The following is a 54,953-nucleotide window of genomic DNA, read 5'->3' on the forward strand; positions in this document are numbered from 1 at the left end:
GTGGAGCAGTTGTCGCGCCAGCGGCAGTGCTGCATAGCTATGTACGGACGGGATAACCGCTGAAAGCATCTAAGCGGGAAACCCACCTCAAAACGAGCATTCCCTTGAGAACCGTGGAAGACGACCACGTTGATAGGCCGGGTGTGGAAGTGCAGTAATGCATGTAGCTTACCGGTACTAATCGTTCGATTGGCTTGATTGCTCTCATTTTCAGTGTCCATAGACACGCGAATGGTGAGTAGCGAATAGCGAATGGAAGGCAGTTCTTTCTATTCGCTACTCCCTACTCACTATTCGCCAAACAGCTTGCTTCGTATCCTTGTCCTTCGCCGGCCTGGTGGTTCTAGCGAGGAGCTTGAACCCGATCCCATCCCGAACTCGGCCGTTAAACTCCTCGGCGCCAATGGTACTATGGCTTAAGCCCTGGGAGAGTAGGTCGCTGCCAGGCCTGCCAAGGACAAGCAATTCCTCTTTACCCGTCACGTTCAAGCAACACGCCGCTTTCCGGCAACGGAAGGCGGCGTTTTGCATTTTTGCCTTTGTTTTAGTCGTCAGTTTGTCGTCGGACCGCCGCGATTTGACGCCATGATGGGGCGATATGGGGTGACAGATACGGGTTCATTGCCCGTTCAGTTCAAGCGCCGTACTCAACCGGAACTCGAATAGTCCATCAGCCCGAGGAGCCTTCCATGCGTGAGTTCGTCCGTCCCGCCGCCGCCGTCTTGAGCGCAGCATGCCTCGCGGCTTGCCTGACCGTCATGTCGACCGGGGTTGCATTGGCGCAGGCCAAATCCGAGTCGCCTCAACAGGGCGCAGCCGTGCAGTCACCGCCCTTCAAACAGGTCGCCCTGACCGACAAACAGATCGAGGGTGTGATCGCCGCAGCCAAGGACATGGATGCAATCACCGAAAAGCTGCCGGAAAACGCCAAGCCGGATCCCAAGGTCATCGCGCAGCTCGAGGCCGTGGCCAAGAAATACGGCTTTGCCAGCTACGATGACTACAACAACGTGATCGACAACATCAGCATCGTGCTCGCCGGCTTCGATCCCGTGTCGAAGAAATATGTCGGCACCGAAGCCGTCATCAAGGCACAGATCGCCCAGGTCCAGGCCGACAAGAAGATGTCGCCGAAGGACAAGAAGGACGTGCTCGCCGAACTCAACCAGGCGTTGAAGGCGCCGGAGCCGCCGATCGAGAACAAGGGCAACATCGATCTGGTCGCGAAATATTACGACAAGCTCGCTGCCATCATGGGCGACGACCAGAATTAACCGAGAGACGGACGCAAGCGGCGAATTAATCCAGTCTGCTTCCACACAGAAGCTGTCATCACCGGGCCTCGTCCCGGTGATCCACGTCTTCTTTCGCTTTTTCGTGAGATAAAGACGTGGATGGCCGGGTCAAGCCCGGCCATGACGGAATGAGAGACCTGTGTCCGCGCGGGAGATTGCTCGCAATGGCGCGCTTTCGGCTCCTGGCCTCACGTGCGCGTGCGCATGCGCATCATGAAGCTGTCAAAGCTCAGCTCCGCCACCTGCATCCACATCAGCGAATCCGTGCGATAGGCCAACAGGCTTGAATACATCTTGGCGAAATGCGGATTGGTCCTGGAGAGATCCGCATAGATCTCGGTGGCGGCGGCGTAACACGATTCCAGAACTTCCTGCGGGAACGGGCGCAGGATCGCGCCTGCGACCATCAGGCGTTTGAGCGCGGGCGGATTGACGTAATCGTATTTGCCGGTGACCCAGGTGAAAACGTCCTCCGAAGCTGCGGTGATCGCCGCCTGATAGGCCTTCGGCAAGGCGTTCCAGCGCGCCAAGTTGATGACGTTGTGGCCCTGGCCAGTACCTTCCCACCAGCCCGGGTAGTAATAGTATTTGGCGACCTTGGCGAAGCCGAGCTTCTCGTCGTCATAGGGGCCGACCCATTCGGCGGCGTCGATCGTGCCTTTCTCCAGCGCCGGATAGATATCGCCGCCGGCGATTTGCTGCGGCACGCCGCCGACCTTGGCGATGATGGTTCCGGCGAAGCCGCCGACGCGGAATTTCAGTCCCTGAAAATCCGCGATCGTCTTGATCTCTTTCCGGAACCAGCCGCCCATCTGGGCACCGGTGCTGCCAGTGGGAATGCCGAGGCAATTGTGCTCCTTGAGGAGGTCATTGAGCAGATCCTGCCCGCCACCCCACGTCAACCATGAGATGTGCTGTCGCGTGTTGAGACCGAACGGCAGCGACGTGCCGAACGTGAAAGCGGGGTTCTTGCCCCAGTAATAATAAAGCGCAGTATTGCCCATCTCGATCGTGCCGTTCGACACCGCGTCGAGCACCTGCAGGCCCGGCACGATTTCTCCTGCGGCGAAGGGCTGGATCTGGAATTTGTTGTCGGTGATTTCGGCAACGCGCTTGCAGAAGAATTCGCAGCCGCCATAGAGCGTATCCAGTGATTTCGGCCAGCTCGCCGCAAGGCGCCACCTCATCTCGGGCATCGATTGCGCGATTGCAGGCGCAGCCACGGTGCTCGCGGCGAGACCGACGCCGCCCGCCTTGAGAAATTCACGACGTTTCATACGTTTCCCCTCCATTTGGGCCGATTGCTCGACGAGGGACAACGATCTTGACTGTCGCTTTTTGTTTCGCCGACGGCGGACGTTGATTGATACCGGTTGTGCTCCGGCCTCGTGGCCAGCATGACCAATCGATCGGCGCGAATCAAGGGCGCGCGAGCGTTACGCAGTTGCGAGAAGGGCGGGCTCCGTCAGCGCGCCGCGCCGAACCTTGTTTCCATCGCCCGCCTGGTCCGCACCGTCTCGTTATCCATGTCGATCTCGACATCGCTCCAGCGCACGAGCGCACCATGCGCGACGTCCTGTCTCAGCTTCAGTCGGTGCGCAAGCCCGATCGGCAATGCGCCGGCCTTGAGGCTTGCTGTTGCCGGCATCAACTTGCCCCACACCGTATAGCCGCCTTCGCCGTCGAGCATCTCGCCGGCGCGCAAGTCCCGCTTGGCCACCGCCGCCACGTCGCCGCGAAAGCCGCAGGCCTGTCCGGTCGGCTCATTGCGCAGCGCCGCCGACAGGATCGAGATGTTCAGCTCCAATCCGATCAGATGATACGGCTTGTACATTGCCGCATAACGTCCGCTCGAATCGGTTTTCAGGCCATATTGCCTGAAGCAATCGGCGGCATAGTCGTTCGGGGCCTCGAGCACGACATAAACGCCCCATCGCAGGTCGCGGAAAACCGGACGCCCGTCGCGCTCCAGCGACGACACCACCTCCACCAGGCCGGTTTTTTCCAGCACTCCGCCCGCCGCGCGCGGCCGCAACACATGCGGCAGATCGTCGACCCCGCAAGGTGGAAACGCGAGCCCCCCGGACGGCACGTCCAGCCCCGTCGCATTGGCGATGGCCGCCATTTCGATGGCCGATTTGGTGCCGTCGAGAAACGAGTTGAACATTTGCGGGTTCATGCCGGCCGATTGCGCCTCGTCCGCCGACAGCCCGTAATGGCTCCATACTCCGGCCGGCGTGACGTCGTGATAGGCCGGAAGGTACTTTGTCCCCTTGCCGGCGGCGACGACATGGAAGCCGGTGGCGCGGGCCCAGTCGACCATTTCGGCGGTGAGTGCCGGCTGATCGCCATAGGCGAGCGAATAGACCACGCCCGCCTTGCGCGCCTCCTCCGCCAAAAGAGGTCCGGCCAGCACGTCGGCCTCGACATTGACCATCACGACGTGCTTGCCCGCGGCAATCGCCGCGCGGGCATGCCTGATGCCAACAGCAGGATTGCCGGTCGCCTCCACGATCACCTCGACCTCGCCCGCGGCCGCTTTCGAACCGTCAGCGGTGAAGGTCGTTGCCGCGATCCGTTCCGCCTCCCACCCGACGGTGCGGCAGGCCTCGCGTGCGCGCTCCGGATCGAGATCGACGATCACAGGCACTTCCAGCCCCACCGTGTGCGGCACCTGCGACAGGAACATCGAGCCGAATTTGCCGGCACCGATCAGCGCGACGCGCACAGGCTTTCCGGCGGCGGCGCGGGTCTGCAGGAGACGAAAGAGATTCATGATGAGGAGTCCGCTTGAGAGGGTTCGATTAGCCTTGCCGCAGGCCCGGTGAGATCACCTCTCCCCGGCGGGGAGAGGTCGCCGCGTAGCGGCGGGTGAGGGGCCTGATCTATCGACCGTGTAACCCCTCACCCGGATTGCATCTTAACGATGCAATCCGACCTCTCCCATTGGGAGAGGTGAAGGCACCGCCGGCACGCCTACTCCGCCGCCTGGCGCTGGGCGCGGGCAAGCCGGAGCAGGGCGTCATCCTCCACGGTCTTTATCGGGGTAAAATCGCGATGGGCGATGTATTCCGGCCGCGTGGGGGTGCGGATGTAATTCGAGACGGCGTTCAGTGTCAGATAGACGATCTTGCGTGGGAACGGCGTGATGTTGCCGGCAGAGCCGTGCACCAGATTGCCATGGAACATCAACAGACCGCCTCCCTTGCCGGTCGGTGCGACGATGCCGCCTTCCTTGACCAGCCGCGTCACGGTTGCTTCATCCAGCGTCCACAGCGGATAGGACGTCGTCTCGAGGTCGTGGGAAGCCTTGAGGTCGCCGGCGTGCTGGCTTTTCGGCACCAGCATCAAGGGACCGTTGATCGGCATGACTTCGTCGAGAAAAATGGCGATGTTCATCGCGCGCGGCTGCGGCATGCCGTCGTCGCGCTTCCAGGTGCCGTAATCCTGATGCCACTGCCAGACATCGCCGGTGAAGGCCGACTTCGCGTTGATCTTGAACTGGTGCATGTAGACCTTCTCGCCGAAGATCTGTTCGACCGGCTCGATCATGCGCGGATGCGCGCCGAGGATGCGGAAGGCTTCGTTGTAGAGATGGGCGGCAAACGCCGTTCGCGGCGCGCCGCTCTTCTCCCGCCATACCTCCGGCCGCGGGGTGTCGTAGATGTTTACAGCTTCGTGCGTGAGCAGGGCGACCTCTTCGGGGTTGAAGAGTTCGGGAAGAAACAGCCAGCCTTCGCGGTTGAAATCGTCGATCTGCTGTGCCGTCAGTTTCATGGCGGTTCCTCCTGGCGTTTTCGGGGCAAAAACCCCTCTCGTTGTTGATCCGAGGATAGCACTTCGACAAAGGGTTTACCAAGCGCGCCGGGCACTTCCGGGGGCTTGCGCCGTCACGTGCGGGTGTGCGACGCGAGCCCGGGCGGCCGCGGCAAGGCATGTGGTTTGCGACCCGCAAGTTCCCCCGGAATCCGGGTGGATCGCAACTATTTCCAAGCCTAGATTTCGCACCAGGCGTTCAAATTCACAGCATGGGGCGATAGAGTTGGAGCCAGCCATGAGCGATTACAGTTTTGCAATCTTCGATACGGCGATCGGCGCTTGCGCCATCGTATGGAGTGCACGCGGTATCAACGGGGTGCAGCTGCCGATGGGAAACGAGGAAAAGACCCGGTCTCGCATTGTCCAGCGCTATGGCGAAATCGCAGAAGCGCCGCCACCGGCGGCAGTGCAGCACGCGATCGATGGCATGGTCGAACTGCTCGAGGGCAAACCGAACGACCTCAGGGACATCGCGCTCGATCTCGAGGGCGTTCCGGAATTCAACCGTGGCGTCTATGACATCGCCCGCACCATTCCGCCCGGCAGGACGATGACCTATGGCGACATTGCCAGGCGGCTTGGCGGCCTCGAGCTGTCACGCGATGTCGGCCAGGCGCTCGGGCGCAACCCGTGTCCGATCGTGGTGCCATGTCATCGCGTGCTCGCCGCCGGCGACAAACCCGGCGGGTTTTCTGCCAATGGCGGCGTCGCGACAAAATTGAAGATGCTCGCAATCGAAGGTGCGATGGTCAATCACACGCCGAGTTTGTTTGATTGAAGGTGGCGTAGGGGGCACGCTTCGCTTTGCCCACCCTACGAAGCGTCAAGCTACGAAGCGTCAAGCCGCCACGCACAAAAATCCATCGCCCTTACGGCGGATCTTGCCGCTCGAGGGCGAGGGAAAATGCGCCGTGCAGCACAACGTGTCGGTGTCGCAATATCGCTCGAGAAAATTGCGTCGCGTCACCGCGGCCTGGGCCTGATCGACATCGAATTTTGCTGAAATTTGCGGGTAGCGCGTCTGAAGCGGCGAATGCATCAAGTCGCCGGAAAAAACTGCGTCATCCCTGCCGCGGCCGAGTGTGAACGCAACATGCCCGGGCGTATGACCCGGCGTCGGCAGGATACGAACATGATCGCCGATCTCGTAGTCGGCGCGGACGATCTCGGCCTGCCTGGCCTCGACCACTGGCAGGACGCTGTCGACGATAGGCGGCACTGGCGAATTGGCGTTCTGCTCGGCCCAATAATCGAATTCGGTCCTGCCGAAAATGTAGCGCGCGTTCGGAAACGTCGGCACCCATCGTCCGGCCTCGAGCCGCGTATTCCATCCGACGTGGTCGACGTGCAGATGTGTGCACATGACGAAGTCGATGTCTTCCACCGAAAACCCTGCGCTGGCCAATGCGCGCATATAGGTCTCATCGGTCTTCATGTTCCATTTCGGCCGCAACGGCCGTGGCTTGTCGTTACCGATGCAGCTGTCGATCAGGATGGTGTGGTGCGGTGTCTTCACCACGTAGGACTGAAAGCACAGGATCAGGATGTCCTCGGCATCGAGCGCGCCGGCCTGGCGCATCCATGGTCTGTTCTCGGCGAGCAGGTCAGCCGTCAGTGCGGGAAACAGATCGAGCGCCGGCAGGAAGGTCGTTTCCTGCTCGATGATGCGATGGATGGTGAGATCGCCGACGGCGAGCTTGAGGCTCATGGCTTGCTTTCGTTCTCAGGCGGGCGGGGGGACGGATATCTTCACCGAAGGCCGGCTCAGCATCCTCTGGTAGAATGCGTCGAGATTAGGATAGGCCTTGCGCCATCCGCAATCGGCAAAGCGGAAATCGGCATAGCCCAGCACGCAAGTGAGCGCGATCTGCACGATATCGAGGGGACGCGATAACACTTCGGCATGCTTGTCGAAGCGGGCCATGCCGCTCCAGGCGCGGTTCCAGTGATCGTCGTGCCATGCCTGCCACTGCGATCCTTGCGGCCGCACCATTTTCTCGTAACGGCACAGCAGCATGGAATCGAGCATGCCCTGCAGCAGGGAATGGTCGCTCTTGACCTTCCACCTGTTGGGGCCGGAGGGGGGGATCAGCTTGCCGCCGCCGGCAAGCTCGTCGAGATATTCGACAATGACGTAGGAATCCAGAACGACGTCGCCATTTTCCAGGATCAGCGCCGGCAGCTTCTTCAGCGGCGTGATGCGCGAATATTCATCGTTGGGCTGGCCGGGCACCACCGTCGTTGCCACGAATTCGATTTTGTCGATCAAGCCGAGTTCGATCGCGGCAATGCGCACCTTGCGGGCGAATGGCGAGGCCGGGGAGAAGGTGAGTTTCATGTGGGTTAGTCCTATCGGGACGGCGATTAGAACAATGTCATTCCGGGGCGATGCGTGAGCATCGAACTCTGATGTGCGCTTGCACATCAGAGAATCTCGAGATGCCGGGTCTGGTGCTTGCGCACCATCCCGGAATGACGACGGAGGTTGCGGTTCGGCGCCTTCGCCTCACGCCGCAATCACTTTTTGCCGCTGCTCGCCTAAGCCCTCGATCCCGAGCGAGACGACGTCGCCGACATTGAGGAATTTCGGCGGCTTCATCCCCGCGCCCACGCCGGGCGGCGTGCCGGTCGCGATAACGTCACCCGGCATCAGCGTCATCAGTTCGGAAAGATATGAGACGATTTTCTTGACGCCGAAGATCATGGTCGCGGTCGATCCGGTCTGGCAACGCTTGCCATTGACGTCGAGCCACATCGGCAGTTTCTGAACGTCGGCAATCTCGTCTTTGGTCACGAGCCACGGACCGAGCGGCCCGAACGTGTCGTGCGACTTGCCCTTGGTCCACTGCCCAAGCCGTTCGAGCTGGAAAAAACGCTCGGAGACGTCGTTACAGATGCTGTAGCCGGCCACATAATTGAGGGCGTCGGCCTCGGAGACGTATTTGGCGCGCGTCCCGATGACGATCGCAAGCTCGACTTCCCAATCGAGCTTGGTCGAACCGCGCGGCTTCTCGATCGAATCATTGGGCCCGCAAAGGCTGTTGTTGGCCTTCATGAAGACGATCGGTTCGCTCGGCAAAGCCATGCCGACCTCTGCCGCGTGATCCGAATAGTTGAGCCCGATGGCGATGAATTTGGGCGAGCCGCCCACCGGCGAGCCGATCCGCGGATTGCCGGCTACGGCCGGAAGCTGGGAGGCGTCGAGGCCGGCGATTTTGGCGAGCGAAGCCGGCGAAAAGGCATCTGCGGCGAAGTCCTGTAAATGCGCCGAAAGATCGCGAAGTTGACCCGATTTTTCCATCAGGCCGGGCTTCTCCTTGCCGATTTCCCCGTAACGAACAAGCCTCATTTCCGATCACTCCCTAATTCGCCGCACTAGCGCGTTTCAAGTTGCTTGGAATGCTTCATGGAACAGCGCGCGGCTAAATTCAACTGCTTAACGGCCCTGCGCAAGGCTGCCCCTCGCGGCCGGGGCAGCCGCACGCGGTCAATCCAGCGGAAAACTCCGATTTCCTGATCGGCTCCAGATCATGATGCGATTGAGTGGAATCGCATCATGATCTCATCTCTTTGTTTGAGCATGATCTTTTCGGAAAACCGGTTTCCACTTTTCCGGATCATGCTCTAGTTGCCGGCAACGATGAATTTGAAGGCATCTCGATCGCGCTTGATGTGGCCGCCATCGAAATGCCCGCCGATCACCAGGACCGGCTGATCGGCGAGGCGGGAGAACAGATCGCGCCGGGTCGCGGTGGATTGAGCCGGGTTCGAATCTGCGGTCGACGACCAGTCGAGATGCGCCATCTGGCAGGGATGATGGGCGACGTCGCCAGTCAGCAAGCCTTCTTCGCCGTCACAGCGGATCTTCACGCTCATGTGCCCCGGGCTGTGGCCTGGCGTCGGGATCAAGGTCATTTCATCGCAAATCCTGGCGTCGCTTGCGACCAGATCGGCCTTTCCGGCATCCATGATCGGCTTCACGGAGTCGTGAAAAATCGCGGCCTTGTCGGGTTCCGCGCTGTGGTCGCGCCAATATTCGTACTCGATCCTGCCGAACAGATATCGCGCCTTTTCAAAGGTCGGCACCCATCGGCCACGTTCCAGACGCGTATTCCAGCCGACATGGTCGACATGAAGGTGGGTGCAGAGCACGGTATCGATGCTGTCGGGCGGAAAGCCGGCCTTTGCCATGATTTCGAGGAAAGGCGTGTTCCGCATGTTCCAGGTTGGCACGTTGCGGCCTTCCTTGCCGTTGCCAAGGCCGGTGTCGACCACGATCCGGCGCGAGGGCGTCTCGACGACGAGCGTGTGGATCGACATCTTCAGGCGGCCTTCCTCGGTCGCGAAACGGGGGACGAGCCAGGGCAGTTTCTGCACTTCTTCCTTGCTGGCCTGGGGGAGGATGAATCGCGTGCTGCCGACCGTCTCCAGTTCGACAATCTTGGTGATCTTCACCGCTCCGACATTCCAGTGCATTCGACATCTCTCAAACGTTGCGGCCCGGTGAGGCTCTTAACGGCTCGGACGATCAGCCTTCGGCCGACCCGGCCGATCAAAACTCCTGGCTTCTGCAGGATGCTGGTTTCCTCATGCGCGCGCAACGGATCATCTCAAGGCTCTCGCGCGTTGAGAAAAATCAGCAAAGCCAGTGAAGGGAGAGGTGGGATGCCAGAACTCGCAATTTCCGCCGAAAAGGTCGCTTTTCTGATCGAAAAGACCCGCGAATTCGATGTCAAGGAGGGCGCGACGGACCCGGACTCCGGGTCCAACCCCACCGACGACAACATGATCGATGTTTTGGAGGATGACGGCGACGATCCGGTGGCGCGCGAGATCACCGCCTTCATCAACGCTCTGACCGAGGACGAGCAGGTCGATCTGATCGCCCTGATGCGGCTGGGCCGCGGCGATGATGGAATCGAGGAGTGGGAAGAGCTTCGGCGCGAAGCACGGGAAACGCGCGACATTGCGGCCGCACAATACCTGCTCGGCGAGCCCCTGGTCAGCGACTATCTGGCCGAAGGGCTCAGCGCATTCGGGATAGACTGGGCCGCCGCCGCGCCCAAGTGACCGGCAAAGGCGAAGTGCTCAAAGCGTGCCCGGGAATGCGCCGCCGTCGAGCAGGATGTTCTGCCCGGTGATGAAACCCGCCTTGGCGCCGCACAGAAACGCGCAGGCGTAGCCGAATTCCTCCGGCTCGCCGAAGCGGCCTGCGGGATTGAGTTTGGCGCGTTCAGCCAGCATCGCATCCACCGTGATGCCGCGCTTTTCGGCCTCCGCCTTGGCAACCGCGCTGCGCAGGCGATCGGTATTGAACGGGCCCGGCAGCAGCGCATTGATGGTGACATTGTTGATCACGGTTTTGCGCGACAGGCCCGCGATAAAGCCGGTGAGGCCGGCGCGGGCGCCGTTGGACAAGCCCAAAACCTCGATCGGAGCCTTCACCGCGGCAGAGGTGATGTTGACGATGCGGCCGAACTTGCGTGCCATCATGCCGTCTACGGTTGCCTTGATCAGTTCGATCGGGGTGAGCATGTTGGCGTCGATCGCCTTGATCCAGTCGTCGCGGGTCCAGTTGCGGAAATCGCCGGGCGGCGGACCGCCTGCATTGTTGATCAGGATATCCGGATCAGGACAGGCTTTCAGCACGGCCTCACGCCCCGCAGGCGTGGTGATGTCGCCTGCTACTTCGGTGACCGTGACGCTCGCGTGAAGTTTTCGGATCTCGGCGGCCGTTTTCGCCAGCGCTTCTGCGCCGCGCGCGGTCACTGTCACATGCACGCCCTCGGCGGCGAGCGCCATGGCGCAGCCCCGTCCCAATCCTTTGCTGGATGCGCACACGATGGCGCGGCGGCCTTTGATCCCAAGATCCACTGTCTCACTCCCGTCGGTTCGGATGATTTTCTGCAAGCCGGCTGAGGCACTTTAGCCAAGCCAGACGATCCTGGTAAGAGACTGGCTGCGGACGAAATGCATATCAGAAGCGGTTTGCGGCTCAAATCCGCCGGGCTTGCTTCAGCCGATCGATATAGGCCACGACACTGGGAGGCAGGGAACTCAAACCTTTCTGTCCAGCCGCTGCCAGCGCCGGCCGCAGCAGCGAACCGGTGAGGAAAGCAGGCTGGCGGCCAGACGAGAGCTGGTCGAAACTCAACACAAAGGCGATGGCGACAAGGCTCGTGCGCACGGTGGCGAGCGCCGCACCGGCGAGGCGGTCGGCGATACCGGCATCCGGACCAATTGCGTCCTCGAGCGCCATTCGCATGAATTTGGAGAGCATGATGCCGGTGATCAGAAAAGTTCCGAACAGCACTGGCGAGCCTTGCGCCACGGTTGATCCGAGTCTGTTGCCGTCAGCCGAAAACAGCGACATCAGGAAAACCGCCGTCGGCATCGCGATCAGATAGGCAAGGATCGTCACTGCGCTGCGCAGCAATCCGGCCTTGAAGCCCGAGGCGGCGGCGGAAACCAGGGTGACGCAAACAACGATGTCGAAAAGGTTCATGGGCGAGCTTTCTCTGCTATCACTGCCGTGTCGGTCGTTGGTGAACGAAACCTGTTTGCGATCGCTAAAATCGTCTGTAACAATGCGGTCGCACACTCGCTGGAGTTGAGTTGATGTCAGGTCTATTCGACGTCAGTAAAGAAATCATTTTGATCACCGGTGCATCGCAGGGTCTGGGCCGGCAATTCGCGCGCGTGCTTTCCGCCCACGGCGCCGCACTTGCGCTCGCCGCGCGCCAGACGGCGAAGCTGAAAGATCTGGAAACAGAGATTCGCGCCAATGGTGGTCGCGCCTTGGCCGTGCAGATGGACGTGACCGACATGGCGTCGATCACAAAGGCCATCGACGCCGCGGAAGCCGCGCTTGGTCCCGTCAGCGTGCTCATCAACAATGCCGGGATCGCGATCGAAAAGATGGCGGTGGAGCAGACGGAAGACGATTGGGATTCGGTGATCAACGCCAATCTCAAGGGCGCGTATTTCGTGGCCACCGAAATGGCGCGGCGAATGATTGCGCGCAAGCAGGAGGGCAATATCGTCAATATTGCCTCCGTGCTCGGTTTCGGCGTGATGAAGTTCCTCTCGCCCTACACGATCTCCAAGGCCGGCATCGTTCAGGCGACCAAGGCGATGGCGCTGGAACTCGCGGCCAATCGTATCCGCGTCAATGCACTGGCGCCCGGCTACATCGATACCGAGATCAACCACGATTTCTGGTCGACGCCCGGCGGCGAGAAATTGACGAAGCGGATTCCGCAACGGCGTGTCGGCAACGAATCCGATCTCGACGGCGCCATCATGCTGCTCGCCTCCAGCGCCTCGCGCTACATGACCGGGAGCGTGATCACCGTTGACGGTGGATTCCTGCTGACGTGATTTCTCTGCGGCCGAGCGAGCCGTAACTTCGGCGCCATCTCGTTCGTATGGACCGGTATTGAGGGGGATTTTCATGCTGGACCACGCCTCGCTCGGCGTTACCGACATCGCGCGCAGTCGCCATTTCTATGATGTTGCCTTGCGGCCGCTGGGATTGGTCCGCATCGTGAATTTTCGCAATGGCAAGGGCGCCGATTACGGCGATGCACCGGGCTCGATCGGCGTGCAGTTCACGATAACGGAGGAAGCGGAGCCCGTCGTTCCATCGCGCGGGACTCATTTGTGCTTCCGCGCACCGGACCGCGCGGCGGTCGCCGCATTCCACGCAGCCGCGATCTCCGCCGGCGGGCGGGACGACGGAAAGCCCGGACCGAGAAGCTATCACTCCGCCTACTATGCCGCGTTCGTTCTCGATCCGGACGGCCATCGCATCGAGGCCGTTTGTCACGCGCCGGAGGCGCCAGCGACGGAATCCTGAGCGCGCTTTGTGCCGCCGCGCGGTGGATCAACTCGCCCTTGTCTCGGAGCGGATCATGTCGGCGGCCTTCTCGCCGATCATGATGGACGGCGCATTGGTGTTGCCGCCGATCAACGTCGGCATGATCGACGCATCGACCACGCGCAGGCCTTCGAGCCCGTGGACCTTCAACCGGGGATCGACCACCGCCAGCGGATCATTGACGCCCATCTTGCAGGTGCCGACCGGGTGATAGACCGTGTCGACATTGTCGCGCAGAACTTCACGGATCTGCTCGTCGGTCTCGACTCCAGCCGCGACGACGTCGGCTTTCTGCAGCGATTTGAGCGCGGGCGCATCGAGCAGCCGCCTGGTGGTTCGAAAGCCCGCGACCATCGTGTCGAGATCGGATTCCTCGCCGAAGAAATTCGGATCGATCGCGGGCGGAGCAAGGGGATCAGCGCTTTGCAGCCAGACGCTGCCACGGCTTTTTGGCCGAAGCAGGCAGACGTGACACGAAAAGCCGGTGCCCCAGCGCGGTTTGCGGCCGTGGTCGGCCACCAGGGCCATGCAGAAATGCAGCTGGATGTCAGGGACGTCGAGGTCGGGCCGGGTTTTGAGGAAACCGCCGCATTCGGCGACATTCGAGGTCATCGGGCCGCGCCGTTCGCGCCGGTATTGCGCGATGCCTTTGACGATCCGTGCGATTCCGCCGAAGGAAAGCCCGGTGAAATAGGGCGCATCGGACGTGAAGCCGAAAACAAAATCCGGATGGTCCTGCAGGTTCAATCCGACGCCGGGCAGATGGTGGATGGTTGAAATGCCGTGATTGGCGAGCTTTGCGCCATCGCCGACGCCTGAAAGCATCAGAAGTTGCGGGCTCTGGAAAGCGCCGGAGGAAAGGATCACTTCGCGCCGGGTGCGGATTTGCCGGATCTCCTTGCCCTGCCGGTATTCGACGCCGACCGCGCGCTTGCCTTCGAACAGGATGCGCGTGGCGTGCGCATCGGTCTCGACACGCAAATTGGGGCGCTTGTCCATGAACGGGTGAATGTAGCCGCGCGCCGCGCTCCAGCGCTCGCCGTTCAATTGCGTAACCTGGTAGGAGCCAAGCCCCTCCTGCTCCTCTGCATTGAAATCCTCGCGGATGCGGAATTGGGCCTCTCGCGCCGCCTGCAAATAGATGTCGCGCACTGGGTTGTCGGTTCGCAGGCCCGTGACATGGAGCGGGCCACCCTTGCCGTGATAAGTGCCATCGAGTTCGGAATTGTCCTCCGAGCGTTTGAAATAGGGCAGTACGTCCGCGTACGACCAGCCGGTGCTGCCGAGTGCGGCCCAATGGTCGTAGTCGGTCCTGTGGCCGCGGATATAGACCATGGCGTTGGTCGCGGATGAGCCGCCAAGCCCCTTGCCGCGCGGCTGATAGCCGATCCGCCCCTTGAGGCCCTTTTGCGGCACCGTGTGAAACGCCCAATTGTTCACCTTGCCGGCGATCTGCAAGATCATCGCGCCGGGCGTGTTCACCACCCAATTATCGTCCCTGCCGCCCGCTTCGAGCAGCGCCACGGAGGTGGCAGCATCCTCGGAAAGGCGGCTTGCGACCGCGCAACCGCCGGAGCCGCCACCCGCCACGACGAAATCAAAAGCTTCCATCCCCTTGTCCCTCCCGCGCTGGCTCGTCTTTTGCCCGGAAAGCTCGCCCCTCACGGAACTTCTGGCAAGGGAATTTGCAGCCTGGGGCGGACCGGGAGCCCCGCTATGGCATAGGCTGGGAACCGGATTTTTGCGAAAAGATCGCGCTTAAACAACGGCCTAAACCGCGGCCGGCGAGGGCGCTGAACCATCGCGCCTGGGCCCTTTTTTCCGAAAAGCGCGAGCTAGTGCGGCGAATTTGAAGTTCCTATCAGTATAGCGGCAAGTTCGTGACAGGAACTTCAAATTCGAAGCCGCACTAGAATCAACAAGTTACTAGAGCTCCTTTGATTCCGAAGTTCGCATCAGGGGTCGCCACGATAGCTTGCGAACTTCGGAATCGGAGCTCTAGTGCGGCGAATTTGAAGTTCCTATCAGTATAGCGGCAAGTTCGTGACAGGAACTTCAAATTCGAAGCCGCTACTCAAATCAACAAGTTACTAGAGCTCCTTTGATTCCGAAGTTCGCATCAGGGGTCGCCACGATAGCTTGCGAACTTCGGAATCGGAGCTCTAGCGGATTTGCTGTCACAAAATCCTCAAAAGCCGCTCTGCGGCCCTTTCCAAAGCAGGCGCGCGTTGATACATAACCCCCGCGACCCACTGGCATTTTGCCAAGGGTTGCCTTCTCAGGAAGCCTCCGGACGGAAGCGGCGCCTCAGAGCGTTGGCAGTGCTGTTCGGTTTTCGGAAGAAGGTTCAAAGGTTTATCGCGGGGTGGAGCAGCCCGGTAGCTCGTCAGGCTCATAACCTGAAGGTCATAGGTTCAAATCCTATCCCCGCAACCAAACACCCGCATTGATTTGCGGTCGAATTGGAAAAGCCGTCCCTTCGGGGACGGCTTTTTCTTTGGACCGCTCTGACGATGGGGCGATGGAACTGGCTCTTTGCGCCGCTTCCCCCCACCCGGGGCGACCTCAATGCGACATCAGCGTCGGCACGGTCATGGATTCGAGCATGCCACGCGTCACGCCGCCGAGGATTCGCTCCTGCAGGCGGGAATGGCCGTAGCCGCCCATGATGATGAGATCGATCCCCGCGTCCGCCGCCACCGACAGGATGGCTGGCTGAACATCCGAAGCATCCGCGCTCAGGCTCTCGATCCTCGGCTTGATGCCACGCCGCGCAAGATGGGTCGTCAGATTTTCCACGGACGTTTCCACCGGCATCCCGGCCTCGTTGACGCTGACGACCGTCACCGCATCGGCCTTGGCGATGAATGGCGCCGCGTCGCGCAGGGCGCGCGCCGCAAGCCGGCTGCCGTCCCAGGCGATGCCCACGTGGCGGGGGTTTAGCGGTCCCTTGTGGGTGTAGGGAATGAACAGCACCGGTCCGCCCGCCTGAAACAGCATCTCCTTCGGCACCATGTTGTCGGAAGTCGTGTAATCAGGGTCCGACTGCATCACAATGCTCAAGTCGTAAAGCCGTGCCATCGCGCCGAGCATGGTGAAGGCATCGACGGGAACGGCGGTGAACGCCTGTCGGCTGTAGGCGATGCCGGCGTTGCGCGCCTCGGACTCGAACACCTCAAGCGCGGCATTGGCTCGCGCCAGTGCGCGCTCGCGTTCGACATCGAACAAGGCGGCCACCGCTGCGGCGCCATCGACCGCAAGGCCGATATTGGTGCTTTCGAGGCCCACCGAAATGGCGTCCAGATGGGCCGAATGGTTCAGCGCCAGCGAGATCGCCGCATCGATGACCGGACGAACTGGACGTTCCGAGGGAATCTGGACGAGAAGATCTTTTAACATGGCCGCTCTCTACGCCGGTGTTGCATGGCGCCGCTGATGCGTTCGCGATTGCCATTAGACGCCGGAAAGACAAGCATGATTTGATCCACCTCAAACCTTGCTACGCAGCGACTTCGCGTCCCGATGAACTCGATCCGCGCCTCGCGCTTGTCGACATGGTGGACGATCAGATCCGCCTCGTCGTCGAAGAGCCGCTCCACGGCCTCGAGATCGCTTCGAAATGGAGATGAAGACGCGTCGCCAGGTGATCGGCTAAGAAGCGGCGGAGCAGCGCAAGATCTGTCCATTGTCGTAAATCCTCACAATGATTGTCGAAAGTCTGTTCTTTCTATCACGGCGGCTGGTGCTAGCGTAAGGCGGAGCAGGGTGCCGCGGGAACCACGATGACCATCGTCTACGGATCGGATGCTGCAGCGTTAGGAAGAGGCTGGGATGCAAGGCTCGAATTTCGGGACGCGCGGACTGGCCGTGGTGAGGATCGCGGCGTTGCCGGGCTCTGGCTTGTCGAAGCCAACGACGCCGTGATCGACACTGCACCCTGCGGTGAGCGATCGTGCGGCATCCGAGACGCCGCGCTGCGCTGCTTCGTGAGCGCGATATGACCTCTCTTGTCGCGCGCGCCTGGCGCCAAACCTTGATCCTTGCTTGCGCGGTTTTGCTGTTGGCGATCGCCCCTGGCCACGCGGAAGACCGCTCGGTTCTGCGACGAGAGATTGAAGCCATGCACGTGCGCTATCTCGATGCCTTCAATCATCGGGATGCCGCCGCCCTCGGCGCGCTCTTTGCCGAGAACGGCATTTTCGTCGACCCCGCCGGCAAGGTTGCCACGGGCCGTAGCGATATCGAGGCGATGTTCAGGCAGGGTTTCCGCGACGGCGATCTCACGCTCGAGGCGAGCGTCGACCACATCGGCACCATCGGCGATGGCGCTTGGGATGTGGGACATGGCGCGCTCAAGTCGGGCGGGGGCACCCAGCCCCTGCCGCTGCACTACGCGGCCATCTATGTGCGCCAGGGCGGTGCACTGAAGCTTCGGGTCGTGAGCGTGGGCGGTGAATAGTCATTCCGCCGCCGGCACCTCTATCGCCGAGATCGACGGCCGGCAAACGCAGCCGACAACCTTCGCCGTGGCGGGTGAGGATGGCGCGCGGCTCCTTGTCTATCGTTGGCTTCCTTCCGCGCCGCCCAAGGCCGTGGTGCAGATCGCCCACGGCCTCGCCGAGCATGCCGGACGCTATCATCGCCTCGCCACGATGCTGACGGCCAATGGCTACGCGGTCTATGCCAACGATCATCGCGGCCACGGACGAACGGCGACCGGGCCAGGCGATCAAGGTTTTTTCGCCGAGCGCGACGGCTGGAACAAATGCGTCGGCGATCTCTGGCGTCTTCACCAGCAGGTGAGCGCCGATCATCGCGGTCGCCCGGTGATCCTGATCGGCCATTCCATGGGCTCGTTTCTGGCGCAGGATTTCATCACCCGCCATGGCGCTGCACTCGCCGGGGTCGTGCTTTCCGGATCGGCCGGCCGCCGAACGCCCTGGTCGCAGTTGCGCGGCTCATCGCCCGGTTGGAGCGGCTCCGCCTCGGCGCAAGAGGCAAGAGCGGGTTGATGCGTACGATCGCCTTCGCTCCCTATAGCTGCCAGTTCCGGCCGGTACGCACGCCTTATGACTGGCTCTCCCGGGATTCTGCCGAAGTCGACAGGTATATCGCCGACCCGCTTTGCGGCTTCCTCCCCTCGGCACAGCTGTGGATCGACATGCTGGACGCGTTGGGACCGATCGCCGACCCCGAACGCCAAAGACGCATTCCAAAAGAGCTGCCGATTTATGTTCTGGCCGGAGATCGAGATCCCGTCAGCGACAATGCGAAAAGTCTGCAACAACTCGTCAATGCCTATCGGCGAGCGGGCCTCGCGCAAGTCACTTGCAAATTCTACGCCGGCGGCAGGCATAATATGTTCGATGAGACGAACCGCGCCGAGGTGGTTCGCGATCTCCTTGCCTGGATGGAACGGCTCACCGCATCCGCGAGCGCGCCATGACGACCTGGCCCCATGCCGTCTCCCCCTTTCATCCGGGCGAGCGCGCGATCCAGCAACTGCTCGGAGTGCGTGAACGCGTCGAAGACGGCGGGCGCCGCCTCATTCGCGACTTTCTTCCGGACGAGCACCGCGATTTCTACGCTCGCCTTCCGTTCCTAGTGCTGGGAACGCTCAACGCCGGAGGTTCGCCCGCGGCATCGATCGTCAGTGGCAAACCCGGTTTCGTTTCGTCGCCTCATCCGAAGGCGCTGACGATCTCCATCGATTTCCGCTCGACGATGCCGACGATCACGGGGCTCGTCAGCGGTGCCGATGTCGGCATCCTCGGGATCGACCTCTCGACGCGCCGACGCAATCGCCTCAACGGCATTGTCTCGGCAATTCGCGATGACGCGATCGAGATCGAGATCGTCCAGGCTTACGGCAATTGCCCGAAATATATTACGGTCCGCGAATGGGCGACGTCGCGGCACTCGCCGACGCCGCTCGTCAGCGAAAGCAATGCGCTCGGCAATATCGAGCAGGCGATCGTCGCGGCTGCCGACACCTTCTTCATCGCCAGCGCCTTCGGTCGCACTCGCGACAATCCGAGCCGCGGCGTCGACGCCTCCCATCGCGGCGGCGCGCCCGGATTCGTCCGCATCGACGACGCGCGCACGCTGACCGTGCCCGATTTCGTCGGCAACTTCGCCTTCAATACGCTGGGCAATCTGCTGCTCGAGCCGCGCTGCGGCTTGCTGTTCCTCGATTTTGGCAGCGGGACTACCCTCGAGATCGCCGCCGAGGCCGAAATTGTCTGGGGGGGCCTGGAGGTCGCCGCGATCGACGGTGCGCAACGGCTGCTGCGGTTTCACCTGAGCCGTGTCCGGCGCTCAGAAGGCGCGGTTCCGCTCCGCTGGACTTTCGCGGCGCCGCGTGTAGCTGACATTGACCACTAGTTTGGCTGTGGCTGCTTCTTCATCTTCATGATGAACGCCGCAATGTCCTGTGCGTCGTTGCGGCTGAGCGGCAAGTTCGGCATCGTGGCGTGCGGCATCAGCAGGAACGAGGCGATGATCTCGGACGTGATGTCCGGCCGTTCCGCAATCGATGCAAAGGAAACGATGCGGCTGGTTTTGGGCGTGGGCGCACCGATGGCGTGACATCCGACGCACCACCGCTCCGACAGGCGCTGGCCGTTTTCGATGTTCTGCGCAAGGCTCACGGCATTTCCAGCGAACAGCGCCAGCGCCGTTGCGACGCATAGGGTCAGAAAACGCATCCGGTTTCGCTCAAGACTGTCCGTGCGGTTTAGAGCATGATCCGGACCCGGAGGGCCGCGTTAGCGCAAAGTGGAAACCGGTTTCCCTTAGCTAACAAACGCAGAACGCGTTTGCGCGGAGATCATGCTCAAACAAAGGGATGAGATCACCACGCGATTCCACTCAATCGCATCATGATCTAATTCTCAAAGCGGCTCGTCATCCGCGGTCGAGGGTTGCTCCTCGACCGAGACGAAGTCGCCCCCGCCAAAATCCTCCTCCGCGGGCGGGTGAATGGGCGCTACCGACAGATAGTCGCGCACTTTCCGCACCCCCGCGACATTTTCCACCGCGACGATCGCGGCCTTGCGCGCACTCTTCTTTCTGACCACGCCACTGAGGGTTACGATTCCGTCGCTGACGGTGACGTTGAATGGGCAGGGCCGCCATGATGCTCGCCTCAAGGCGGCCATGACTTCGCTGCGAATATGATCGTCATCGGCAGACGGGCCCGCAGCGTTGTGGGCAAGGTTGGCGACGGCAGGAAGAAAGTCCTTTCGGGTCAGCATTCCGACCAATCGGTTGCCGTGCATCACCGGAACGCGCTTGATGTTGTGGGTTTCCATGATCTGCACGACCTCATCCAGCGGCGTGTCTTCGGTCACGGTGAGCGGATTCGGCGTCATGATATCGGCGACCTTGCGGCCATGCTCGCGGGCGAAATCGGTCGCCCGCCGGTCCGGACCTGCGAGGAAGGATAACCACCGGCCCCGCTTGTGCTGGGTCCCGATCTCGGCCCGCCGGATGAAGTCTCCTTGCGAAACAATGCCGATCAGCGCGCCGGTTGCATCCAACACGGGCAGGCCGCCGATATGATGCTGCAACATCAGGTGGATGGCCTCGATGATGGTTGTCTCGGCGCCAACCGTAATCACCTGCGGCGTCATGATCTGGTTGGCACGCATCTTTCGGTCTCCAGGCCGGTTGCCCAAGGGGCTTGAATTGCAGGTTAGCCGAAAAAAGCACTGAAGGCTTGATCAGGGTCAACCGACACGTCTCGCCCGATTGGCTGCGAGCGCGGCTCTTGGGCATCATTTTTCTCTTTACAGTTTTTCGGAGGCCTCGGCCTTGATCCGGGCGACAATCCCGGCGGCGATCTGCATGGTGGCGCCGATTGCCCAACTGACGGAGATCAGGATAGCGGCGCTGGCGGGGGCTGTTTCGTCCAGCACGATGCTGGAGACCGAAACGAAGGCCGCGACCGAAGCGAGGAAAGTGCCGGCCGCGCTCATCAGCATGACGGCGTCCGCCCGGGTACCAAGTCCATGACGCAGCGGCAGGCGCATGTGGTGATCGGGAGGGATCTGCGGCAGGTCGATCCCGAGATAGAACCCGGCAGCCCCGTAAAGCATCATCGCCAGCACCATGCCCGCCGAACCGATCAGGTCGATGTCGGCGCGCCCGACATGCGCGGCAACAAACAAGCCGCACGCGGCGCCGGTGAGCGCCAGCCCCGTCCGTTCAAGGATGTGCGCCGACTTGCCGATGGCGGGCTGGCTATTCCAGGGTTCCCTGCGCCTGATCATTGGACCTCGATATCAACTCAAACCGACGGACCGATGACAATATAAGCAGGATAGCGCCGCCCGTTCCTGCAGACCATCCCGAAAAAATCCGCTTGCCTCACTCTTTCTTCCGTCCCGGCACCTCCGCACCCTTGCGCCAGCGTTCGGCATCTGGCCGGCCACCACATCGACCAATTGTTGGACCGAGCCTCAGTCTGGCGTGCGCGAACTTCGGTTGCCGCCACTATTTTGATCAACTCGCCCGATTCGCAACGTTGCGGACGGGAGGGTCGTTGTTGAGCGCCAGCGGAACGCGCAACGCCAGCCGTGATGCTTTTGGCGAAATCGCAAGGCAGCCAAGGATCGAACCAAGGATCGAACGACACATTGGTGGCGCTCTCCGTGCTCGTCAGCAGCAGGGGTCGCGCGCGCACGCAGAGATTGCAGGGATGAGGCCTGCAGCGCACGCATTGTCATGATAGAGGCAAAATTCATGCGTGTTTGCGAGGGCTTACGGCGTCAGCTAGCAAAATTTTACCACGGCAATATGCAACCGCGCGACGCGAGGTTTGCTTAAGATGCGTTAACTAAATCGGAGGGATAATTGCCGTCAAAGATCTTTCGAGGGGGTTCGCTATGGCCAAGTTTGCGATCGGCGAAAGGGTTGAAAAAGCGGCCGACCATGAAGACGGTGTCGTCATCGCCGTCTTCCCGACCGAGGACGGCAAGTTTCGTTACGCCGTCGATATGGAGGGTTATGGAGCCCTCCAGTTCTTCACGGAAGAGAGGCTCGTCGTTCACGTCAATTGACGGCGTGGATTTCGTTCCGGCATTCGTGACCGTGGTTAGAGCTCCGATTCCGAAGTTCGCAAGCTGTCGCGGCGACCTCTGATGCGAACTTCGGAATCAAAGGAGCTCTGGTAGCTTATTGATTTGAGTAGCGGCTTTGAATTTCAAGTTCCTGTCACGAACTTGCCGCGATACCGACAGGAACTTCAAATTCGCCGCATTAGAGGCGGCCTTAAACGTGCTGCTTAACGCCTGGTCAGGCCGAGGCCGCTATAAAAGGCGTTCAATCAACACGCATTCGGCCATCAACGCTGGCGTCATCGAGCATCCGACCATTGCTGCGATCGGCGCCTTCTAATCCGCCAACCGACACGATAGGGTCGTTCCATCCGGCTTTCATCGTGATCCGATCCATTGCCGGCGACCGGTTTTTTCGAAACCGAACTTCGAGTTCGGCCGTATCTGTTGGCGATTTTTGAAAAATCAGACGATTGCGCAGCGATGACCACGGTCAACGGCAGCGAGAAGTTCTACGGCACCATTCCGGTGTTTCGCGGTTTCTCGCGTCTGATGGACCCCGCGCTATATGCGCCGCTGCCAGGCGACTGGAGCATCGGTGTCGCCGACATCGTCGAATCGACAAAGGCGATCGCGCAAGCGCGCTACAAGGCGGTCAACATGGCCGGAGCCTCGGTCATCGCGGCCGTCACCAACGCGCTCGAAGGGCGCGAATTTCCGTTCGTGTTCGGCGGCGATGGCGCCAGTTTTGCGGTGGCGCCGGATGATCTCGAGCGCGCCCGCGAGGCGCTGGCGGCAACAGCTGCCTGGGTCAAGGAAGATCTCGACCTCGTGATGCGGGTCGCGCTGGTGCCCGTCGCAGCGATACGGACCCAGGGCCTTGACGTCCGTGTCGCCCGCTTCGGACCCTCGCCAAATCTCTCCTATGCGATGTTTTCGGGTGGCGGGCTCGGCTGGGCCGAAGCGGCGATGAAGCGCGGGGAATTCGCCGTGGAAATGGCGTCGCCGGGCACCCAGCCCGATCTGTCCGGGCTCTCGTGCCGGTTCGAAGAAATGCCTGCCGTGCGCGGCCTCATCCTCTCCGTGCTGGTAATGCCCGCGCCTGGCGCCGATGCATCCGCCTTTCGCAGGCTGATCGAAGAGATCGTTACTCTTGTCGAGCGCAGTCCGGACTCGGGCCGGCCGGTGCCATCAGGCGGTCCCCCGCTTCGCTGGCCGCCGGCGGGATTTGAATTCGAAGCCCGCGCGCAGCGCGGAGGGTCGCTGTTGCGGCGGCGCGCCAGCGTGCTCGTGTATACGCTGTTTGCCTTTTTTCTCTTCCGCTTCGGCATCAGCGTTGGCGGCTTTGCGCCAGAAATCTATCTACGGCAGGTCGTGGAGAATTCAGATTTCCGGAAATATGACGATGGATTGCGAATGGTCCTCGATTGCACGCCAGAACTCGAGCGGAGCTTGAGCGAGCGCCTTGCCGCAGCAGCTTCGGCGGGAATTGCGAAATATGGCCTGCACCGGCAGGATGCAGCGATGATGACGTGTTTTACACCGTCGGTGATGCGCAGCGACCACGTGCACTTCATTGATGGTGCGCGGGGCGGCTATGCGTCCGCCGCGGTCGCGTTGAAAGCGGCGACGGCCTGAAGGCTGCTCCGCTTAGCGCGAAGCCCGCGTCCAGTTTTCGCCGCCACAGAACGCACCGACGCAGCCTTCCACCCTCAGCGTACCCGGACCCGTCACCGCGATGGTGCTCGCATAGGTCTTGCCGTCATCGGCGTTGTAGATGCGCCCCGACCATTTGTTCGGCCCCGCCGCGCGCATACCCGAGAACAGCGAAAGTCCGATGATGGGGCGCTTTGCCAGCGCCGGGTTCGGATTCTTGTCGTCGATCTGAGGCTTTCCGGTCGCATGGTCGATCGGCTCTTTCAACCAGATGACAACTCCGCAAATCCCCCCGCCGCATTTATTGACGCGAATCCTGGCGTCGCCGGCCTCGGTCAGCCAGACACCCTCGGGTCCGACCGTCTGGGCCGTTACGGGCGCCGCAGCGAACAACGTCGTTAGCGTCACGACGACAAGGCCGAACCTGCAAGACATGGAAACTTCCCCTCGGAAAACGCGCCTCCTTAGCAACAAATGGAATTTGTGCAATGCCGTATCTGCAGTCTGGCAACGCATTTTTGCGTTGCTGTCCTGCATTCGCTTTGGCTTGCTTGATGGAATTTTTTTCCGCGCGGGAGGCCAATGCATCTCTCGCCGGGGATCATGGCCGGCGGAACGCTCGCTGGCGCGCAGATAAGATGATGACCATAATGTTAGATGATGATCATCATATCATATGATAATCATAATGTCATATGGTTATTTAGCCATGCTCGGAATCTCCTGAGCGTGGCGCGCAAGCGCCTCACCACGGCAGGCCGCGCAGGTCGATGGTGCCCAGCAGCGGCGCCCGTCGCTTGAGGTCAAGGACAAAGGGCGACATTGCGGTGAAGCGCATCTTGCAATCCGGCTGCTCGACATCGATGTCACCACCGAACGGCTGCCAGCCGCGCGACCGATAAAATTCGAAATTGTGCGGTTCACAGAACAGAAGCGCGAACTGCGCGGCATCGTGGTCGCGCATGGTCTGGATGGCGGCGTTGAGCGAGATGCTGGCATAGCCGCGGCGTCGGCAATCGGGGCGGGTCGCGACCCCGCCGATGCCTCCGATGTGAACGCTTCGGCCGTTCCAGTTCACGTTGCGAAAGAAGATGCCGACATGGCAGGCAAGGCCACCGTCGGGCGCCTCGATCATCACGCGCAAATCGGCGTCGGCCCATCTGATATGGCCCCATGACAGTTCCCTGACGGCCTCGACGGGCCAGACTTTCTTGAATAGTCCTTCGGCCAGTGACCAGGATTCGTCGCCGTTTTGAATTTCGATCTCGATGCTCATTCAATCAGCCTCGCGCCGCATTGCTCCTGCATACGTGATGCACACCCGGCAAGTTACCGGCAGCATGTGCATTTGGCCGGCCGCGCACGTCTGCTGGCATCAAATTGCAGTGTCTAACGACGAAGGAACCTTCTATAAGGAGTGCCGTTAAATCACGTCTCCCACCATTTTCGGACATCGCCTCATGACCTTCACCCTTCCCAACCTTCCCTATGCCTATGACGCGCTGGCGCCCCATATGTCCAAGGAAACGCTGGAATATCATCACGACAAGCATCACCAGGCCTACGTGACCAATGGCAATAATCTGCTGAAGGGGACCGAATTCGAAGGCAAGTCCCTGGAGGAGATCGTCAAGGGCTCGTTCGGCAAGAATGCGCCGCTCTTTAACAATGCCGGCCAGCACTATAACCACATCCATTTCTGGAAATGGATGAAGCCCAATGGCGGCGGCACCAAACTGCCGGGCCGCCTCGAAAAGAAGATCAACGAGGACCTCGGCGGTCTCGAAAAATTCAAGGCCGATTTCACCGCCGCCGGCGCCGGCCAGTTCGGTTCGGGCTGGGCCTGGTTGTCGGTGAAGAACGGCAAGCTCGAAGTTTCCAAGACCCCCAACGGCGAGAACCCGCTGGTGCACGGCTCAACGCCAATCCTCGGCGTCGACGTCTGGGAGCACTCCTATTACATCGATTATCGCAATCGCCGCCCGGACTACCTGAAGGCGTTTGTCGATCATCTGGTGAACTGGGACTACGTCGACGAGCTGTTCTCGAAGGCCTGAACCGACCCACTGTTGAATGCAAAAGGGTGGCAGCGCTCGAGCTGCCGCCTTTTTTGCCGGCGCCACCGTTTCCCGGCAGAGACGTGCCTGCGGCAGCACCGGCGGCAGTTTCGCTCGGAAAGACGGCCGGAGCTCCGGTAGACTTTGGTAATGTTATAATGTAACACTATCAGATGCCGTCCCCTTCCCATTCCAGCGCCCACAGCCAGGATCACGGGCATCCCCACGTCCAGGGCCACACCCATGCACATAGCCACGGGCCGGCCTCGCCGCACCCGGCGCAAGCGGTATCCTGGTCAATCCTGCGCATGACGGTGATCGCCCGCCTTGCGGCCGCGGCCGGGGTCAGCGTCGCTCTCTGGGCCATTGTATGGCTCGCAATGAGGTGAGCATGGCGGCCGGACTGCAATTCCGTGATGTCACGCTCGGCTACGACCGCCATCCGGCGGTGCATCACCTCAATGGCGAGGTTGCGCCCGGCGCGCTGCTCGCCGTCGTCGGTCCCAATGGTGCGGGCAAGTCGACCCTGTTTCGCGGCATCGTCGGCATCCTCAAGCCGCTCTCGGGGAGGATCGTGACGGGCGATCTCGATTTCCGGGATATCGCCTATCTGCCGCAGACGGCGGAGATCGACCGCAGCTTTCCGATTTCGGTTTTCGATTTCGTCGGCACCGGGCTTTGGCGGCAAACCGGAGTTTTCGGCGGCATCGGCAAGGAGGCGCGCAAACGGATCGAGCTTGCATTTGCCAGCGTCGGCCTCAGCGGCTTCGAGAGCCGCACCATCGGCACGCTGTCGGGCGGACAGATGCAGCGCATGCTGTTTGCACGGGTGTTGTTGCAGGACGCCCGCGTGATCGTGCTCGATGAGCCCTTCAACGCCGTCGATGCAAAAACCTCGGCCGACCTGCTCGCATTGGTCAAACGCTGGCACGCGGAGCAGCGTACCGTGCTGGCGGCGCTGCACGACATGGAGCTCGTGCGCGCCAATTTCCCTGAAACCCTGCTGCTGGCGCGGGGAGAGGTCGCCTGGGGCCCGACCGCCGAGGTGCTGACCGCGGAAAACCTCGCGCAGGCGCGGCGGATGTGCGAAGCCTTTGACGACAGCGCCACGGCCTGCGTCGTTGAGGACGCTCCTTCGCAGGCGGCGTGATCGATGCTCTACGACACGCTGATTGCTCCCTTCGTCGAATACGAATTCATGCGCCGGGCGCTCGCCGCCGTGATCGCGCTGGCGCTCGGCGGCGCTCCGATCGGCGTGTTCCTGATGCTGCGGCGGATGAGCCTGGTCGGCGACGCGATGGCACACGCCGTCTTGCCGGGTGCGGCGATCGGCTTCCTGCTGTCTGGCCTCAACCTGTTCGCGATGACCGCCGGTGGACTGATCGCGGGCTTCACGGTAGCGATCCTGGCGGGCGTGGTGGCCCGCACCACCGATCTGAAGGAAGATGCCTCGCTCGCTACGTTCTATCTCGCTTCACTCGCGCTCGGGGTGACGATCGTTTCGATCCGGGGCACCAATATCGATCTCTTGCACGTATTGTTCGGCAATATCCTTGCGATGGATGATCCGACGCTCCTGGTCGTTGCCTTCAACGCCACCATCACGCTCATTGTTCTGGCGGTGATCTACCGACCGCTGGTGATCGAAAGCGTCGATCCCGTCTTCCTGCGCACCGTGAGCCGCGCCGGGGCGCCGGCGCATCTGGTGTTTCTCGCACTCGTCGTCGTCAATCTCGTCAACGGCTTTCAGGCGCTCGGCACGCTGCTCGCGGTAGGATTGATGATATTGCCCGCGGGCACTGCGCGGTTCTGGTCGCGCGACATCACCGGCATGATCTGCATCGCGGTGGTGAGCGCCATCATTGCGGGCTACGCCGGCCTGGTGCTGTCGTTCCAGACCAGGATTCCCTCGGGGCCGGCGATCATTCTGGTGGCGACTGCGCTTTACATCGGCTCGGTCTTGTTCGGCAATGTCCGCGGTCTGGTCAGGCAGATGTTCCCCGGCCGTCACCTTGAAGCCTGAGGGGTTCATGATTTTTGAGCTTCCAGACGCATCGTGTCACCTCTCCCCTTGTGGGAGAGGCATAGGCCGCCGGTGGCGGCCGTTCTTAAGAAAAACGCCGAAGCAACGCTTCGGCTACGTCGCGGCGTCGATGCGAAGCATCAGAGGCGCGATCCGCTTGAGGGGTTTTGCTCCTTCGATACGCCGCGACCCCTCACCCCAACCCTCTCCCATTGCAAGTCGTGGCTTGCCCGAGTTGCGCAATTTACAATGCGCAACCGGGGTAAACCCCGGTTGCGTGGGAGAGGGAGCCCACCGCCGTTGCGGGACTGCCGGAGCAATGATCCGGCGACGATTGATTGTATGTGGCCTTTGCCTGGCCTACCTGCTGCTTCCCATAGCGGCCCCCGCGCATGCGCAGGCGCCACTGAAGGTCGTTGCGAGCTTTTCCATCCTTGGCGACTTCGTGAAAAATGTCGGCAGCGATCGTGTCGAGGTGACGACCCTCGTCGGCGCCGATGGCGACGTGCATGTCTATACGCCGGCACCGGGGGACGCCCGCAAGATCACTGATGCGAACCTGGTCATCATCAACGGATTTGGTCTCGAAGGTTGGTTGCCGCGGCTGTTGCAGGTGTCAAGCGCGAGGGTGCCGATCGTCACCGCAACCAAAGGCATCGCGCCGCTCAAGCTCGGTTCCGAAGCCGACCCGCACGCCTGGCAATCGGTCGCCAATGCGAAAAGCTATGTCGTCAATATCCGCGATGCGCTGATCGCCGCCGACCCGGCCGATGCCGAGAGTTTTCGCAAAAACGCGCAAAGTTATCTTGCGAAACTCGATGCTCTGGACCGTGAGGTGCGCGAGGCGGTGGCACAGATCCCCCCGAACCGCCGCAAGGTGATCTCCACCCACGATGCCTTCGGCTATTTTGCATCCGCCTACGGCATCCAATTCATCGCGCCGATCGGCGTTTCCACCGAGTCCGAGGCCAGTGCGAAGGACATCGCCGGGATCGTCACCCAGATCAGGGCTGAAAAGATCCCTGCCGTGTTCCTGGAGAGAATGAGCGACCCCCGGTTGATTCGTCGGATCGCGGCCGAGACCGGCGCAAAAATCGGCGGGACCCTCTATTCCGACAGCCTGACCGATGAAAAGGGCGATGCCCCCACTTACATTGACATGGTCAGGCACAATATAAAGGCGCTGACCAGCGCGCTAGTGTCCCGGTTCTGACATTCGTATCGCATTGCGGCGGGTTCGTTTACGAATGTCAGAACCGACGGGACACCAGCAAATATAGGCTTGTAGTGGAGTTTTGGATTTGACATTCGCTATGCGAACTCGGATTTGGTGGGAAGCGAATGTCAAATCCACTCCACTACCAAATAGCGCAGGGGGCCACTCCTGCTGCCGGCGCCGCAAAATACCGCTTCCGGAGCAATCATGTCAGAATCGACGTCTCAAAAAATTCCCGTGACCGTGCTGACGGGCTATCTCGGCGCCGGCAAGACCACCCTTCTCAACCGCATCCTTTCGGAAAACCACGGCAAGAAATACGCCGTCATCGTCAATGAATTCGGCGAGATCGGCATCGACAACGACCTCATCATCGGCGCCGACGAGGAAGTTTTCGAGATGAACAATGGCTGCGTCTGCTGCACTGTTCGCGGCGATCTCGTTCGCATTCTCGACGGTCTGATGAAGCGCAAGGGGAAATTCGACGCCATCATCGTCGAGACCACCGGGCTTGCCGATCCGGCGCCGGTGGCGCAGACCTTTTTTGTCGACGAGGACGTGCAGAGGAACGCTCGCCTCGACGCCGTCGTCACCGTGGCCGACGCGAAGTGGTTGAGCGATCGTTTGAAGGATGCGCCGGAGGCCAAGAACCAGATCGCGTTTGCCGACGTCATCGTGCTCAACAAGACCGATCTCGTCTCGAGGGCAGAACTTGCCGAAGTCGAAGCGCGGATCAGGGCCATCAACCCCTACGCAAAACTTCATCGTACCGAGCGTTGCAAGGTCGCGCTTTCCGATGTTCTGGAGCGTGGCGCGTTCGATCTCGATCGCATTCTGGAGATCGAGCCGGAATTCCTCGAAGCCGGCGATGGCCACGACCATCATGATCACGACCACGATCACGGCCACGATCATCACCATGCCCACGACCATGGCGGCCTGAAGCACTACCACGACGAGGAAATGCAGTCGCTGTCGCTGCGGTCCGAAAGGCCGCTCGATCCTGCCAAATTCATGCCGTGGTTGCAGAACCTGGTTGCCAGCGAAGGCCAGAACATCCTGCGTTCCAAGGGAATCCTTGCCTTCAGCGACGACAACGACCGTTATGTCTTTCAGGGCGTTCACATGATGCTGGAAGGCGATCATCAGCGGCCCTGGAAGGAAGGCGAAACGCGCGAAAGCCGCGTCGTCTTCATCGGCCGCGAATTGCCCGAGCAGGCGATCCGCGAGGGTTTTGAGAGCTGTATCACCGGGTGATGACGAGCTTCGAATCAGGCGAATCCGCCTCCATCATTTCCGTGACCGACAAGGTGCGCGCGGTTCGGATCGGTGCGGCGGTTTCATCCGTTCACTTTCTCGGCGATGATGCGATTTTCGTCGGGGCCGAGGAAAATGTCTTTTTCGAAAGCGCGGAAGGGCAGATCTCCACCGTTCCCGTTCACGGCGGCGGCATCCTGTGCGCCGTGTCCGACGGCACGCGCCTTGTGACGGGCGGCGACGACGGCAAGGTCGTCGCGTTCGACGGCAAGGGTGAGGTCACCGTGCTCGCGACCGATCCGAAGCGCCGCTGGATCGACAACGTCGCGCTGCATGGGGATGGCGCCGTGGCCTGGTCGGTGGGCAAGATGGCTTTTGTGCGCACTGGCAAGAACGAGGAGAAGTCGCTCGAAGCGCCTTCGACGGTCGGCGGCCTCGCGTTTGCCCCGAAGGGGCTTCGCCTGGCGGTCGCTCACTATAACGGTGTGACGTTGTGGTTTCCCAACATGGCCGCCACTGCTGAATTTCTCGCCTGGGCCGGTTCGCACCTGTCCGTCACCTTCAGCCCCGACAACAAATTCCTGGTGACGGCCATGCATGAGCCCGCGCTGCACGGCTGGCGGCTTGCCGATAACAGGCACATGCGCATGACCGGCTATCCCGGCCGTGTGCGGTCGATGTCGTGGAGCACTGGCGGCAAGGCGCTGGCAACCTCCGGTGCCGACACGGTCATCCTGTGGCCGTTTGCCGGTAAGGACGGACCGATGGGCAAAGAGCCCGCGATGCTGGCGCCGCTGCAGGCGCGCGTCACCGCGGTTGCCTGTCATCCGAGGCAGGAGATCCTCGCGGCGGGTTATGGTAACGGCACCGTTCTGATGGTGCGGATCAGCGATGGCGCGGAAATCCTGGTTCGCCGCAACAACGACGTTCCAATCTCCGCACTTGGATGGAACGCCAGCGGCACGTTGCTCGCCTTTTCCGACGAGGCCGGCGATGCCGGACTGCTGAAGTTGTGAAGCGCGCCGCCACTCGCGCGCCTTTTTGACATCGCCACAGCTCTGGAGACGCGCGTTTCCAGTTCCCCAGGGAACCATGCGTGGCAACGATCGTTGATGCCGTTGCCACATCAGCGAGCGGACCATGATGTTTTCGGATCACCGGAAGCCTGCCCTGGCCAGGGATTTACTTGTTGCCGCCCTGTTGGTGGTGAGCGGCCTGGTTTTGTCGGGAGTTTCGCTGTTCAAAATCGCGAACGCGAAGGTTGATCTGGCCCAGGCAACCCAGCCCCTGCAATCCTCGCCTTCCACTGCCTCGGACAGGCCCGCGGAATCGAAGCCCGGCGGTGAGCGCCCGACGACCCCGGCGCCCGAACCGGCTCACCCCGATCTGCAGACGAAGGGCCAAGCCGTGAAACCGGCATTGCCGCCAGCGCCAGCCGAGAAAGTCGCGCCGCCGCTTCAGCAGAAATAACCTGATACCTTGCCTCATTTCAGTCGTCACTTCTGGGACCGATCCTGGCGGTCTTCTGCAATGACGGACAGGCTTGCCGATTTCCCGGTCTCGCTTGCGTCACCTTGCTGCCCCATACTCCGTCGCTGCATGGACACAGAGAAAAGGGGTCAAGCATGAAAATCGACGACGTCAGGCGAACCGCCTATTCGATGCCGCTGACCAGCCCCTCGTTTCCGCCGGGGCCGTATCGATTCTTCAACCGCGAATATTTCATCATCACCTACCGCACCGATCCCGAAGCACTTGCCGCCGTCGTGCCGGAGCCGCTTGAAGTCACCGAGCCGGTCGTCAAATACGAATTCATCCGTATGCCGGATTCGACGGGGTTCGGCGACTACACCGAAACCGGACAGGTGATCCCGGTCCGGCTGAAGGGCGAGGAGGGCGCCTATACGCATGCGATGTATCTCGACGACGATGCGCCGATTGCGGGCGGCCGCGAGCTGTGGGGCTTTCCCAAGAAGCTGGCGAGGCCGAAGATCGAAGTCGAGAGCGACGTGCTGGTCGGCACGCTGCATTACGGCTCGGTGCTCTGTGCCTCCGCCACCATGGGCTACAAGCACCGGCCCGTGGACCACGACACCGTATTGAAGGGGATGAAGGCGCCGAATTTCATCCTCAAGATCATTCCGGACATCGATGGCAGCACGCGGATCTGCGAGCTGGTGCGGTTTCATCTCGAGGAAATTACGTTGAAGGAGGCCTGGACCGGTCCGGCGGCGCTCGGCCTGTTCCCGCACGCGCTCGCCGATGTCGCAAGGCTGCCCGTGCGCGAGGTCGTTTCGGCGTTGCACTTCAAGGCCGACCTCACGCTCGGGCTGGGGACCGTGGCGTTCGATTATCTGAAGAAATAAAGACCGTCATTCCGGGCGCGCATGCTTATCTCTCACCCGAGTGACGGCAACACGACCACACGCGCGTGGTCGTGACCAAGGTCCGGTTCGCTTTTCAGTGGGGCGAGCCGCGTGGCTCGCGTTCAGCGGACTGGCACAGGTCGCTGTTAAGGCAAAGCGGAAAGACCGGAGGGCTCAGTCGAGAATGACCTGAAGCAGCGTCGTCGGCGAGTTTTTCAAGTTGGATAGCCGATCTCGGCAATATCATCGCGGAGTGAAGTAAGACTGCACTTTGGATTGAGAGAAACCAATATTCCTTCAGTCAGTGCGCGATGCTCGTACAAAGCGATTACGGCCTGTGGAGACACTTCGCTTCCATAGTATTCAGTCGCCCGGCGAAGGTACGTTTCGGGCAGGCAATCAAGTATTTCAAGCAGATGCGCTGAACCATCGCTGTCTTCGGATTCGGGCAGGGTAATATTCGCACTGGACCATGCTGACTCCTCAGAAAGGCGCCACATGCAAAATGTGACCGACTGTGGAGAGAACGCAGGCTCGCGGCTAAAAGCCGCGAACTGGTGAGGCAGATAGCGATAGAACTGTTCACTCGGTACCTGTAATGAAGCTGCTGGCGACTCGTGGTCAAAACCTTTGATGAAGGCGCCATGACAATTAAACGCTGCAAAAAAGTCATCGCCTTGACCATTTCGCATCGAGCCCATCATTTCTCCCGTGGCCCAATTGGAGTTGAAGGAGTAGCGACGATACTCCCACCTAGGGCAGATAATTGCGTCAAGCATAGCCACAGATTGAAGTAACCGCTTTAATGAGAAGACGTCAGGTAGCTGACGCAGGTTCCTCGTCGATGGTCCTGGCATCATCTTGCTTCCTTCGCGAAGGGCTCAATGGGCCTCGTTGAAACTCAAGAAGCCACAGATGCAGCTCGCTTGGCAACGTCTCCTCGTGGCATCACGATATTTCACTGCTGAGCAGCGGGACGCCGCTTTTGGGCAAAGTATAATAGACGTTAGTTGCGCAATCCCACCCCACCGTCACCGCGGGGAAAGACGTGGATGGCCATGACGATCAGGAAACGTCGTACGACGTTCTGTGGCGGCGTCACCGCACCAGCACGTTGCGGAACTGCCAGGGGTCGGATGTGTCGATATCTTCCGGGAAAAGGCCGGGCCGATCCGAAAGCGGCGTCCAGTCGGTGTAAAAGCCCTTCACCGGGCCGAGATACGGAAGCTGGATTTCGAGGCAACGCCGGAAATCCAGCTCATCGGCCTCGACGATCCCGGCCATCGGATTTTCCAGCGCCCAGACCATTCCGGCGAGCACCGCCGAGGTCACCTGCAGGCCAGTGGCGTTCTGGTAGGGCGCGATTGCCCGCGTTTCCTCGATCGACAGCTGCGATCCGTACCAGTAGGCGTTTTTGGGGTGTCCATAGAGCAGCACCCCAAGCTCGTCGATCCCGTCCTCGATTTCATTCTCGTCCAGGATGTGCCACTTCGGCTGCATCTTGCCGGTGGCGCCGAACATCTCGTGCAGCGACAACACCGCGTCGTTGGCGGGATGGTAGGCGTAGTGACAGGTCGGGCGGTAGAGCACCGTGCTGCCTTCGCGGACGGTGAAATAATCGGCAATCGAGATCGATTCATTGTGGGTGACGAGAAAGCCGTATTGGGCGCCCGGCGTCGGACACCAGGAGCGCACGCGGGTGTTGGCGCCGGGCTGCTCCAGATAGATCGCGGCACCGCAGCCGTAATTATGGGTGCGGCCATTGTGCGGCATCCAGGATTCGTGGGTACCCCAGCCGAGCTCGGCCGGCTGCATGCCTTCGGAAACGAAGCCTTCCACCGACCAGGTGTTGACGAACACGTTCATCGGTTTCGGTCGTTTCGAGCGCTGCGTATCGCGTTCGGCGATATGAATGCCCTTGACGCCGAGCTTCTGCGCCAGCCTGCCCCAGCCTTCCCGGCTTTTCGGCTCGTTGAACGGCGTTTTGGTATCGCGCGCGATATCGGTCAGGGCCTTTTTGACGAACCACGACACCATGCCGGGATTGGCCCCGCAGGTGGAGACGGCGGTCGGGCCGCCCGGGCTCTTGTGCTTGGCCGCGAGCAGGGTTTCGCGCAGCGCGTAATTGGAGCGCTTTTCGGAGCCTTTGCTCTTGTCGAAATAGAAGCCGAGCCACGGCTCCACGACGGTGTCGATGTAAAGCGCGCCGATTTCGCGGCACAGCGTCATGATGTCGACCGACGAGGTGTCGACCGACAGGTTGACGCAAAAGCCCTGGCCGCCGCCGGCGGTCAGGAGCGGCACCAGGAGGTTGCGGTAGTTGTCGCGGGTGACGGCTTGCCTGATGAAGCGGACCCCGTGCTTTTTGGCGAGCTCGCCTTCCTCGTGCGGATCGATGATGACGAAGCGGGATTTGTCGTATTCGAAATGCCGCTCGATCAGGGGCAGCGTGCCCTTGCCGATCGAGCCGAACCCGATCATGACAATGGGGCCGGAAATTTTCGCATGAATCTGACGATCGGACGGGCTCATCGTAAGGGTCTCCGGAACAGGAAGAGTGAAAAGATAGGAAACAGGAGGAGGGATCAGGCGGTCCGTCGCTTGGCGGTGACTTCGATCTCGACCTTCATGTCGGGCTTGAAAAGCGCCGCAACCACCAAGAGCGTCGCGGCCGGCCTGATCTCTGAAAGCCTCTCGCCGCAGACCGCGAGCACCGCATCGGCGTCGGCCACATCGACGATATAATAGGTTGCGCGGACGACGTCGGCCAAGGCGAAACCGGCCTCCTTCAGCGTGGCCTCGATGGTCTTGAAGCAGTTTCGTGTCTGGCTCGTGACATCGATCGGCATGGTCATGGTGGCATAGTCGTAACCGGTGGTACCGGCGAGGAAGGCGAAATCGCCGTCGATCACGGCGCGGCTGTAGCCGGCGGTCTTTTCAAAGGGCGAGCCGGTGGAAATGAGACGGCGGGGCATCTAAAACCTCGATTCTGGCACCTTGCGCGGTTTGCGGGCTGTTGGCCGATCCGCGCAATTCTTCGCTATATCAGGACGAACGTCGTGTCACGTCGGGGGCGGCGGCGCGGCCGGGACCCCATCGGCGAACCAGCAGGTCCCGCACGACCATGACGCTCAGGGCAATCAGGAGGATCGTGGCAACGACGCGGCGATTGCGCAGGCGCGCCAAATCACGCGTGGTGTGGATGGTCTCCGGCACGGCGGCGAGCCCTGATCAAGCCGCGCAAGGCACGGCGCGCGGCGCCTTCTTGCCGCGGGCTGCTCTCGCCGTCGGCAACGATGCGCCAGTGGCGACAATCATGCCGGAGGCGCCCGCGAGCGCGCCCTCGGAGAGCTCGAGGCCGAGCAGGCGCTGGCGTTCAAACGGGCCGGGAAGCGTCAACAGGCTTGCCCTCTCTGCCGAGAAGCCGAAACGGGCGTAGTAGGGCGCATCACCAAGCAGGATCACCGCGCGATGGCCGAGCGCTTTGGCGGCGGCCAAGGCGCGGTTGATCAGCGCGGCGCCGATCCCGAGCCGGCGGCATGTCGGATCGACCGCGAGCGGGCCCAGCACCAGGGCCGGCACCTCGCCAGCGCTGACATGCCACAATCGCAACGTGCCCACCAATTTATCGCCCCGCACGGCCGAAAGCGAAAGCCCCTCGGCCGGCGCGTATCCGTCGCGCAGCCGCTGGCAGGTCCGCGAAGCACGGGTGGTACCGAAACAGGCATCGAGCAGCGCTTCGCGAGCAGGCACATCGCCGACACGCTCGGCGCGGATCGAGAACGCAGCCGCGTCGGCCGACAGGACAAAGAGGGTCTTCCGCAATTTGATCATGGCACGTCATTCCCCGGCTCCGATGGCGGCGAGGCCAAAGGGCGCGTCAGCAAATCCGAAAGGTGATGGAGAGGGAGCCCGCGGACGGGCTCCCGACGACATAAAGCCTTCAGCGAGGCTGGATCAGATGTGATAGGTCCGCAGCGGCGGGAAGCCGTTGAAGGCTACCGACGAGTAGGTCGACGTATACGCGCCGGTGCCCTCGATCAGCACCTTGTCGCCGATCTCGAGCGTTACCGGGAGCGGGTACGGCATCTTCTCGTACAGCACGTCGGCGGAATCGCAGGTCGGACCTGCGAGCACGCACGGCGTCATCTCCGCGCCGTCATGCGGCGTCCTGATCGCGTAACGGATCGACTCGTCCATGGTCTCGGCGAGACCGCCGAACTTGCCGATATCCAGATACACCCAGCGCACATCGTCCTCGTCGCTCTTCTTGGAGATCAGAACGACTTCGGTCTCGATGATGCCGGCATTGCCGACCATGCCGCGGCCCGGCTCGATGATCGTCTCCGGGATCTGGTTGCCGAAATGCTTGCGCAGCGCACGGAAGATCGACCGGCCGTATTGCACGACCGGAGGCACATCCGTGAGGTACTTGGTGGGGAAACCGCCGCCCATGTTGACCATGGAGAGGTTGATTCCCCGCTCGGCGCAGTCGCGGAACACGGTCGAGGCCATTGCCAGGGCGCGGTCCCACGCCTTGACCTTGCGCTGCTGGGAGCCGACATGGAACGAGATTCCACAGGGCTCCAGGCCCGAGCGCTTGGCGAGGTCGAGCACCTCCACCGCCATTTCCGGATCGCAGCCGAATTTGCGCGACAGCGGCCATTCGGCGCCTGCGCAATCGTACAGGATGCGGCAGAACACCTTGGCGCCGGGGGCGGCGCGGGCGATCTTCTCGACCTCGGCGGTGCAATCGGCGGCAAAGAGGCGAATCCCGAGCGCGAAGGCGCGCGCGATGTCACGCTCTTTCTTGATCGTGTTGCCGTATGAAATCCGCTCGGCCGGCGCTCCGGCGGCCAGCGTCAACTCGATCTCGGCCACCGAGGCGCAGTCGAAGCACGAGCCCAGCGAGGCCAGAAGCGACAACACTTCCGGCGCCGGGTTGGCCTTCACTGCATAGAAGACGCGGCTGTCCGGCAGCGCCCTGGCGAAGCTCTGATAGTTGTCGCGCACCACTTCGAGGTCGACGACGAGGCAGGGCTCGACGTCCTGGCCCTCGTTGCGGCGGTTGCGCAGGAATTCCTGAATGCGTTCGGTCATGGCACCCTCCCAAACGGCCCAGCGACGGGACCGTTCAAAAATGATCTCGGATAAGAGCGCTTCGGCCACGTTCGCGCGATGGAGGCGCGACGAGGCCAAAAAACTCGAACCGACTGTGCTGCCGTGGATTGGTTGGGAAGGATCCCGCCCGCTCACCTGGCAATGAAGGACAAGCCTCTTCGGTATTCGCGCCGGCTGGTGGAAAGCCGGCAGAGACCAAAAAAGCCCGATCCGTCGTTGCTTTAAGTCGCGTCCCCCGTTGAGAGCGAGGTGCGCCGGTTCGCCTCCGGCTGCCAGTCACGGTTGCAAGGAGCGAAGAGACCTTCAACGGCACCTCTTGAGAGAGGTGCTGGCCTTCAAGCATCCAGCTTGAGCGACCCTCGGTCTTTTTCATCCCTTGGCGGCTGTCCGGCCTCTTGTCCGGATACCTACCGACTGACACACGACCACAGGCACGTGCGAAATTGGGCAATTCCGCAAATAATCTTTTTGAGTCTGCTTCGCAAGAATTTTTTTAGCCTGCGGGAAAAATTCCCTAACACGTACTTACGAGACCGCGCTCGACGCACGAGAGCCGCGCGGAAAAATGAACAGGCGTTAAGTTTGCTTAACGAGGTGTAATGGTTCGACGCGACGGGCAGCGCGAGCCCTGCAGCAGAGGCGCTAGGCGCGCCGCGTGAACGGCTCGACGCGCTGGGCTGCACGGATGAAGGCGGCCATGATGAGGACGCCGATCGCAAACAGCACGGCCTGCAGGATGTGCGCGCCGGTGTCGTCGAAGCCGAGCAGGATCGCGATCGCCCAGCCGCCGGCGAACGCCGCGCCGAACACTTCCGCGCCGATCAGAATCGCCGCACTGATCACGGTGACGACGCTGGGCCAGACGATCTGGCGGGAGCGGGTCGGCGAGGTTTGTGAACTCATGGGCAACATCCTGTTTCTGGGTCGCAATCTCTATGAAAAGAGCGGCCCTATCAAGCGTAAAAGGCCCCAAAAAAGGCCATCGCATGATATAGGCTGCCCCGCAGGAGAGGGACATACGGGAATTGCCATGTCGGAGACCCCGCAAATGACGACCAGCACACCCGACCAGTCCAACCCGCTGCTTAAGGCCTGGCAGACGCCGTTCGAGACGCCGCCATTCGCCGAGCTTTTGCCTGAACACTTCCTCCCGGCCTTCGAGCAGGCGTTTGCCGATCATGCGGCCGAGATCGCTGCGATCACCCATGATCCCTCGGAGCCCGACTTTGCCAACACGATCACCGCGCTTGAGCGCTCGGGCAAGCTGCTCACCAGGGTTTCGGCTGTCTTCTACGACCTGGTGTCGGCACATTCCAACCCGGCGCTGCTCGAGATCGACAAGGAGGTGTCGCTGCGGATGGCGCGACACTGGAACCCGATCATGATGAATGCCGTGCTGTTCGGCCGTATCGCCCTGCTGCACGGCAATCGCGCCAGCCTCCATTTGACGGGAGAGCAGCTGCGGCTGCTGGAGCGTACCTATACCCGTTATCACCGCGCCGGCGCCGGCCTCGATGAGACGGCCAAGGCGCGGATGGCCGAGATCAACGAACGGCTGGCTCATCTGGGCACGACCTTCAGCCATCATCTGCTCGCCGACGAACAGGAATGGCTTCTGGAACTGGGCGAGGCCGATCGCGAGGGCCTTTCGGACAGCTTCATCGCGGCCGCCAGCGCCGCAGCGGAAGAGCGCGGAATGTCGGGCAAGGCCATCGTGACGCTGTCGCGGTCCTCCGTCGAACCCTTCCTGAAAACCTCGACCCGCCGCGACCTGCGCGAGAGGGTCTACAAGGCTTTCGTCGCCCGCGGCGACAACGGCAATGCCAACGACAACAACGCGATCATCGTCGAGATCCTGGCGCTGCGCGCGGAAAGCGCAAAACTTCTCGGTTACCCGACCTTCGCGGCCTATCGGCTGGAGGACTCCATGGCCAAGACGCCGGCGGCCGTCCGGGGTCTTCTGGAGCGGGTCTGGAAGCCGGCGCGAGCCCAGGCGCTCAAGGACCGCGACGAACTGCAGCAATTGATCGTGGAGGAGGGCGGCAATTTCGCGCTGGCTCCGTGGGACTGGCGCCATTACGCCGAAAAGCTGCGCCAGCGCCGCGCCAATTTCGACGACGCCGCGATCAAGCCCTATCTGACGCTGGACAACATGATCGAAGCGGCGTTCGACTGTGCCCATCGCCTGTTCGGCCTGAGCTTCTCCGAGCGCAAGGATATCCCGGTCTGGCATCCGGACGTACGGGTCTGGGAGGTCAAGGACAGCACCGGCGAGCACAAGGCGCTGTTTTATGGCGACTACTTCGCCCGGCCATCCAAGCGATCCGGCGCCTGGATGACGACCCTGCGCGACCAGCAGAAGCTCGACGGGGAGGTTGCGCCGCTCGCAATCAACGTCTGCAACTTCTCCAAGGGCGCCGAGGGCCAGCCGTCGCTATTGTCGCCGGACGACGCGCGCACGCTGTTCCACGAATTCGGCCACGGCCTGCACGGGATGCTGTCGAGCGTGACCTATCCTTCGCTCGCCGGCACCAGCGTCTTTACCGATTTCGTCGAGCTGCCGTCGCAACTCTACGAGCACTGGCAGGAACAGCCGCAGGTGCTGCGGGAATTCGCCCGCCATTACCAGACCGGCGAGCCGCTGCCGGACGACCTGTTGAAGCGCTTCCTGAACGCCCGCAAGTTCAACCAGGGCTTTGCCACGGTCGAATTCGTGGCCTCGGCGCTGATGGACCTCGAATTCCATAGCCAGCCGGCGTCCGCGAGCGCAGATGTGCGCGGTTTCGAACGCGACGAGCTTGCGAAAATCGGCATGCCAGCGGAAATTTCGATGCGCCACCGTCCGCAGCAATTTGGCCATATCTTCTCCGGCGATCATTACGCCGCGGGCTATTACAGCTACATGTGGTCCGAGGTGATGGACGCCGACGCGTTCGGCGCTTTCGAGGAGGCCGGCAATATCTTCGATCCCGCGACCGCCAAACGCCTGCATGACGACATCTATTCGTCCGGCGGCTCGCGCGATCCGGAAGAGGCCTATGTGGCGTTCCGTGGGCGGGAGCCGGAAGCGGACGCACTGCTGCGGCGGCGGGGCCTTTCGGAAACGCCGGAGGCGGCCTGAGATGGGTATTTTGATTCGCCGCTTGATCGGCGTGGTGCTGTTGGCCGCTGCCCTGGCGACCGGAGTTTTGCTGATCGGTCCACGCGCCGCGCAGGCACACCCCCATGTCTGGATCACGGCAACGAGCGAGTTGCTCTACGCGCCCGATGGCGCGATCACGGGCGTGCGCCACGCCTGGACCTTCGACGACATGTTCTCGACCTACGCGTTGCAGGGGATCGAGAGCAAGAAGAACGGCGTCTACAGCCACGAGGAACTGGCGGCCCTGGCCCAAACCAATGTCGAATCGCTGAAGGAGTTCGCCTATTTCACCTTCGCCAAGGCCGACGGCAAGAAGCAGAAATTCGAGGAGCCCGTCGACTACTTCCTTGATTTCAGGGACGGCCTGTTGACCTTGCATTTCACCCTCCCGCTGAAGACGCCGATCAAGTCAAAGGAACTGGCGCTTGAGGTTTTCGATCCGACGTTCTTTGTCGACTTCAAATATGCCGATAAGGACCCGGTGAAGCTGGTCGGGGCGCCTGCCGCGTGCCAGACGAGCTTCCAGCGCCCGAACGACGGCACGGCCAGTGCCCAGAGGCTTGGCGAGCAGAACTTCATGAGCGGCGATAATTCCAATTTCGGCGCAATGTTCGCCAACAAGATCGCGGTGGCCTGCCCATGAAGCACGTGTACGGCCGAGAAGCGCCGCGGGGCCTCGCGCGCGGATTGGTGTTCTGCGCCCTCACCCTTGCGACCGTCCTGATGTTCGACGCCGTCGCGCATGTGCTCGCCGCACAGACGCCGTTCGGCGGGGCGCGCCCGGGCGCGGAGCCGCAAGCGAGCGGCATTGTCGGCTGGCTGCTCGCCAAGCAATCGGAATTCTATCGGGAGATGTCGGCGACGATTCGCGCCGCCAAATCCGACGGAAGCGCGGTCTGGACCCTGCTTGCGATTTCCTTTGCCTACGGCATTTTTCATGCCGCCGGCCCCGGGCACGGCAAGACCGTGATCTCTTCCTATCTCGTCGCCAACCAGGAAACCGCCAGACGCGGGGTCGTTCTGTCGTTTGCGTCGGCGCTGATGCAGTCGCTGGTCGCGGTGGTGGTTGTCGGGGTTTTTGCCTGGCTGCTCAACGCCACCGCCAAGACCATGTGCGGGGCAGAACGGGTCATCGAGATCGCCAGCTACGCCCTGATTGCGGCATTCGGCGCCCGCCTGGTCTGGATCAAAGGCGGCGGCTTCATGCGCGCGCTGCAGGCGCAACAGCCGATTCCGGCGACAGCAATGGCCACGCACTCTCACGCTCACGATCATCAGCACGCGCACAAGCACGGCCACGATCATGATCATCATGACCATGGCCAGCACCATCACGATCATCACCATGAGCATGACGAGCATGGCGGCCACTCGCACGGGCCGGTCCCAAGCGAGCTGGCCGGTCCCGGCGGCTGGCGGCGCGGATTTGGGGCGATTGTCGCGGTCGGATTGCGACCCTGTTCGGGCGCGATCCTGGTCCTGGTGTTTGCGCTGGCGCAGGGCTTGTTCTGGGCCGGCGTCGCCGCGACCTTTGTCATGGGGCTTGGGACCGCGATCACGGTGACGGCCATTGCGCTGATGGCCTTGTCCGCCAAGGACGTGGCGCGTCGCTTGAGCGGCGCGCGCGACGGCGGCGGAGCGCTGATCATGCGCGGGGTCGAGTTCGGTGCGGCCGGGCTGGTGCTGCTGTTCGGCGTCGGCTTGCTGTTCGGCTATCTCGCGGCCGAACGGGTGACGTGTTTCTAGATCCGTTACGGCAGGAAGCGGCGGATCGCCGGCAGGAAGAAGATCGCGGTGTTGATCACAAAGCCGATATTCCAGAGGATCGAGCGCAGCGTCGGCCGATTGCCGATATAGGTGAAGACATAGGCGATCCGCACGATCAAAAACAGCACGGCCAGTTCATCGATCAGCCGTTGCGGGCACTGTCGGAATTCCGCCAGCAGCACGGCGACGGCGAAGAACGGAAACGTCTCGATGCCGTTGAGGTGCGCGCCAAGCGCGCGCCCGGCAATCGGATCCTCGTAGAATCCAGGGTCGCGCGGCCTGGAATTGTCGAAGCGGCGAAACCTGATCCATTTCACCGGCGCAATCGTCAAAAGATAGAGCAACAGGGCGCCAAAGACGCACCATTCGGCGATTGTCATGGTCCTCCCCCGCCGCGATGGGCCAGCCTAACCAACCCGCCATCCGCTTGACAAGGATGATGCGACGCGCGAATCCAACCCGGCCATGAGCGGAGCCGTTCCCATCAAGAGTGTAGGTCCGTTAGCCGGCGCGACTGCCCCGCGGGTCGGGATTCTTCTGGTCAATCTCGGTACTCCCGACACGGCAGATACGCGCGGCGTGCGCGTCTATCTGAAGCAATTCCTTTCCGACCCCCGCGTGATCGAAGATCAGGGCCTGCTGTGGAAACTGGTGCTGAACGGTATCATTCTGCGCACCCGCCCGGCGCGCAAGGCGCGCGATTATCTGAAGATCTGGAACACCGACAAAAACGAGTCTCCGCTCAAGACCATCACCCGCGCGCAATCCGAAAAACTCGCTGCGGCGATTTCCGACCACGACCATGTCGTGGTGGATTGGGCGATGCGCTACGGCAATCCATCGATTGCATCCGGGATCGAGGCGCTGACAGCGCAAGGCTGCGACCGGCTTCTGGTCATGCCGCTCTATCCGCAATATTCCGCTGCCACTTCGGCCACCGTCTGCGACGAGGTGTTTCGCGTGCTGGCCACGAAGAGGGCACAACCGACCTTGCGGGTGTCGCCGCCTTATTACGACGATCCCGATTACATCGAGGCGCTGGCGGTCTCGATCAATTCGCATCTGGCGCGCCTGCCGTTTCAGCCGGAGCTGATCGTCGCCTCGTATCATGGCATGCCGCGGAAATATGTTGACAAGGGCGATCCGTACGAAAGCCAGTGCATCGCGACGACGGAAGGCTTGCGCAAGCGGTTAGGTCTGAGCGCCTCAAGACTCCTGCTGACGTTTCAGTCGCGCTTCGGCTCGGACGAGTGGCTTCAGCCTTACACCGACAAGACCATGGAGAGACTCGCCAGGGACGGTGTGCGGCGGATCGCGGTCGTAACGCCCGGGTTTTCGGCCGACTGCCTGGAGACGCTCGAGGAAATCGCGCAGGAAAATGCCGAGATTTTCAAAGCCAATGGCGGCGAGCAATTCGCCTACATTCCGTGTCTGAACGACAGCGAGCATGGAATGGACGTCATCCGCCAGCTCGCGTTGCGCGAGCTCCAGGGCTGGATATGACGGCTGGATATGACCGCTGTCATCGCCACTCGCTTTTCGTCGCTCCAGACTTACATCTTCGCTGGTGGAAATGAGGGGTTTGCCGCTTTGCAAGGCGAGCTCATGCGTTAAAAAGATGGCGTGACGCGTTCACTAGAGCTCCGATTCCGAAGTTCGCAAGCTATCACGGCGACCTCCGATGCGAACTTCGGAATCAAAGGAGCTCTAGCAATTTGTTGATTTGAGTAGCGGCTTTGAATTTGAAGTTCCTATCACGAACTTGCCGCGATACCGATAGAAACTTCAAATTCGCCGCACTAGTTACCCCACGGTCCGGTTCGGCTCTTCACCTCGCCCCGCTTGCGGGGAGAGGTCAGATGGCATCGAAGATGCCATCTGGGTGAGGGGGACTATCCGCGAGTCAGAACCTGTGGAGAGCCCCTCACCCCACCCCTCTCCCCGCAAGCGGGGAGAGGGAGATCGCCGTCCATAATCAGTTTGGCCGTTCCATCTTGCAGGTGGTCGGAAGCACGGTGTTGGCCGCATCGATCTTGTCGACAAGCTTCCAGCCCCAGCCGGTCTTTTCCTCGTCGAACGGTTCCCTTTCGCTGCGATCGCCGAACGAAGCGATGTAGATCGGCTGGAAGAACTGGTGGTCCTCTTTGCGCATGTAGCCCTTGCCGCCGTCGAACACCTCGACCTCCATGCCCTCCAGTGCCGAGGCGACTTTCACCGGATCGACCGACTTGGCCTTGTCGGCGGCTGCGGCAAGCATGCGCATTTCGTTGACGGCGCGCGGATAGAACAGGCTGAAATCGAACTTCGCCCGGAACGCCTTCTCGAATTGCTGCGAGGACGGGTTATCGAGGTTCGGAATGCCCTCGGCAACGGCGAACACCTGATGATTGAGGTTGGCCTGCTTGATCGCCGTCGGCCCGCCGGTGCCGCCGGCATAATAGGTGTACCAGTTCACCTTCAACCCGGCGTCGGCGGCCGCCTTCAGCAGCAGCGCGAAATCCTGTCCCCAGTTGCCGGTGACGACGGTGTCGGCGCCGGAGGCCTTGATTTTGGCGATGTAGGGCGCGAAATCGGTGATCTTCAAGAGCGGATGCAGTTCGTCGCCGACGATCTTGATGTCCGGCCGCTTGGCGGCCAGCATCGTCTTGGCGGCGGAGCGTACGGATTCGCCGAACGAATAATCCTGGTTGATCAGGTAGACATTCTTGATCGAAGGCGTCTTCTTCATGTAGTTGGTAAGCGCCTCCATCTTGATGTCGGAATTGGCGTCCCAGCGGAAGTGCCAGAAGCTGCATTTCGCGTTGGTGAGGACAGGGTCGACCGCCGCATAGTTGAAATAGAGCACTTCCTTGCCCGGGTTGCGTTCGTTGTACTTGGTCACGAAATCCGACAGCGCGCCCGCAACCGACGAGCCGTTGCCCTGGGTGATGTAGCGCACGCCGGCGTCGATCGCCTTCTGCGCCTGGATCAGGCTTTCCTGCGGATTGGTCTTGTTGTCGAGCGGAACGATCTCGACCTTCTTGCCGGCAATGCCGCCCTTGGCGTTAACCTCGTCGGCAAGATACTGGAACGTTTTCAGGCCGACCTCGCCAACGCTGGCGCCGCCACCCGACAGCGGGTCGATGTAACCGATTTTGAGGGTTTCCTGCGCCATCGCGCCGCCGCCGAGCAGCGGCAACGCGAAGGTTGCGGCCATCATCAGTTTTCGCATGTCGATCCTCCTTGGGATTGTTTCTTGTTGTTAACTGTATATTGGAGGGCCGGCGCCTGAGCGGCGTCTTGCTGGTCTTCTCGGCCCTGTTTCGGCGATTGTGAGCCAAGGTTCCCAAACCCGCAAGGGCCGCTGGGTCGACCCCGTAAAGCATGGCTTCCGGACTCATTTGCTTGGGGGAACAGGGTCATGGTAGGGGGGTGCGTTTGCCCGACCGATACGGCCGCGACATACGGGCGGGTCGAGCGCAATTTCTTGTGTTATCGCCGTTGTACCGATTTTCGTGCAGTCCCACCGCGCGGTTGGAGCGAGAATGACGGACCAGGATTCGAAACGGCGCGTTGCGCTGATTACCGGCGTGACCGGACAGGACGGCGCCTATCTTGCCGAATACCTGCTCGGGCTCGGCTACACCGTGCACGGCATCAAGCGTCGTTCATCCTCCTTCAACACGCAGCGCGTCGATCACCTCTATGAGGATCCGCACGTCGGCAACGTGCCGTTCCTGATGCATTACGGCGACATGACGGATTCGACCAATCTGATCCGCCTGATGCAGCAGATCCGCCCGACCGAGATCTATAATCTGGCCGCCCAGAGCCACGTCGCCGTCAGTTTCGAAAGCCCGGAATATACCGCAAATGCCGACGCGATCGGGGTGCTGCGGCTCTTGGAGGCGATCCGGATTCTCGGCATGGAGAAGCAAACACGCTTCTACCAGGCGTCGACCTCGGAACTGTACGGCCTGGTGCAGGAGGTACCGCAGAAGGAAACCACCCCCTTCTATCCGCGCTCGCCTTACGGCGTCGCCAAGCTTTACGGCTACTGGATCACGGTGAACTATCGCGAGGCTTACGGCATGTTCGCCTCCAACGGTATCCTGTTCAATCACGAGAGCCCGATCCGCGGCGAGACCTTCGTGACCCGCAAGATCACGCGCGGCGTTGCCCGCATCGAGGCCGGCCTCGAAGAGGTGCTCTATCTCGGCAATCTCGACGCCAAGCGCGACTGGGGTCACGCCAAGGATTATGTCGTCGGCATGCACAGCATATTGCAGGCCGATCAGGCGGACGATTTCGTGCTGTCGACCGGACAGACGCGTTCGGTGCGCGAATTCGTCGAACTGGCGTTCGCCGAGGTCGGCCGCAGCATCGTCTGGCGCGGCAAGGGCGCAGACGAGACCGGCGTCGACAAAAAATCCGGCAAGACCGTGGTCCGCATCGATCCCATCTACTTCCGCCCGACCGAAGTCGATCTTTTGATCGGCGACTCCAGCAAGGCGCGGCAAAAGCTCGGTTGGGCGCCGAAGACGAGCTTTGCGGAGTTGGTTAAGGAGATGGTGGCCGCGGATTTGGCGATGGCGCGGCGCGAGGTTGCCAATGGCAAGAACCCCGTTTGACCTGAAAGGCAGGCGCGTCTTCGTTGCCGGCCACAAGGGAATGGTCGGCTCCGCTCTGGTGCGCCGGCTAGCCGGCGAAGACGTTGAGCTTTTGACGGTTGGCCGCAGCGTGGTCGATCTGTGCAATCAGGCCGCGGTGTTCGACTGGTTTGCCAAAGACCGCCCCGACGCGGTGTTCCTGGCGGCCGCCAAGGTCGGCGGTATCGTCGCCAACGACACGCTTCGCGCCGAATTCCTCTACGACAATCTGATCATCGCCGCCAACGTCATCCACGCCGCGCACCTCAACGGCGCCGCGAAGCTGATGTTTCTCGGTTCGTCCTGCATCTATCCCAGGCTCGCAACCCAGCCGCTGCGCGAAGATTCCATGCTGACCGGGCCGCTCGAGCCCACCAACGAGCCCTACGCGGTCGCCAAGATCGCAGGCATCAAGATGGTCGAGGCCTACCGCAGCCAGTATGGCGCAGATTTCATCAGCGTGATGCCGACGAATCTTTTCGGACCCGGCGACAATTATCATCCCGAGCACAGTCACGTCGTCGCCGCCCTGATCCGCAGGTTTCACGAGGCAAAACTTTCCGGCGCCTCCAATGTCGTGGTGTGGGGCACCGGCACGCCGCGGCGGGAATTTCTTTACGTCGACGATCTCGCGGATGCCTGCGTCCATTTGATGAAGATTTATTCCAGCGGCGAGCTCATCAACATCGGCACCGGCGAGGATATCACCATTGCCGATTTTGCCCGCGCGGTCGCAGACGTGGTCGGTTTCACCGGCACGATCAGCTTTGACGCCTCGCGGCCCGACGGCACTCCGCGCAAGCTGCTCGACGTCAGCCGCCTTGCGAGCCTTGGCTGGCGCGCACGCACCCCTCTTGCGGATGGCATCAAGCTCGCCTACCGGGCCTATTTGAGCGAGCACAAGCAGGCGGCGGAGTAGTTGGGGGCGACCACAGGTCATTCCGGGGCGATGCGCAAGCATCGAACCCGGAATCTCGAGATTCCGGGTCTGGTGCTAACGCACCATCCCGGAATGACGATTTTCAATTACGCCCCGCCCTTGGCCGCCTTTCCGCAAGCACTGTTGCCATCGCCGAGATCAGCGGCTTCATGAAGTAGGCATCATTGGCGGGATAGATGTCGGTGCGCAGGCCGTGTGACCTGAGTTCGTCGGAAACGGCCGGCCCGACGGAAGCGATCAGCGTCTTGTCGAGGCCTTGGCGCAGGCGCGCCTCGCAGCCCTTCGCCCGCGCGGTCTCGACCAGGCGGCGAACCTGGCCGAGATTGGTCAGCGCGATCGCATCGATCCGTCCCTCCGCCATCTCGTCGATCGCCGTGACGATATTGGCCTCCGCCGCCTTGGCGTCGTAGACGTAGGGCAGCACGGTGTCGACATTCCCGCCTTGCGCCGTGATCGCGCCGACCAGCGCGCTGTGGTCCTTGTCGGGGTAAAGCTGCAGGCCGACGCGGTGGCCCCTGAGATCGACGCGGGACAGCATCTCGGCGATGCCCTCCGACGTCGGCTTTTCCGTCGTGACCTCCGGCTCGAGGCCGATTTCACGAAGAGCGCGCCCCGGCTTCGGGCCGCGGGCAAATTTGCGCGCTTTTCCGATCGCTCTGACAAAATCCGCCTCGAGATGGGCGTTGCGAGCGACCTTCATCAATCGACGCAGCCCTTCGCCGGTCATCAGCACCAGATCATCGAAGGGCTTGGCGATGAAACGGCGTATCCAGGCCTCGACCGGCGCGGGGTCGGGCGCGTCGTTTATCTCGAACATCGGGCAATGCAGCACGTCGGCGCCCTGCTCGGCGAGCAGGCGGGAAAATTGCGCTTCCTCGCGCGTTTCCAGGATCAGGATGCGGTAACCGTTCAACCTGTCAGCCATGGTCTTTTCAGCCGTGTTTTTGATTTAATTCCGATTGCCGTCAGTTTGGTCCCGGAAGCGGGATTGGCGCAAGGCCATCCTAGAGCTCCGATTCCGAAGTTCGCAAGCAACCTGGGTGACCTCTGGTGCGAACTTCGGAATCAAAGGAGCTAGTATCTTATTCGCTTTCTAGTGCGGCTTTGAATTTGAAGTTCCTATGAAGAACTTGCGGCAACAGTGACAGGAACTTCAAATTCGCCGCACTAGCTGATAGAGCAGGGCGCCCATCGCCGTTTCCAGCCTGAATCATAGTCAAGCCCTTCGCCATGCCCGATCACCAGTTCGTTTTGACGCTGTCCTGTCCGGACCGCCCCGGAATCGTGTCCGCGGTATCGACGTTTCTGGCCCATAACGGGCAGAACATCCTCGACGCCCAGCAGTTCAACGACGTCGAGACCGGACATTTCTTCATGCGGGTGGTGTTCAACGCCGCCGATCTCGCCGTCAATCTGGCGGCCCTGCAAACCGGCTTCACGGCGATTGCGGACCGCTTCGGCATGGACTGGCAGATGCGCGACCGCGCCGCCAGGCGGCGCGTGATGCTTTTGGTGTCGAAATCCGATCATTGCCTGGCCGATATCCTCTACCGCTGGCGCACTGGTGAGCTGGAAATGATCCCGACCGCGATCGTCTCCAACCATCCGCGCGACACCTACGCCAGTCTCGATTTCGGCGATATGTCTTTTCACTATCTCCCGGTCACGAAAGAGACGAGGCGCGAGCAGGAAGCCGCGATCTGGAAACTGGTCAACCAGACCACGACCGACCTGGTCGTGCTGGCGCGCTATATGCAGATCCTGTCGGACGAAATGTCCTCAAAACTCGCCGGGCGCTGCATCAACATCCATCATTCGTTCCTGCCGGGCTTCAAGGGCGCGCGGCCGTATCATCAGGCCCATGAGCGTGGCGTCAAACTGATCGGCGCCACCGCCCATTATGTAACGAGCGACCTCGACGAGGGGCCGATCATCGACCAGGACGTCGAGCGCATCAGCCACCGCGATACGCCGGACGATCTCGTGCGCAAGGGGCGCGACATCGAACGGCGGGTGTTGGCGCGCGCCATCCGCTATCATCTCGAGGATCGCGTGATCCTCAATGGCCGCAAGACCGTGGTGTTCATGGATTGAGGGAAAAATGCGGCCTCGACGACCCGTCAAAGCGAGATTATTTTAAAGCGATCTGGCAGCAGAATCGGTTCACCTCTCCCCGTTGGGGAGAGGTCGGATCGCGCCATTAGACGCGATCCGGGTGAGGGGGTATTACCCTCACGAGAGACCGTAACCCCTCGCCCCAACCCTCTCCCATAGGGAGAGGGAGCGCAAAAAACGGATACAGCGCCGCGCGACCGGCGCCGCGACGTACATGGTTCTGCTATAAATTTCTCCATGATGATCGGAATTGCCGGACCGGCACTGAACGCCCCGCGGCGCCGCGTTGTGGCGGGATTTCTTATCGCCGCCATGATCGTCGGAGTTGGCCTGATCCTGCTGGGGCTCCTCGGCGACTTCCTGATCGACTGGATGTGGTTCTCCTCGATCGGCTACTCGCAGGTCTTCTGGACGACGATTGGTGCGAAGGCGGCAGTTTTCCTCGTCGTTTTTGCGGCGACCGCCATCGTTTTATGGGCCAACGGGCGGCTTGCACTTAAAAAAGCCGGGCGTCGAAGCAGGCTTCCCGTTGGCTTCGACCCGACGCTTGGGGCTGCTGTTGCGCCGCCCGATCCGTTCGAATTCTTCCGCGAGCGGCTTCCGTGGCCCGGCGTGATTGCCGCCAGTGCCGGTCTAATCGCTGTTTTTGTCGCTTGGGGGGAAACCGGCAACTGGAGCACCCTTCTGCGGTACTTTTATCAAGTGTCCTACGGCACCAACGATCCAATGTACGAGAAGGATATCGGCTTTTATTTCTTTTCCCTGCCTGCCTTTATCGTCGTCAAAAATTGGGCGTTGCTCACGCTCTTTGTGGCCGCACTGTTCGCCGGATTTGTCTACTGGGTGCACGGCGACATCGAGTACCAGGCCCAGCGAAGGTCGATATCGCCGACAGCGATCTGCCACGGCTCCGCGCTTCTTGGCTTGTTCTTTGCCGTGAAGGCATGGTCCTACGGACTTGATCGCTACCTCCTGCTGTTTGGGGACAACGGCGTGGTGGTCGGCGCAAGCTATACCGATATCCACGTGCAGCTGCCGGTGCTGTGGTTGCTGATCGCGCTCTCGATCGTCGCCGCACTTGCCGCATGGGCGAACATGTGGGTGCGTACCTATCGGCTCCCGGCCGCGGCGATAGTGCTGCTGTTTGGCGGCGCCTTCCTGCTATCAGGCCTGATCCCTGGATTGTTTCAGCGATTCTACGTCAAACCGAGCGAATTGGAGTGGGAGCGGCCCTACATCCAGCGCAACATCGCGCTGACCCGCGAGGCCTACAATCTCAATCGGATCACGCCGAAGCCGTTTCCCGCCGAACAGAACCTGACCTTCGCCACACTGGAAGCCAACAAGGCCACGATTGAAAATATAAGATTGTGGGATTGGCAACCGCTGGCCGACACCTACGCCCAACTGCAGGAGATCCGCACCTATTACAGATTGCGCGATCTCGACGTCGATCGTTACTGGCTTGGCGGCACCTACCAGAGCGTGATGCTCTCGGCGCGCGAGCTGAATTCCTCGCTGCTGCCAGCTAACGCACAGACATGGGTCAACCGCCACATCCTGTTCACGCACGGCAATGGCGCGGTGATGAGTCCGGTAACCCGGAAAAGCGGTGAAGGGCTTCCGCTTTTCTACCTGCGCGACATTCCCCCGGTGGCGCGCGGCGGCCCCGAAATCCGCGAGCCGCGTATCTACTACGGAGAAGAAAGCAGCGACTATGTCATCGTCAAGGGAACAGTTCCGGAATTCGACTATCCGAAGGGGACGGACAACGTCTACGCTTTCTATGACGGGTCCGGCGGCATCCCGATGTCGGGAATGTTGCGGAGATTGATCTTCGCCCACCATTTCAACGACGTGAACCTGATGCTTTCGGATTATGTCACCGACAGCAGCCGAATAATGATTCGGCGCAACATTCAGGAACGGGTCGGCACCATCGCCCCGTTCTTCCGCCTCGATCGCGACCCCTATCTGGTCATCAGCGAGGGCCGGATGTTCTGGATGCAGGACGCCTACACGACGAGCGATTATTTCCCGTATGCGCAGCCCGTGCCTGGCCTCGACCTCAACTACATCCGCAATTCGGTGAAGATCGTGATCGACGCCTATAACGGTACAGTCGATTTTTACCTGATGGATCCGGCCGACCCGATCGTTGCTACCTATCAGCGAATCTTCCCTGGACTATTCAAGCCGTTCGCGGTCATGCCGCCCGATCTAAAAAAGCACATTCGGTATCCCGAGGATCTCTTCCGCGTTCAGGCGCGGCTTTTCCAGACCTACCACATGGAATCTGCGGATGTTTTCTACAACCGCGAGGACCTTTGGCAATTCCCACGCCAGCCGGCTGGCGACGGCGTCTCTTCAGCGGAAGGCGTTACGGCGATGGTCCCTTACTACATCATCATGCGGTTGCCTGGAGAAGCGCAGGCCGAATTCTTCATCATGATCCCGATGGTGCCAAGCCGCCGCGACAATATGATCGCGTGGCTCGCCGCCCGCTGCGATGCGCCCGGCTACGGCAAGCTGATCGTGTACGAATTTCCCAAGGAGAAGCTGGTCTACGGACCGTTCCAGATCGAGGCGAGAATCCATCAGAACACCGAGATCTCCCAGCAGATATCGCTTTGGAACCAGATGGGCTCGCGGGTTATCCGGGGAAACCTGCTCGTGATCCCGATCGAGAATTCGATCCTCTACGTGTCGCCACTGTACTTGAGGGCCGAGCAGGGACATTTGCCGGAGCTTAAGCGGGTGATTGCCGCCTATGGCGAGCATGTGGTCATGGAGGAAACCCTTGCCGCGGCGCTGTCGGCGCTGTTTACGGAAAGCGCAGTCGCGGCGGCGGCGGCGGGTACTGCAACAGAAGCACGTGAAGGGTCCGCAGCAAGACGCGCGCAGGAAGCGCTCGATCATTACAATCACGCGATCGAGCGGTTGAAATCCGGTGATTGGACCGGCTTCGGCAAAGAGATCGATGCGATGCGCGGTGTTTTGGAAGATATTCGTCGGCAACCGGACAGCCGCTGAGATTGATGCGGCTTGCGCCTTTCGCCCGTCCCGTCATTCGCTGCTGTGCCGCTTTGGGAGCAAAGAGGAGCCAACGTCGATGCATCACGCCACCCGGTTTATCGGCACAGGAACAGGACCCGAATTAATTCAGTGGACCGGATCCAGCGGCTGCGCTGAAGTCGCCGACGCCGGTGAGGTTGATCCAGGCGCGGCCGCATTCGCGTTGTTCGCCGGCTCGAGGCGCTTGCGCTCACGCTCCTTGATGTATTCATCATATTCCGGCGTGCCCCGTCGCGGCGGCACGTCGGCCGGCAAGCCACCGGCCCACTGCGGAAGGGCATCGCCCATGCCGGCCCCAATCCTCTCATTGATCGAACTGCAACCTGCAAGTGCAAGGGCCGCGAGCACGAGCGCGAGGAGGCCGAGGCTATGGTGAACGCGGAGCGGCATCTTCAGGATGTAGGAAGCAATCGCCTGCAAAAGAGATGGATTTAGGGCCGCAAGGCGCGCCCATCGTTCCTCGGCCACCCGAAGCCCTTGGTTCAACCCCTCCGGCAGGGGATCACCCCAAAACCGTGTCGGGAAAGTCTCCTTAAATCACGCTGCGCTGATCGAGGGTCATGCTGGGCGGATAGATTTTTCGGTTTTCGCTTCTTTGTTGACAGGACCATGTTATTTGTACATTCGTACAAATAACATGGTCGGCGACGCACCACACCGATAGGGACTTCAAATTTGCCGGACTAGAGCCTTTTGGGTTCTGATTGAATCAGAACCGAGGCTCTAATCTTTTGTTTTGACGCGTTTTTCTTCACGCGAACCGGTATCCACTTCGCTCGAAAACGCTATAGTGTTTTCAGGTATCATTGCACCGGGATGGCTTCCTTCCAGGGGGCAGGTTTGGCGCTTGCCAACGACGGGGCGCGTATGCGCCAACGTCGCTGGATCGACAAAGGGCGAATCATCGGCTGCGGAAATCCGGGCTATGGTGAGGCAGGACCTTCGGTTCGAGCCGCAACAATTACCGATACGGGGGAGGAGAGTTTATGTTTGTTCGCAGTCAAACCCTGCTGGCCGCAGGCGCCGCAGTTTTAGCGAGCGCGCTTGCGTTTGCCCCGGCGCGAGCCGAGGACACGGTCAAGATCGGCCTGATCCTGCCGATGACCGGTGGCCAGGCATCGACCGGCAAGCAGATCGACAACGCGATCAAGCTCTACATGCAGCAGCACGGCAACACCGTTGCCGGCAAGAAGATCGAAGTCATTCTCAAGGATGACGCGACGCTCCCCGACAACACCAAGCGTCTCGCCCAGGAATTGATCGTCAACGACAAGGTCAATGTCATCGCCGGTTTCGGCATCACGCCGGCGGCACTCGCCGCGGCCCCGCTTGCGACGCAAGCGAAGGTGCCGGAAGTCGTGATGGCGGCCGGTACCTCGATCATCACCGAGCGTTCGCCCTATATCGTGCGCACCAGCTTCACGCTGGCGCAATCGTGCACCATCATCGCCGACTGGGCGGTCAAGAACGGCATCAAGAAGGTCGCCACGCTGACTTCCGATTACGCCCCCGGCAACGACGCGCTGAACTTCTTCAAG

The 54,953-nt window shown here is 61.3% G+C and carries 59 protein-coding genes, 1 tRNA gene and 2 rRNA genes (1 of these 62 running past the window's edge); 35 read left to right on the plus strand and 27 right to left on the minus strand.

Annotated elements, in window-relative coordinates; genetic code table 11:
* From VNX23_RS07495 to VNX23_RS07505, 3 genes are all read left to right on the plus strand, one after another.
* Window positions 1–202: ribosomal RNA gene (locus tag VNX23_RS07495) — 23S ribosomal RNA — on the plus strand; the annotation flags it as partial.
* Window positions 203–333: 131 nt separating this feature from the next.
* Window positions 334–448 (plus strand): 5S ribosomal RNA (gene rrf / locus VNX23_RS07500).
* Window positions 449–689: 241 nt separating this feature from the next.
* The gene (locus VNX23_RS07505) at window positions 690–1,274 is read left to right on the plus strand and encodes a hypothetical protein (protein ID WP_325628639.1); all 585 of its coding nucleotides are present in this window, start codon (window positions 690–692) and stop codon (window positions 1,272–1,274) included.
* Window positions 1,275–1,483: 209 nt separating this feature from the next.
* Here the strand turns inward: VNX23_RS07505 and VNX23_RS07510 are convergent, their stop codons facing one another.
* The 3 genes from VNX23_RS07510 to VNX23_RS07520 form a co-directional block, all read right to left on the minus strand.
* Window positions 1,484–2,572, minus strand: a complete 1,089-nt coding sequence (locus tag VNX23_RS07510) for a TRAP transporter substrate-binding protein (RefSeq protein WP_325628641.1) — start codon at window positions 2,570–2,572, stop codon at window positions 1,484–1,486.
* Window positions 2,573–2,760: 188 nt separating this feature from the next.
* Entirely contained in the window at window positions 2,761–4,071 is a 1,311-nt protein-coding gene (locus VNX23_RS07515; RefSeq protein WP_325628643.1) for an NAD(P)H-dependent oxidoreductase, read from the minus strand.
* A gap of 200 nt (window positions 4,072–4,271) precedes the next feature.
* Window positions 4,272–5,072, minus strand: coding sequence for a phytanoyl-CoA dioxygenase family protein (locus tag VNX23_RS07520; protein WP_325628645.1), 801 nt, complete (start codon window positions 5,070–5,072; stop codon window positions 4,272–4,274).
* Between the two features lie 277 nt (window positions 5,073–5,349).
* Here VNX23_RS07520 and VNX23_RS07525 point away from each other — a divergent pair, with 277 nt between their 5' ends.
* Window positions 5,350–5,892 (plus strand): methylated-DNA--[protein]-cysteine S-methyltransferase, encoded by a 543-nt coding sequence (locus tag VNX23_RS07525; RefSeq protein WP_325628647.1) that lies wholly within the window; start codon window positions 5,350–5,352, stop codon window positions 5,890–5,892.
* A 60-nt stretch (window positions 5,893–5,952) separates the two neighbouring features.
* On the opposite strand, the gene VNX23_RS07530 is transcribed toward VNX23_RS07525, so the two are convergent.
* The 4 genes from VNX23_RS07530 to VNX23_RS07545 all read right to left on the minus strand — a co-directional run bounded on the left by VNX23_RS07530 (window position 5,953) and on the right by VNX23_RS07545 (window position 9,590).
* Window positions 5,953–6,822, minus strand: a complete 870-nt coding sequence (locus VNX23_RS07530) for an MBL fold metallo-hydrolase (RefSeq protein ID WP_325628648.1) — start codon at window positions 6,820–6,822, stop codon at window positions 5,953–5,955.
* A 15-nt stretch (window positions 6,823–6,837) separates the two neighbouring features.
* Window positions 6,838–7,452, minus strand: coding sequence for a glutathione S-transferase family protein (locus tag VNX23_RS07535; RefSeq protein WP_325628650.1), 615 nt, complete (start codon window positions 7,450–7,452; stop codon window positions 6,838–6,840).
* 168 nt (window positions 7,453–7,620) lie between these two features.
* The gene (locus tag VNX23_RS07540; RefSeq protein ID WP_325628652.1) at window positions 7,621–8,463 is read right to left on the minus strand and encodes a fumarylacetoacetate hydrolase family protein; all 843 of its coding nucleotides are present in this window, start codon (window positions 8,461–8,463) and stop codon (window positions 7,621–7,623) included.
* A 275-nt stretch (window positions 8,464–8,738) separates the two neighbouring features.
* Complete coding sequence (locus tag VNX23_RS07545) at window positions 8,739–9,590, minus strand: MBL fold metallo-hydrolase (protein ID WP_325628654.1); 852 nt, start codon at window positions 9,588–9,590, stop codon at window positions 8,739–8,741.
* A 189-nt stretch (window positions 9,591–9,779) separates the two neighbouring features.
* On the opposite strand from VNX23_RS07545, the gene VNX23_RS07550 reads away from it, so the two are divergent.
* Entirely contained in the window at window positions 9,780–10,184 is a 405-nt protein-coding gene (locus tag VNX23_RS07550; RefSeq protein WP_325628656.1) for a DUF3775 domain-containing protein, read from the plus strand.
* Between the two features lie 18 nt (window positions 10,185–10,202).
* On the opposite strand, the gene VNX23_RS07555 is transcribed toward VNX23_RS07550, so the two are convergent.
* Together VNX23_RS07555 and VNX23_RS07560 are read right to left on the minus strand one after the other, a co-directional pair.
* On the minus strand, window positions 10,203–10,988 hold the full coding sequence (locus tag VNX23_RS07555) for an SDR family oxidoreductase (protein WP_325628658.1): 786 nt from the start codon (window positions 10,986–10,988) through the stop codon (window positions 10,203–10,205).
* A gap of 121 nt (window positions 10,989–11,109) precedes the next feature.
* Window positions 11,110–11,619, minus strand: coding sequence for a CvpA family protein (locus tag VNX23_RS07560; RefSeq protein WP_325628660.1), 510 nt, complete (start codon window positions 11,617–11,619; stop codon window positions 11,110–11,112).
* A 113-nt stretch (window positions 11,620–11,732) separates the two neighbouring features.
* Between VNX23_RS07560 and VNX23_RS07565 the strand changes: the two genes are divergently transcribed.
* Window positions 11,733–12,494, plus strand: coding sequence for an SDR family NAD(P)-dependent oxidoreductase (locus tag VNX23_RS07565; RefSeq protein ID WP_325628662.1), 762 nt, complete (start codon window positions 11,733–11,735; stop codon window positions 12,492–12,494).
* Between the two features lie 73 nt (window positions 12,495–12,567).
* Window positions 12,568–12,972 carry a VOC family protein gene (locus VNX23_RS07570; RefSeq protein ID WP_325628664.1) on the plus strand — a complete coding sequence of 135 codons (405 nt, stop codon included), beginning with the start codon at window positions 12,568–12,570 and terminating at the stop codon, window positions 12,970–12,972.
* A gap of 27 nt (window positions 12,973–12,999) precedes the next feature.
* Here VNX23_RS07570 and VNX23_RS07575 read toward each other — a convergent pair whose 3' ends face one another.
* Window positions 13,000–14,604, minus strand: a complete 1,605-nt coding sequence (locus VNX23_RS07575) for a GMC family oxidoreductase (RefSeq protein ID WP_325628665.1) — start codon at window positions 14,602–14,604, stop codon at window positions 13,000–13,002.
* Window positions 14,605–15,352: 748 nt separating this feature from the next.
* Here VNX23_RS07575 and VNX23_RS07580 point away from each other — a divergent pair.
* A tRNA-Met gene (locus VNX23_RS07580) sits at window positions 15,353–15,429 on the plus strand.
* A gap of 129 nt (window positions 15,430–15,558) precedes the next feature.
* Here VNX23_RS07580 and VNX23_RS07585 read toward each other — a convergent pair.
* Window positions 15,559–16,392, minus strand: coding sequence for a universal stress protein (locus VNX23_RS07585; RefSeq protein ID WP_325628667.1), 834 nt, complete (start codon window positions 16,390–16,392; stop codon window positions 15,559–15,561).
* Between the two features lie 80 nt (window positions 16,393–16,472).
* On the opposite strand from VNX23_RS07585, the gene VNX23_RS07590 reads away from it, so the two are divergent.
* The 6 genes from VNX23_RS07590 (at window position 16,473) to VNX23_RS07615 (ending at window position 19,377) form a co-directional block, all read left to right on the plus strand.
* Complete coding sequence (locus VNX23_RS07590; RefSeq protein ID WP_325628669.1) at window positions 16,473–16,622, plus strand: hypothetical protein; 150 nt, start codon at window positions 16,473–16,475, stop codon at window positions 16,620–16,622.
* Window positions 16,623–16,775: 153 nt separating this feature from the next.
* Complete coding sequence (locus VNX23_RS07595) at window positions 16,776–16,994, plus strand: hypothetical protein (protein WP_325628671.1); 219 nt, start codon at window positions 16,776–16,778, stop codon at window positions 16,992–16,994.
* Entirely contained in the window at window positions 16,991–17,452 is a 462-nt protein-coding gene (locus VNX23_RS07600) for a nuclear transport factor 2 family protein (RefSeq protein ID WP_325628673.1), read from the plus strand. Before VNX23_RS07595 ends, VNX23_RS07600 begins: the two co-directional genes overlap by 4 nt.
* Window positions 17,445–18,005 (plus strand): alpha/beta hydrolase, encoded by a 561-nt coding sequence (locus VNX23_RS07605; protein WP_325628675.1) that lies wholly within the window; start codon window positions 17,445–17,447, stop codon window positions 18,003–18,005. The genes VNX23_RS07600 and VNX23_RS07605 overlap by 8 nt, the downstream gene beginning before the upstream one ends.
* The gene (locus tag VNX23_RS07610) at window positions 18,005–18,439 is read left to right on the plus strand and encodes an alpha/beta hydrolase (RefSeq protein ID WP_325628677.1); all 435 of its coding nucleotides are present in this window, start codon (window positions 18,005–18,007) and stop codon (window positions 18,437–18,439) included. The genes VNX23_RS07605 and VNX23_RS07610 overlap by 1 nt, the downstream gene beginning before the upstream one ends.
* The gene (locus VNX23_RS07615; RefSeq protein WP_325628679.1) at window positions 18,436–19,377 is read left to right on the plus strand and encodes a pyridoxamine 5'-phosphate oxidase family protein; all 942 of its coding nucleotides are present in this window, start codon (window positions 18,436–18,438) and stop codon (window positions 19,375–19,377) included. Before VNX23_RS07610 ends, VNX23_RS07615 begins: the two co-directional genes overlap by 4 nt.
* Here VNX23_RS07615 and VNX23_RS07620 read toward each other — a convergent pair.
* The 3 genes from VNX23_RS07620 to VNX23_RS07630 all read right to left on the minus strand — a co-directional run bounded on the left by VNX23_RS07620 (window position 19,374) and on the right by VNX23_RS07630 (window position 21,266).
* Window positions 19,374–19,700, minus strand: coding sequence for a c-type cytochrome (locus VNX23_RS07620; RefSeq protein ID WP_325628681.1), 327 nt, complete (start codon window positions 19,698–19,700; stop codon window positions 19,374–19,376). The two genes, VNX23_RS07615 and VNX23_RS07620, sit on opposite strands and share 4 nt — an antisense overlap.
* Before the next feature lie 186 nt (window positions 19,701–19,886).
* The gene (locus VNX23_RS07625; protein ID WP_325628682.1) at window positions 19,887–20,645 is read right to left on the minus strand and encodes a CBS domain-containing protein; all 759 of its coding nucleotides are present in this window, start codon (window positions 20,643–20,645) and stop codon (window positions 19,887–19,889) included.
* Window positions 20,646–20,783: 138 nt separating this feature from the next.
* Window positions 20,784–21,266: a hypothetical protein gene (locus VNX23_RS07630; RefSeq protein ID WP_325628684.1), complete on the minus strand. Its 483-nt coding sequence runs from the start codon at window positions 21,264–21,266 to the stop codon at window positions 20,784–20,786.
* Window positions 21,267–21,881: 615 nt separating this feature from the next.
* Here VNX23_RS07630 and VNX23_RS07635 point away from each other — a divergent pair.
* From VNX23_RS07635 to VNX23_RS07645, 3 genes are all read left to right on the plus strand, one after another.
* Complete coding sequence (locus VNX23_RS07635) at window positions 21,882–22,055, plus strand: hypothetical protein (protein ID WP_325628686.1); 174 nt, start codon at window positions 21,882–21,884, stop codon at window positions 22,053–22,055.
* Between the two features lie 136 nt (window positions 22,056–22,191).
* Window positions 22,192–22,392: a hypothetical protein gene (locus tag VNX23_RS07640; RefSeq protein WP_325628688.1), complete on the plus strand. Its 201-nt coding sequence runs from the start codon at window positions 22,192–22,194 to the stop codon at window positions 22,390–22,392.
* 143 nt (window positions 22,393–22,535) lie between these two features.
* Window positions 22,536–23,690, plus strand: coding sequence for a DUF3095 domain-containing protein (locus VNX23_RS07645; protein WP_325628690.1), 1,155 nt, complete (start codon window positions 22,536–22,538; stop codon window positions 23,688–23,690).
* Between the two features lie 12 nt (window positions 23,691–23,702).
* Here VNX23_RS07645 and VNX23_RS07650 read toward each other — a convergent pair whose 3' ends face one another.
* Together VNX23_RS07650 and VNX23_RS07655 are read right to left on the minus strand one after the other, a co-directional pair.
* Entirely contained in the window at window positions 23,703–24,143 is a 441-nt protein-coding gene (locus tag VNX23_RS07650; protein ID WP_325628692.1) for a DUF2147 domain-containing protein, read from the minus strand.
* Between the two features lie 310 nt (window positions 24,144–24,453).
* Window positions 24,454–24,984: a GNAT family N-acetyltransferase gene (locus VNX23_RS07655; protein WP_325628694.1), complete on the minus strand. Its 531-nt coding sequence runs from the start codon at window positions 24,982–24,984 to the stop codon at window positions 24,454–24,456.
* Between the two features lie 184 nt (window positions 24,985–25,168).
* On the opposite strand from VNX23_RS07655, the gene VNX23_RS07660 reads away from it, so the two are divergent.
* The 9 genes from VNX23_RS07660 (at window position 25,169) to VNX23_RS07700 (ending at window position 32,627) form a co-directional block, all read left to right on the plus strand.
* Window positions 25,169–25,765 carry a superoxide dismutase gene (locus tag VNX23_RS07660; RefSeq protein ID WP_325628696.1) on the plus strand — a complete coding sequence of 199 codons (597 nt, stop codon included), beginning with the start codon at window positions 25,169–25,171 and terminating at the stop codon, window positions 25,763–25,765.
* 173 nt (window positions 25,766–25,938) lie between these two features.
* Window positions 25,939–26,154, plus strand: a complete 216-nt coding sequence (locus VNX23_RS07665; protein ID WP_325628698.1) for a hypothetical protein — start codon at window positions 25,939–25,941, stop codon at window positions 26,152–26,154.
* A 2-nt stretch (window positions 26,155–26,156) separates the two neighbouring features.
* Entirely contained in the window at window positions 26,157–26,915 is a 759-nt protein-coding gene (locus tag VNX23_RS07670) for an ABC transporter ATP-binding protein (protein ID WP_325628699.1), read from the plus strand.
* Between the two features lie 3 nt (window positions 26,916–26,918).
* Window positions 26,919–27,788: a metal ABC transporter permease gene (locus tag VNX23_RS07675; protein WP_325628701.1), complete on the plus strand. Its 870-nt coding sequence runs from the start codon at window positions 26,919–26,921 to the stop codon at window positions 27,786–27,788.
* A gap of 319 nt (window positions 27,789–28,107) precedes the next feature.
* Entirely contained in the window at window positions 28,108–29,001 is an 894-nt protein-coding gene (locus VNX23_RS07680) for a metal ABC transporter substrate-binding protein (protein WP_325628703.1), read from the plus strand.
* Between the two features lie 210 nt (window positions 29,002–29,211).
* Window positions 29,212–30,261 (plus strand): GTP-binding protein, encoded by a 1,050-nt coding sequence (locus tag VNX23_RS07685; protein ID WP_325628705.1) that lies wholly within the window; start codon window positions 29,212–29,214, stop codon window positions 30,259–30,261.
* Window positions 30,261–31,277, plus strand: a complete 1,017-nt coding sequence (locus tag VNX23_RS07690; protein WP_325628707.1) for a WD40 repeat domain-containing protein — start codon at window positions 30,261–30,263, stop codon at window positions 31,275–31,277. The genes VNX23_RS07685 and VNX23_RS07690 overlap by 1 nt, the downstream gene beginning before the upstream one ends.
* A 124-nt stretch (window positions 31,278–31,401) precedes the next feature.
* Window positions 31,402–31,731 carry a hypothetical protein gene (locus VNX23_RS07695; RefSeq protein WP_325628709.1) on the plus strand — a complete coding sequence of 110 codons (330 nt, stop codon included), beginning with the start codon at window positions 31,402–31,404 and terminating at the stop codon, window positions 31,729–31,731.
* A 155-nt stretch (window positions 31,732–31,886) separates the two neighbouring features.
* Window positions 31,887–32,627 (plus strand): acetoacetate decarboxylase, encoded by a 741-nt coding sequence (locus tag VNX23_RS07700; protein ID WP_325628711.1) that lies wholly within the window; start codon window positions 31,887–31,889, stop codon window positions 32,625–32,627.
* Window positions 32,628–32,842: 215 nt separating this feature from the next.
* Here VNX23_RS07700 and VNX23_RS07705 read toward each other — a convergent pair whose 3' ends face one another.
* From VNX23_RS07705 to VNX23_RS07735, 7 genes are all read right to left on the minus strand, one after another.
* Entirely contained in the window at window positions 32,843–33,328 is a 486-nt protein-coding gene (locus VNX23_RS07705) for a hypothetical protein (RefSeq protein WP_325628713.1), read from the minus strand.
* 397 nt (window positions 33,329–33,725) lie between these two features.
* A complete protein-coding gene (locus VNX23_RS07710; protein ID WP_325628715.1) occupies window positions 33,726–35,159 on the minus strand; it encodes a homospermidine synthase in 1,434 nt (477 codons plus the stop codon).
* Between the two features lie 53 nt (window positions 35,160–35,212).
* Window positions 35,213–35,602, minus strand: a complete 390-nt coding sequence (locus tag VNX23_RS07715; RefSeq protein WP_325628717.1) for a RidA family protein — start codon at window positions 35,600–35,602, stop codon at window positions 35,213–35,215.
* Window positions 35,603–35,672: 70 nt separating this feature from the next.
* On the minus strand, window positions 35,673–35,843 hold the full coding sequence (locus VNX23_RS07720) for a hypothetical protein (protein WP_325628719.1): 171 nt from the start codon (window positions 35,841–35,843) through the stop codon (window positions 35,673–35,675).
* A gap of 15 nt (window positions 35,844–35,858) precedes the next feature.
* Window positions 35,859–36,461, minus strand: coding sequence for an N-acetyltransferase (locus VNX23_RS07725; RefSeq protein WP_325628721.1), 603 nt, complete (start codon window positions 36,459–36,461; stop codon window positions 35,859–35,861).
* Between the two features lie 123 nt (window positions 36,462–36,584).
* Window positions 36,585–37,727 (minus strand): type III PLP-dependent enzyme, encoded by a 1,143-nt coding sequence (locus VNX23_RS07730; protein WP_325628774.1) that lies wholly within the window; start codon window positions 37,725–37,727, stop codon window positions 36,585–36,587.
* A gap of 663 nt (window positions 37,728–38,390) precedes the next feature.
* Window positions 38,391–38,651, minus strand: a complete 261-nt coding sequence (locus VNX23_RS07735) for a hypothetical protein (RefSeq protein WP_325628723.1) — start codon at window positions 38,649–38,651, stop codon at window positions 38,391–38,393.
* A 127-nt stretch (window positions 38,652–38,778) separates the two neighbouring features.
* Here VNX23_RS07735 and VNX23_RS07740 point away from each other — a divergent pair, with 127 nt between their 5' ends.
* Genes VNX23_RS07740 through VNX23_RS07750 form a run of 3 tightly spaced genes read left to right on the plus strand, consistent with a single transcriptional unit; the run spans window position 38,779 to window position 42,636 of the window.
* Window positions 38,779–40,869, plus strand: coding sequence for a M3 family metallopeptidase (locus VNX23_RS07740; RefSeq protein WP_325628725.1), 2,091 nt, complete (start codon window positions 38,779–38,781; stop codon window positions 40,867–40,869).
* Between the two features lies 1 nt (window position 40,870).
* A complete protein-coding gene (locus VNX23_RS07745) occupies window positions 40,871–41,533 on the plus strand; it encodes a DUF1007 family protein (RefSeq protein ID WP_325628727.1) in 663 nt (220 codons plus the stop codon).
* Window positions 41,530–42,636: a nickel/cobalt transporter gene (locus VNX23_RS07750; RefSeq protein WP_325628729.1), complete on the plus strand. Its 1,107-nt coding sequence runs from the start codon at window positions 41,530–41,532 to the stop codon at window positions 42,634–42,636. Before VNX23_RS07745 ends, VNX23_RS07750 begins: the two co-directional genes overlap by 4 nt.
* 5 nt (window positions 42,637–42,641) lie before the next feature.
* On the opposite strand, the gene VNX23_RS07755 is transcribed toward VNX23_RS07750, so the two are convergent.
* Complete coding sequence (locus VNX23_RS07755; RefSeq protein WP_325628731.1) at window positions 42,642–43,037, minus strand: MAPEG family protein; 396 nt, start codon at window positions 43,035–43,037, stop codon at window positions 42,642–42,644.
* Between the two features lie 85 nt (window positions 43,038–43,122).
* Here VNX23_RS07755 and hemH point away from each other — a divergent pair, with 85 nt between their 5' ends.
* Window positions 43,123–44,160 carry a ferrochelatase gene (hemH, locus tag VNX23_RS07760; RefSeq protein ID WP_325628733.1) on the plus strand — a complete coding sequence of 346 codons (1,038 nt, stop codon included), beginning with the start codon at window positions 43,123–43,125 and terminating at the stop codon, window positions 44,158–44,160.
* 472 nt (window positions 44,161–44,632) lie between these two features.
* Here hemH and VNX23_RS07765 read toward each other — a convergent pair whose 3' ends face one another.
* Complete coding sequence (locus VNX23_RS07765) at window positions 44,633–45,868, minus strand: branched-chain amino acid ABC transporter substrate-binding protein (protein WP_325628735.1); 1,236 nt, start codon at window positions 45,866–45,868, stop codon at window positions 44,633–44,635.
* Window positions 45,869–46,181: 313 nt separating this feature from the next.
* Between VNX23_RS07765 and gmd the strand changes: the two genes are divergently transcribed.
* Both gmd and fcl read left to right on the plus strand, forming a co-directional pair.
* Window positions 46,182–47,267 carry a GDP-mannose 4,6-dehydratase gene (gene gmd / locus VNX23_RS07770; protein WP_325628737.1) on the plus strand — a complete coding sequence of 362 codons (1,086 nt, stop codon included), beginning with the start codon at window positions 46,182–46,184 and terminating at the stop codon, window positions 47,265–47,267.
* On the plus strand, window positions 47,248–48,204 hold the full coding sequence (gene fcl, locus VNX23_RS07775; RefSeq protein WP_325628739.1) for a GDP-L-fucose synthase: 957 nt from the start codon (window positions 47,248–47,250) through the stop codon (window positions 48,202–48,204). The genes gmd and fcl overlap by 20 nt, the downstream gene beginning before the upstream one ends.
* 103 nt (window positions 48,205–48,307) lie before the next feature.
* Here fcl and VNX23_RS07780 read toward each other — a convergent pair whose 3' ends face one another.
* Window positions 48,308–49,150 carry a uroporphyrinogen-III synthase gene (locus VNX23_RS07780; protein ID WP_325628741.1) on the minus strand — a complete coding sequence of 281 codons (843 nt, stop codon included), beginning with the start codon at window positions 49,148–49,150 and terminating at the stop codon, window positions 48,308–48,310.
* Between the two features lie 305 nt (window positions 49,151–49,455).
* Here VNX23_RS07780 and purU point away from each other — a divergent pair, with 305 nt between their 5' ends.
* Together purU and VNX23_RS07790 are read left to right on the plus strand one after the other, a co-directional pair.
* Window positions 49,456–50,319 (plus strand): formyltetrahydrofolate deformylase, encoded by an 864-nt coding sequence (gene purU, locus VNX23_RS07785; protein WP_325628743.1) that lies wholly within the window; start codon window positions 49,456–49,458, stop codon window positions 50,317–50,319.
* Window positions 50,320–50,577: 258 nt separating this feature from the next.
* Entirely contained in the window at window positions 50,578–53,373 is a 2,796-nt protein-coding gene (locus tag VNX23_RS07790; protein ID WP_325628745.1) for a UPF0182 family protein, read from the plus strand.
* Window positions 53,374–53,502: 129 nt separating this feature from the next.
* Here the strand turns inward: VNX23_RS07790 and VNX23_RS07795 are convergent, their stop codons facing one another.
* Window positions 53,503–53,883, minus strand: coding sequence for a hypothetical protein (locus tag VNX23_RS07795; protein WP_414642958.1), 381 nt, complete (start codon window positions 53,881–53,883; stop codon window positions 53,503–53,505).
* A 518-nt stretch (window positions 53,884–54,401) separates the two neighbouring features.
* On the opposite strand from VNX23_RS07795, the gene VNX23_RS07800 reads away from it, so the two are divergent.
* A protein-coding gene (locus VNX23_RS07800; RefSeq protein ID WP_325628747.1) for an ABC transporter substrate-binding protein crosses the window boundary here: on the plus strand, window positions 54,402–54,953 show its 5' end (the start). Its footprint extends 627 nt past the window's final position; 552 of the gene's 1,179 nt are visible here — the first part of the coding sequence; its start codon is at window positions 54,402–54,404; its stop codon lies beyond the right edge, outside the window.

Origin of the sequence: Bradyrhizobium sp. (assembly GCF_035570375.1) — a bacterium.
Lineage (GTDB): Bacteria > Pseudomonadota > Alphaproteobacteria > Rhizobiales > Xanthobacteraceae > Bradyrhizobium.

Bases quoted from the DNA above. Each gene is read 5' to 3' on its own strand.
- VNX23_RS07560 (WP_325628660.1), bottom strand. From the start codon at position 11,619: ATGAACCTTTTCGACATCGTTGTTTGCGTCACCCTGGTTTCCGCCGCC.
- VNX23_RS07525 (WP_325628647.1), top strand. From the start codon at position 5,350: ATGAGCGATTACAGTTTTGCAATCTTCGATACGGCGATCGGCGCTTGC.
- VNX23_RS07505 (WP_325628639.1), top strand. From the start codon at position 690: ATGCGTGAGTTCGTCCGTCCCGCCGCCGCCGTCTTGAGCGCAGCATGC.
- VNX23_RS07755 (WP_325628731.1), bottom strand. From the start codon at position 43,037: ATGACAATCGCCGAATGGTGCGTCTTTGGCGCCCTGTTGCTCTATCTT.
- VNX23_RS07695 (WP_325628709.1), top strand. From the start codon at position 31,402: ATGATGTTTTCGGATCACCGGAAGCCTGCCCTGGCCAGGGATTTACTT.
- VNX23_RS07600 (WP_325628673.1), top strand. From the start codon at position 16,991: ATGACCTCTCTTGTCGCGCGCGCCTGGCGCCAAACCTTGATCCTTGCT.
- VNX23_RS07515 (WP_325628643.1), bottom strand. From the start codon at position 4,071: ATGAATCTCTTTCGTCTCCTGCAGACCCGCGCCGCCGCCGGAAAGCCT.
- VNX23_RS07565 (WP_325628662.1), top strand. From the start codon at position 11,733: ATGTCAGGTCTATTCGACGTCAGTAAAGAAATCATTTTGATCACCGGT.
- VNX23_RS07670 (WP_325628699.1), top strand. From the start codon at position 26,157: ATGGCGGCCGGACTGCAATTCCGTGATGTCACGCTCGGCTACGACCGC.
- VNX23_RS07745 (WP_325628727.1), top strand. From the start codon at position 40,871: ATGGGTATTTTGATTCGCCGCTTGATCGGCGTGGTGCTGTTGGCCGCT.
- VNX23_RS07675 (WP_325628701.1), top strand. From the start codon at position 26,919: ATGCTCTACGACACGCTGATTGCTCCCTTCGTCGAATACGAATTCATG.
- VNX23_RS07625 (WP_325628682.1), bottom strand. From the start codon at position 20,645: ATGCGTGCCAACCAGATCATGACGCCGCAGGTGATTACGGTTGGCGCC.
- purU (WP_325628743.1), top strand. From the start codon at position 49,456: ATGCCCGATCACCAGTTCGTTTTGACGCTGTCCTGTCCGGACCGCCCC.
- VNX23_RS07780 (WP_325628741.1), bottom strand. From the start codon at position 49,150: ATGGCTGACAGGTTGAACGGTTACCGCATCCTGATCCTGGAAACGCGC.
- VNX23_RS07520 (WP_325628645.1), bottom strand. From the start codon at position 5,072: ATGAAACTGACGGCACAGCAGATCGACGATTTCAACCGCGAAGGCTGG.
- VNX23_RS07730 (WP_325628774.1), bottom strand. From the start codon at position 37,727: ATGACCGAACGCATTCAGGAATTCCTGCGCAACCGCCGCAACGAGGGC.
- VNX23_RS07650 (WP_325628692.1), bottom strand. From the start codon at position 24,143: ATGTCTTGCAGGTTCGGCCTTGTCGTCGTGACGCTAACGACGTTGTTC.
- gmd (WP_325628737.1), top strand. From the start codon at position 46,182: ATGACGGACCAGGATTCGAAACGGCGCGTTGCGCTGATTACCGGCGTG.
- VNX23_RS07570 (WP_325628664.1), top strand. From the start codon at position 12,568: ATGCTGGACCACGCCTCGCTCGGCGTTACCGACATCGCGCGCAGTCGC.
- VNX23_RS07710 (WP_325628715.1), bottom strand. From the start codon at position 35,159: ATGAGCCCGTCCGATCGTCAGATTCATGCGAAAATTTCCGGCCCCATT.
- VNX23_RS07575 (WP_325628665.1), bottom strand. From the start codon at position 14,604: ATGGAAGCTTTTGATTTCGTCGTGGCGGGTGGCGGCTCCGGCGGTTGC.
- VNX23_RS07545 (WP_325628654.1), bottom strand. From the start codon at position 9,590: ATGCACTGGAATGTCGGAGCGGTGAAGATCACCAAGATTGTCGAACTG.
- VNX23_RS07615 (WP_325628679.1), top strand. From the start codon at position 18,436: ATGACGACCTGGCCCCATGCCGTCTCCCCCTTTCATCCGGGCGAGCGC.
- VNX23_RS07735 (WP_325628723.1), bottom strand. From the start codon at position 38,651: ATGAGTTCACAAACCTCGCCGACCCGCTCCCGCCAGATCGTCTGGCCC.
- VNX23_RS07690 (WP_325628707.1), top strand. From the start codon at position 30,261: ATGACGAGCTTCGAATCAGGCGAATCCGCCTCCATCATTTCCGTGACC.
- VNX23_RS07715 (WP_325628717.1), bottom strand. From the start codon at position 35,602: ATGCCCCGCCGTCTCATTTCCACCGGCTCGCCCTTTGAAAAGACCGCC.
- VNX23_RS07620 (WP_325628681.1), bottom strand. From the start codon at position 19,700: ATGCGTTTTCTGACCCTATGCGTCGCAACGGCGCTGGCGCTGTTCGCT.
- VNX23_RS07610 (WP_325628677.1), top strand. From the start codon at position 18,005: ATGCGTACGATCGCCTTCGCTCCCTATAGCTGCCAGTTCCGGCCGGTA.
- VNX23_RS07655 (WP_325628694.1), bottom strand. From the start codon at position 24,984: ATGAGCATCGAGATCGAAATTCAAAACGGCGACGAATCCTGGTCACTG.
- VNX23_RS07685 (WP_325628705.1), top strand. From the start codon at position 29,212: ATGTCAGAATCGACGTCTCAAAAAATTCCCGTGACCGTGCTGACGGGC.
- VNX23_RS07790 (WP_325628745.1), top strand. From the start codon at position 50,578: ATGATGATCGGAATTGCCGGACCGGCACTGAACGCCCCGCGGCGCCGC.
- hemH (WP_325628733.1), top strand. From the start codon at position 43,123: ATGAGCGGAGCCGTTCCCATCAAGAGTGTAGGTCCGTTAGCCGGCGCG.
- VNX23_RS07635 (WP_325628686.1), top strand. From the start codon at position 21,882: ATGGCCAAGTTTGCGATCGGCGAAAGGGTTGAAAAAGCGGCCGACCAT.
- fcl (WP_325628739.1), top strand. From the start codon at position 47,248: ATGGCAAGAACCCCGTTTGACCTGAAAGGCAGGCGCGTCTTCGTTGCC.
- VNX23_RS07550 (WP_325628656.1), top strand. From the start codon at position 9,780: ATGCCAGAACTCGCAATTTCCGCCGAAAAGGTCGCTTTTCTGATCGAA.
- VNX23_RS07510 (WP_325628641.1), bottom strand. From the start codon at position 2,572: ATGAAACGTCGTGAATTTCTCAAGGCGGGCGGCGTCGGTCTCGCCGCG.
- VNX23_RS07705 (WP_325628713.1), bottom strand. From the start codon at position 33,328: ATGGGCTCGATGCGAAATGGTCAAGGCGATGACTTTTTTGCAGCGTTT.
- VNX23_RS07660 (WP_325628696.1), top strand. From the start codon at position 25,169: ATGACCTTCACCCTTCCCAACCTTCCCTATGCCTATGACGCGCTGGCG.
- VNX23_RS07630 (WP_325628684.1), bottom strand. From the start codon at position 21,266: ATGATCAGGCGCAGGGAACCCTGGAATAGCCAGCCCGCCATCGGCAAG.
- VNX23_RS07540 (WP_325628652.1), bottom strand. From the start codon at position 8,463: ATGAGGCTTGTTCGTTACGGGGAAATCGGCAAGGAGAAGCCCGGCCTG.
- VNX23_RS07665 (WP_325628698.1), top strand. From the start codon at position 25,939: ATGCCGTCCCCTTCCCATTCCAGCGCCCACAGCCAGGATCACGGGCAT.
- VNX23_RS07530 (WP_325628648.1), bottom strand. From the start codon at position 6,822: ATGAGCCTCAAGCTCGCCGTCGGCGATCTCACCATCCATCGCATCATC.
- VNX23_RS07725 (WP_325628721.1), bottom strand. From the start codon at position 36,461: ATGATCAAATTGCGGAAGACCCTCTTTGTCCTGTCGGCCGACGCGGCT.
- VNX23_RS07585 (WP_325628667.1), bottom strand. From the start codon at position 16,392: ATGTTAAAAGATCTTCTCGTCCAGATTCCCTCGGAACGTCCAGTTCGT.
- VNX23_RS07750 (WP_325628729.1), top strand. From the start codon at position 41,530: ATGAAGCACGTGTACGGCCGAGAAGCGCCGCGGGGCCTCGCGCGCGGA.
- VNX23_RS07680 (WP_325628703.1), top strand. From the start codon at position 28,108: ATGATCCGGCGACGATTGATTGTATGTGGCCTTTGCCTGGCCTACCTG.
- VNX23_RS07645 (WP_325628690.1), top strand. From the start codon at position 22,536: ATGACCACGGTCAACGGCAGCGAGAAGTTCTACGGCACCATTCCGGTG.
- VNX23_RS07535 (WP_325628650.1), bottom strand. From the start codon at position 7,452: ATGAAACTCACCTTCTCCCCGGCCTCGCCATTCGCCCGCAAGGTGCGC.
- VNX23_RS07740 (WP_325628725.1), top strand. From the start codon at position 38,779: ATGTCGGAGACCCCGCAAATGACGACCAGCACACCCGACCAGTCCAAC.
- VNX23_RS07595 (WP_325628671.1), top strand. From the start codon at position 16,776: ATGACCATCGTCTACGGATCGGATGCTGCAGCGTTAGGAAGAGGCTGG.
- VNX23_RS07700 (WP_325628711.1), top strand. From the start codon at position 31,887: ATGAAAATCGACGACGTCAGGCGAACCGCCTATTCGATGCCGCTGACC.
- VNX23_RS07765 (WP_325628735.1), bottom strand. From the start codon at position 45,868: ATGCGAAAACTGATGATGGCCGCAACCTTCGCGTTGCCGCTGCTCGGC.